This is a genomic window from Martinezella lusitana (assembly GCF_900094565.1).
GTDB classification, from domain to species: Bacteria; Pseudomonadota; Alphaproteobacteria; order Rhizobiales; family Rhizobiaceae; genus Rhizobium; species Rhizobium lusitanum.
Genome location: NZ_FMAF01000010.1, coordinates 1 through 56302, shown reverse-complemented (window position 1 = coordinate 56302; position 56302 = coordinate 1). Strand labels below are relative to the sequence as shown.

The 56302-nt window shown below is 57.3% G+C and carries 56 protein-coding genes (1 of these 56 cut by a window edge); 27 read left to right on the top strand and 29 right to left on the bottom strand.

The window, feature by feature from the left end:
• Together GA0061101_RS20465 and GA0061101_RS20460 are read right to left on the bottom strand one after the other, a co-directional pair.
• Window positions 1–485, bottom strand: partial view of an NADPH-dependent F420 reductase gene (locus GA0061101_RS20465; protein ID WP_342587923.1) — the 5' portion only. 283 nt of this gene lie to the left of the window's left edge; the window shows 485 of its 768 coding nt (coding positions 1–485); the start codon lies at window positions 483–485; its stop codon lies beyond the left edge, outside the window.
• The gene (locus GA0061101_RS20460; RefSeq protein WP_037201443.1) at window positions 482–1216 is read right to left on the bottom strand and encodes an NADPH-dependent F420 reductase; all 735 of its coding nucleotides are present in this window, start codon (window positions 1214–1216) and stop codon (window positions 482–484) included. The genes GA0061101_RS20465 and GA0061101_RS20460 overlap by 4 nt, the downstream gene beginning before the upstream one ends.
• A gap of 136 nt (window positions 1217–1352) precedes the next feature.
• Between GA0061101_RS20460 and GA0061101_RS20455 the strand changes: the two genes are divergently transcribed.
• Window positions 1353–1751: a winged helix-turn-helix transcriptional regulator gene (locus tag GA0061101_RS20455; RefSeq protein ID WP_092574669.1), complete on the top strand. Its 399-nt coding sequence runs from the start codon at window positions 1353–1355 to the stop codon at window positions 1749–1751.
• Window positions 1752–1933: 182 nt separating this feature from the next.
• Here the strand turns inward: GA0061101_RS20455 and GA0061101_RS20450 are convergent, their stop codons facing one another.
• Both GA0061101_RS20450 and dctA read right to left on the bottom strand, forming a co-directional pair.
• Window positions 1934–3097: a mandelate racemase/muconate lactonizing enzyme family protein gene (locus tag GA0061101_RS20450; RefSeq protein WP_037201439.1), complete on the bottom strand. Its 1164-nt coding sequence runs from the start codon at window positions 3095–3097 to the stop codon at window positions 1934–1936.
• 38 nt (window positions 3098–3135) lie between these two features.
• Window positions 3136–4443, bottom strand: a complete 1308-nt coding sequence (gene dctA / locus GA0061101_RS20445) for a C4-dicarboxylate transporter DctA (protein WP_037201437.1) — start codon at window positions 4441–4443, stop codon at window positions 3136–3138.
• 218 nt (window positions 4444–4661) lie between these two features.
• Here dctA and GA0061101_RS20440 point away from each other — a divergent pair, with 218 nt between their 5' ends.
• Window positions 4662–5558 carry a LysR family transcriptional regulator gene (locus tag GA0061101_RS20440; RefSeq protein WP_037201436.1) on the top strand — a complete coding sequence of 299 codons (897 nt, stop codon included), beginning with the start codon at window positions 4662–4664 and terminating at the stop codon, window positions 5556–5558.
• A 212-nt stretch (window positions 5559–5770) separates the two neighbouring features.
• Here the strand turns inward: GA0061101_RS20440 and GA0061101_RS20435 are convergent, their stop codons facing one another.
• Window positions 5771–6406: a TetR/AcrR family transcriptional regulator gene (locus GA0061101_RS20435; protein WP_092574667.1), complete on the bottom strand. Its 636-nt coding sequence runs from the start codon at window positions 6404–6406 to the stop codon at window positions 5771–5773.
• A 124-nt stretch (window positions 6407–6530) separates the two neighbouring features.
• On the opposite strand from GA0061101_RS20435, the gene GA0061101_RS20430 reads away from it, so the two are divergent.
• The 3 genes from GA0061101_RS20430 (at window position 6531) to GA0061101_RS20415 (ending at window position 8366) form a co-directional block, all read left to right on the top strand.
• Complete coding sequence (locus tag GA0061101_RS20430) at window positions 6531–7409, top strand: SDR family oxidoreductase (protein ID WP_092574665.1); 879 nt, start codon at window positions 6531–6533, stop codon at window positions 7407–7409.
• 13 nt (window positions 7410–7422) lie between these two features.
• A complete protein-coding gene (locus tag GA0061101_RS20425) occupies window positions 7423–7848 on the top strand; it encodes an organic hydroperoxide resistance protein (RefSeq protein WP_092574663.1) in 426 nt (141 codons plus the stop codon).
• A gap of 227 nt (window positions 7849–8075) precedes the next feature.
• Window positions 8076–8366 carry a DUF1330 domain-containing protein gene (locus GA0061101_RS20415; protein ID WP_092574659.1) on the top strand — a complete coding sequence of 97 codons (291 nt, stop codon included), beginning with the start codon at window positions 8076–8078 and terminating at the stop codon, window positions 8364–8366.
• A 272-nt stretch (window positions 8367–8638) separates the two neighbouring features.
• On the opposite strand, the gene GA0061101_RS20410 is transcribed toward GA0061101_RS20415, so the two are convergent.
• Both GA0061101_RS20410 and GA0061101_RS20405 read right to left on the bottom strand, forming a co-directional pair.
• Window positions 8639–9502, bottom strand: a complete 864-nt coding sequence (locus tag GA0061101_RS20410) for a hypothetical protein (protein WP_092574658.1) — start codon at window positions 9500–9502, stop codon at window positions 8639–8641.
• 547 nt (window positions 9503–10049) lie between these two features.
• Window positions 10050–10619, bottom strand: coding sequence for a TetR/AcrR family transcriptional regulator (locus GA0061101_RS20405; RefSeq protein ID WP_092574657.1), 570 nt, complete (start codon window positions 10617–10619; stop codon window positions 10050–10052).
• A gap of 148 nt (window positions 10620–10767) precedes the next feature.
• Here GA0061101_RS20405 and GA0061101_RS20400 point away from each other — a divergent pair, with 148 nt between their 5' ends.
• The gene (locus GA0061101_RS20400) at window positions 10768–11253 is read left to right on the top strand and encodes a hypothetical protein (RefSeq protein ID WP_092574656.1); all 486 of its coding nucleotides are present in this window, start codon (window positions 10768–10770) and stop codon (window positions 11251–11253) included.
• 247 nt (window positions 11254–11500) lie between these two features.
• Window positions 11501–12238: a hypothetical protein gene (locus tag GA0061101_RS20395; RefSeq protein ID WP_141694097.1), complete on the top strand. Its 738-nt coding sequence runs from the start codon at window positions 11501–11503 to the stop codon at window positions 12236–12238.
• Between the two features lie 153 nt (window positions 12239–12391).
• On the opposite strand, the gene GA0061101_RS20390 is transcribed toward GA0061101_RS20395, so the two are convergent.
• The 3 genes from GA0061101_RS20390 to GA0061101_RS20380 form a co-directional block, all read right to left on the bottom strand.
• On the bottom strand, window positions 12392–13243 hold the full coding sequence (locus GA0061101_RS20390) for a hypothetical protein (protein WP_092574653.1): 852 nt from the start codon (window positions 13241–13243) through the stop codon (window positions 12392–12394).
• A 310-nt stretch (window positions 13244–13553) separates the two neighbouring features.
• Complete coding sequence (locus tag GA0061101_RS20385; protein WP_092574652.1) at window positions 13554–14120, bottom strand: hypothetical protein; 567 nt, start codon at window positions 14118–14120, stop codon at window positions 13554–13556.
• The gene (locus GA0061101_RS20380) at window positions 14113–14328 is read right to left on the bottom strand and encodes a hypothetical protein (RefSeq protein WP_092574651.1); all 216 of its coding nucleotides are present in this window, start codon (window positions 14326–14328) and stop codon (window positions 14113–14115) included. Before GA0061101_RS20380 ends, GA0061101_RS20385 begins: the two co-directional genes overlap by 8 nt.
• 145 nt (window positions 14329–14473) lie before the next feature.
• On the opposite strand from GA0061101_RS20380, the gene GA0061101_RS20375 reads away from it, so the two are divergent.
• Window positions 14474–15004, top strand: coding sequence for a phospholipase D family nuclease (locus tag GA0061101_RS20375; protein ID WP_092574650.1), 531 nt, complete (start codon window positions 14474–14476; stop codon window positions 15002–15004).
• Between the two features lie 121 nt (window positions 15005–15125).
• Here GA0061101_RS20375 and dinB read toward each other — a convergent pair whose 3' ends face one another.
• A complete protein-coding gene (dinB, locus tag GA0061101_RS20370; RefSeq protein ID WP_092574648.1) occupies window positions 15126–16208 on the bottom strand; it encodes a DNA polymerase IV in 1083 nt (360 codons plus the stop codon).
• A gap of 86 nt (window positions 16209–16294) precedes the next feature.
• Window positions 16295–16966: an SOS response-associated peptidase gene (locus GA0061101_RS20365; protein ID WP_092574647.1), complete on the bottom strand. Its 672-nt coding sequence runs from the start codon at window positions 16964–16966 to the stop codon at window positions 16295–16297.
• A 239-nt stretch (window positions 16967–17205) separates the two neighbouring features.
• Here GA0061101_RS20365 and GA0061101_RS20360 point away from each other — a divergent pair, with 239 nt between their 5' ends.
• From GA0061101_RS20360 to GA0061101_RS20345, 4 genes are read left to right on the top strand one after another with little or no spacing between them, the layout of a single operon-like run.
• Window positions 17206–17967, top strand: coding sequence for an ImuA family protein (locus tag GA0061101_RS20360; RefSeq protein WP_092574646.1), 762 nt, complete (start codon window positions 17206–17208; stop codon window positions 17965–17967).
• Window positions 17882–19405 carry a Y-family DNA polymerase gene (locus GA0061101_RS20355; RefSeq protein WP_092574645.1) on the top strand — a complete coding sequence of 508 codons (1524 nt, stop codon included), beginning with the start codon at window positions 17882–17884 and terminating at the stop codon, window positions 19403–19405. The genes GA0061101_RS20360 and GA0061101_RS20355 overlap by 86 nt, the downstream gene beginning before the upstream one ends.
• Window positions 19402–22668 carry an error-prone DNA polymerase gene (locus GA0061101_RS20350; RefSeq protein WP_092574643.1) on the top strand — a complete coding sequence of 1089 codons (3267 nt, stop codon included), beginning with the start codon at window positions 19402–19404 and terminating at the stop codon, window positions 22666–22668. The genes GA0061101_RS20355 and GA0061101_RS20350 overlap by 4 nt, the downstream gene beginning before the upstream one ends.
• A complete protein-coding gene (locus GA0061101_RS20345) occupies window positions 22669–24093 on the top strand; it encodes a hypothetical protein (RefSeq protein ID WP_092574641.1) in 1425 nt (474 codons plus the stop codon).
• A gap of 456 nt (window positions 24094–24549) precedes the next feature.
• Here the strand turns inward: GA0061101_RS20345 and GA0061101_RS20335 are convergent, their stop codons facing one another.
• The 8 genes from GA0061101_RS20335 to GA0061101_RS20300 all read right to left on the bottom strand — a co-directional run bounded on the left by GA0061101_RS20335 (window position 24550) and on the right by GA0061101_RS20300 (window position 32456).
• A complete protein-coding gene (locus GA0061101_RS20335) occupies window positions 24550–26208 on the bottom strand; it encodes an FAD-dependent oxidoreductase (protein ID WP_092574639.1) in 1659 nt (552 codons plus the stop codon).
• A 24-nt stretch (window positions 26209–26232) separates the two neighbouring features.
• On the bottom strand, window positions 26233–26535 hold the full coding sequence (locus tag GA0061101_RS20330; RefSeq protein WP_081938877.1) for a UBP-type zinc finger domain-containing protein: 303 nt from the start codon (window positions 26533–26535) through the stop codon (window positions 26233–26235).
• Window positions 26536–26911: 376 nt separating this feature from the next.
• Entirely contained in the window at window positions 26912–27391 is a 480-nt protein-coding gene (locus tag GA0061101_RS41095; protein ID WP_092574637.1) for a sigma factor-like helix-turn-helix DNA-binding protein, read from the bottom strand.
• A 392-nt stretch (window positions 27392–27783) separates the two neighbouring features.
• A complete protein-coding gene (locus GA0061101_RS20320; RefSeq protein WP_037201199.1) occupies window positions 27784–28197 on the bottom strand; it encodes a GlcG/HbpS family heme-binding protein in 414 nt (137 codons plus the stop codon).
• A gap of 187 nt (window positions 28198–28384) precedes the next feature.
• Entirely contained in the window at window positions 28385–29104 is a 720-nt protein-coding gene (locus GA0061101_RS20315; protein WP_037201200.1) for a hypothetical protein, read from the bottom strand.
• 26 nt (window positions 29105–29130) lie between these two features.
• Window positions 29131–29961, bottom strand: coding sequence for an alpha/beta fold hydrolase (locus GA0061101_RS20310; RefSeq protein ID WP_092574635.1), 831 nt, complete (start codon window positions 29959–29961; stop codon window positions 29131–29133).
• 379 nt (window positions 29962–30340) lie between these two features.
• Window positions 30341–30901, bottom strand: a complete 561-nt coding sequence (locus GA0061101_RS20305) for a TetR/AcrR family transcriptional regulator (RefSeq protein WP_245297517.1) — start codon at window positions 30899–30901, stop codon at window positions 30341–30343.
• Between the two features lie 142 nt (window positions 30902–31043).
• Window positions 31044–32456 carry an ATP-binding protein gene (locus tag GA0061101_RS20300; protein WP_092574633.1) on the bottom strand — a complete coding sequence of 471 codons (1413 nt, stop codon included), beginning with the start codon at window positions 32454–32456 and terminating at the stop codon, window positions 31044–31046.
• 337 nt (window positions 32457–32793) lie between these two features.
• Between GA0061101_RS20300 and GA0061101_RS20295 the strand changes: the two genes are divergently transcribed.
• The 3 genes from GA0061101_RS20295 (at window position 32794) to GA0061101_RS20285 (ending at window position 33966) form a co-directional block, all read left to right on the top strand.
• Window positions 32794–33096: a hypothetical protein gene (locus tag GA0061101_RS20295; RefSeq protein ID WP_037201205.1), complete on the top strand. Its 303-nt coding sequence runs from the start codon at window positions 32794–32796 to the stop codon at window positions 33094–33096.
• 98 nt (window positions 33097–33194) lie between these two features.
• Window positions 33195–33554: a response regulator gene (locus GA0061101_RS20290; protein WP_037201208.1), complete on the top strand. Its 360-nt coding sequence runs from the start codon at window positions 33195–33197 to the stop codon at window positions 33552–33554.
• Window positions 33555–33558: 4 nt separating this feature from the next.
• Entirely contained in the window at window positions 33559–33966 is a 408-nt protein-coding gene (locus GA0061101_RS20285; protein WP_245297516.1) for a nucleotidyltransferase family protein, read from the top strand.
• A 51-nt stretch (window positions 33967–34017) separates the two neighbouring features.
• On the opposite strand, the gene GA0061101_RS20280 is transcribed toward GA0061101_RS20285, so the two are convergent.
• The gene (locus GA0061101_RS20280) at window positions 34018–34680 is read right to left on the bottom strand and encodes a response regulator transcription factor (protein WP_037201210.1); all 663 of its coding nucleotides are present in this window, start codon (window positions 34678–34680) and stop codon (window positions 34018–34020) included.
• Between the two features lie 210 nt (window positions 34681–34890).
• On the opposite strand from GA0061101_RS20280, the gene GA0061101_RS20275 reads away from it, so the two are divergent.
• Together GA0061101_RS20275 and GA0061101_RS20270 are read left to right on the top strand one after the other, a co-directional pair.
• The gene (locus tag GA0061101_RS20275) at window positions 34891–37464 is read left to right on the top strand and encodes an MFS transporter (protein ID WP_245297515.1); all 2574 of its coding nucleotides are present in this window, start codon (window positions 34891–34893) and stop codon (window positions 37462–37464) included.
• Window positions 37465–37652: 188 nt separating this feature from the next.
• Window positions 37653–38411, top strand: coding sequence for an SDR family oxidoreductase (locus GA0061101_RS20270; RefSeq protein WP_092574631.1), 759 nt, complete (start codon window positions 37653–37655; stop codon window positions 38409–38411).
• Window positions 38412–38451: 40 nt separating this feature from the next.
• Here the strand turns inward: GA0061101_RS20270 and GA0061101_RS20265 are convergent, their stop codons facing one another.
• Window positions 38452–41208: an ATP-binding protein gene (locus tag GA0061101_RS20265; protein WP_092574629.1), complete on the bottom strand. Its 2757-nt coding sequence runs from the start codon at window positions 41206–41208 to the stop codon at window positions 38452–38454.
• A gap of 182 nt (window positions 41209–41390) precedes the next feature.
• Window positions 41391–42179 carry an SDR family NAD(P)-dependent oxidoreductase gene (locus GA0061101_RS20260; RefSeq protein WP_051964338.1) on the bottom strand — a complete coding sequence of 263 codons (789 nt, stop codon included), beginning with the start codon at window positions 42177–42179 and terminating at the stop codon, window positions 41391–41393.
• A 242-nt stretch (window positions 42180–42421) separates the two neighbouring features.
• Here GA0061101_RS20260 and GA0061101_RS20255 point away from each other — a divergent pair, with 242 nt between their 5' ends.
• From GA0061101_RS20255 to GA0061101_RS20225, 7 genes are all read left to right on the top strand, one after another.
• Window positions 42422–42991: a helix-turn-helix domain-containing protein gene (locus GA0061101_RS20255; RefSeq protein ID WP_245297513.1), complete on the top strand. Its 570-nt coding sequence runs from the start codon at window positions 42422–42424 to the stop codon at window positions 42989–42991.
• 165 nt (window positions 42992–43156) lie between these two features.
• Window positions 43157–43984 (top strand): alpha/beta fold hydrolase, encoded by an 828-nt coding sequence (locus GA0061101_RS20250; RefSeq protein WP_092574831.1) that lies wholly within the window; start codon window positions 43157–43159, stop codon window positions 43982–43984.
• A gap of 28 nt (window positions 43985–44012) precedes the next feature.
• Window positions 44013–45230: an MFS transporter gene (locus GA0061101_RS20245; RefSeq protein WP_092574627.1), complete on the top strand. Its 1218-nt coding sequence runs from the start codon at window positions 44013–44015 to the stop codon at window positions 45228–45230.
• Between the two features lie 71 nt (window positions 45231–45301).
• The gene (locus tag GA0061101_RS20240) at window positions 45302–45676 is read left to right on the top strand and encodes a c-type cytochrome (protein WP_092574624.1); all 375 of its coding nucleotides are present in this window, start codon (window positions 45302–45304) and stop codon (window positions 45674–45676) included.
• Window positions 45677–45697: 21 nt separating this feature from the next.
• Window positions 45698–46147 (top strand): (2Fe-2S)-binding protein, encoded by a 450-nt coding sequence (locus GA0061101_RS20235; RefSeq protein WP_092574622.1) that lies wholly within the window; start codon window positions 45698–45700, stop codon window positions 46145–46147.
• An 11-nt stretch (window positions 46148–46158) separates the two neighbouring features.
• Window positions 46159–48312: a xanthine dehydrogenase family protein molybdopterin-binding subunit gene (locus tag GA0061101_RS20230; RefSeq protein ID WP_092574620.1), complete on the top strand. Its 2154-nt coding sequence runs from the start codon at window positions 46159–46161 to the stop codon at window positions 48310–48312.
• Window positions 48313–48434: 122 nt separating this feature from the next.
• Window positions 48435–49307: a GNAT family protein gene (locus GA0061101_RS20225; RefSeq protein WP_037201675.1), complete on the top strand. Its 873-nt coding sequence runs from the start codon at window positions 48435–48437 to the stop codon at window positions 49305–49307.
• Window positions 49308–49519: 212 nt separating this feature from the next.
• Here GA0061101_RS20225 and GA0061101_RS20215 read toward each other — a convergent pair whose 3' ends face one another.
• From GA0061101_RS20215 to GA0061101_RS20190, 6 genes are all read right to left on the bottom strand, one after another.
• Window positions 49520–49936 carry a DUF302 domain-containing protein gene (locus GA0061101_RS20215; protein ID WP_037201645.1) on the bottom strand — a complete coding sequence of 139 codons (417 nt, stop codon included), beginning with the start codon at window positions 49934–49936 and terminating at the stop codon, window positions 49520–49522.
• On the bottom strand, window positions 49933–50700 hold the full coding sequence (locus GA0061101_RS20210) for an aquaporin (RefSeq protein WP_092574618.1): 768 nt from the start codon (window positions 50698–50700) through the stop codon (window positions 49933–49935). Before GA0061101_RS20210 ends, GA0061101_RS20215 begins: the two co-directional genes overlap by 4 nt.
• A gap of 1 nt (window position 50701) precedes the next feature.
• Window positions 50702–51046: an SH3-like domain-containing protein gene (locus GA0061101_RS20205; protein WP_051964374.1), complete on the bottom strand. Its 345-nt coding sequence runs from the start codon at window positions 51044–51046 to the stop codon at window positions 50702–50704.
• On the bottom strand, window positions 51043–51690 hold the full coding sequence (locus GA0061101_RS20200) for a nitrile hydratase subunit alpha (protein WP_037201638.1): 648 nt from the start codon (window positions 51688–51690) through the stop codon (window positions 51043–51045). Before GA0061101_RS20200 ends, GA0061101_RS20205 begins: the two co-directional genes overlap by 4 nt.
• Before the next feature lies 1 nt (window position 51691).
• Window positions 51692–52027, bottom strand: a complete 336-nt coding sequence (locus GA0061101_RS20195; protein WP_037201636.1) for an SH3-like domain-containing protein — start codon at window positions 52025–52027, stop codon at window positions 51692–51694.
• Between the two features lie 133 nt (window positions 52028–52160).
• On the bottom strand, window positions 52161–52997 hold the full coding sequence (locus GA0061101_RS20190; RefSeq protein ID WP_092574616.1) for an alpha/beta fold hydrolase: 837 nt from the start codon (window positions 52995–52997) through the stop codon (window positions 52161–52163).
• A gap of 223 nt (window positions 52998–53220) precedes the next feature.
• Here GA0061101_RS20190 and GA0061101_RS20185 point away from each other — a divergent pair, with 223 nt between their 5' ends.
• From GA0061101_RS20185 to GA0061101_RS20175, 3 genes are all read left to right on the top strand, one after another.
• The gene (locus GA0061101_RS20185; protein WP_092574615.1) at window positions 53221–54621 is read left to right on the top strand and encodes a dihydrolipoyl dehydrogenase family protein; all 1401 of its coding nucleotides are present in this window, start codon (window positions 53221–53223) and stop codon (window positions 54619–54621) included.
• 25 nt (window positions 54622–54646) lie between these two features.
• Window positions 54647–55504: an alpha/beta fold hydrolase gene (locus GA0061101_RS20180; RefSeq protein WP_092574614.1), complete on the top strand. Its 858-nt coding sequence runs from the start codon at window positions 54647–54649 to the stop codon at window positions 55502–55504.
• A gap of 133 nt (window positions 55505–55637) precedes the next feature.
• Window positions 55638–56302, top strand: a 665-nt coding sequence (locus GA0061101_RS20175) for an IS5 family transposase (protein WP_141694096.1), incomplete at its 3' end; no start/stop codon positions are given.

Sequence of the window (56302 nt, the reverse complement as noted above, 5' to 3'; positions counted from 1 at the left end):
TCATTATCCGCTGCAACCGGAATGGCGATCCGATCCGGGTGGTCGGCAGGTTTTCCCAGTCGGGCGAAAGAGTCCGAACCGATAGCATTCCAAGCCTTTGCAATCGGTCGGCCGAGTTGTCTGGATACCCAGACACTCTCGACCTCGCCGCCTTCGATATCGGCGATCTCGGTGTCGCGCATTGGGTAGTAGTTGGACGTATCGATCACTACCGCGTCTTTCGGAAGTCCAGCTAGTCGAGGTGCAATTTTGATCAGCTGATTAAAAGGAATCGACAGGATCAGGATATATGCGTCCTCGACTGCCTGCTCGACAGTGACAGCTTGCCCGCCTGACGCAAACACCTCTGGATCGATTGTGTCGGGACCGCGAGAATTTGCCGCCTTCACATCATACCCGGCCTTGCTCAGTTCCCGGACCAGCGTTTTTCCGATATGGCCGACGCCGATTATACCAACTTGCATGATGTCTCTTGTATCTCTCACGCGGTTACGGCGCGGTTGCGGGCGACAATTTCGTCGTGGATCAGGCTATCGCCTCTCTCCATGAATCCCTTGATCAAGGTTTCGCGGTTGTCGGCCGAGCGGGTCTGGTCTGCTTTTTCGAGCGCCCCCCTCAGCTCATCAATCGTCAGTTCCGTACAATAGGCAGGGGTACCGGGCTGCTGTCGCCATGAGGTTGCAAGCACCCCGGCATCGAAGGCGTCGAAGCCCGTTGCCTCTACCAGTTCCATGACGCGCGACTTCTTTTCGGGATCATCACCCGCTACCGGAAGGGCGATGCGGCCTGGTTGCAACTTCTCTACGCTCTTTTCCGCAAGGGTCGCGGCAAGCACCGCGTTCCAGGCTTTAATGATGGGTCGATTGATCTGCTCGGTGACCCAGACCGCTTCCGGCTTGCCGTCATCGACGTCGCAGATCGCTCCGTCACGAAACGGGTAGTAGTTGGAAGTGTCTACGACGACGACGTTGTCGGGAACATCTTCAAACAACCCGGCAAGGTCGCGATGGGCTGAAAACGGGATGGAGAGGATCACAGTATCCACCCCTGTCACGGCATCTTCCTTGGTCGTGGCCGTCGCACCAACGTCAGCGGCGAGCTCGCGGATCGATTCCGGGCCCTTGGAATTGGCGAGCTTGATCTCGTGACCTGCGGCTCCGAGCTTGCGTGCGAGTATCGCGCCGATGTTCCCCGCGCCGATAATTCCGATCTTCATATCATTTCCTTGCGGTGAGTATGGAATTCACACGCACTCCGACGGAGACGTGACTTGTGGTGCTCCGAAGAATAGGTATAGCTATCTGATACGGCAAGAACCGACTAATAAGTGGGTAACTCACCTTGAGGTAAGTATGGCAATCGAACGAGACTGGCGCTGTGACGACCCCAAGCAGCAAATGATATGGGCGACGGCAACCCGGGATGCTCTGCAGGTCCTTGAAGGGAAGTGGAAGATCGTCATCATCTGCCAGCTTTTCGCCGCAAAGGGCCCGCTTCGGTTTTCGGAACTCGAGAAGCGCGTCGAGGGCGTGAACCAGAAGATGCTCATTCAGCAGCTCAAGGAGTTGGAGAAGGACGGTATCGTCACTCGAACCGTCTATGCCCAGGTTCCGCCAAGGGTCGAATATGCACTCAGTGAGATGGGGATTGCCCTAGGCCCATCGATGGCGGAACTCATCGACTGGGCTTTCATGCGACGCGACATGCGTCAGTCATCGCCTGGGCTGAACGCAGATATATCGCGAGGCTGACAGGCGCTTCCGTTGTAAGCCGTATATCGCGGGGCAGGTTCACGCGCGGATCTCTCCAGCATAATCAAGATATCTCTCAAGCGCTACAACAGCGTCCAGCGACTTCGGTGGGACACTTCGTGGCAGGCGTTGAAGGAGTGTGAGTTGGAGCGGGCGAAAGCCCTCCGCCCGCTTCGTTGATCTTACTCAGCGAGTTCGCGCATGACCCTGATGAGGTCGGACTTGCCCTCGAAGCCGATGCCCGGCAGTTCCGGCATGGTGATGTGTCCGTCGATGACCTTCACGCCATCCGGGAAACCGCCATAGGGCTGGAACAGGTCCGGGTAGCTTTCATTGCCGCCAAGACCAAGCCCTGCCGCAATGTTGAGGGACATCTGGTGGCCGCCGTGCGGAATGCAGCGAGAAGGCGACCAGCCAAACTGGCGCAGGACATCGAGGGTCCGAAGGTATTCGACAAGCCCGTAGGATAAGGCGCAGTCGAACTGCAGATAGTCCCGGTCGGCACGCATGCCGCCATAACGCAGCAGGTTGCGGGCATCCTGGTGGGAGAACAGGTTTTCGCCGGTTGCCATCGGGGCGTCGTAGAACTCGGAAATCGCCGCCTGCAGGGCGTAGTCGAGCGGATCGCCGATTTCCTCGTACCAGAAGAGGGGGTAGTCGCACAGCATCTTGGCATAAGCGATGCCGGTCTCAAGATCGAAGCGACCGTTGGCATCCACTGCCAGCCGGGCTTGTGAGCCGATCTCTTCGAGGACCGATTCGATACGACCGCGATCCTCATCGATTGACGCCCCGCCGATCTTCATCTTCACGACGTTATAGCCACGGTCGAGATAGCTGCGCATCTCCTTGCGAAGCGCAGTGTTGTCCTTACCCGGATAATAGTAGCCGCCGGCCGCATAGACGAAGACCTTCGGATTGGCCTCACGTCCCTTCATGTCGGCCAAGATGCGAAAGAGCGGCTTGCCCTCGATCTTGGCAACCGCGTCCCAGATTGCCATGTCGAGGGTACCGACGGCGACAGACCGCTCGCCATGCCCCCCGGGCTTCTCGTTCATCATCATCGTCGCCCAGATTTTGTGCGGGTCGAGATTGGTGCCCGCGTCATTCATCAGGCTTTCCGGCGAGGCTTCGAGGATACGGTCCTTGAAGCGCTCACGAATCAGGCCGCCCTGGCCATAACGACCGTTCGAGTTGAAGCCGTAGCCGACGACACGGCGACCGTCCCGGACGACGTCGGTGACGACGGCAACCAGGCTAGCCGTCATTTTGCTGAAGTCGATGTAGGCGTTGCGGATGGGCGAAGCGATCGGCTTGGTAACTTCGCAAACATCAAGGATACGCATTGTATTCTCCGTTGGGTACTTGTTCGATTTGTCTGTAATCAGGACGCCAGTTCGGCGGGTGATGCGGTGATGTTTCGGGGACGCTCGCCGCGCTGCTCGGCGATGACAGCGTTGACCGTCTCCTGGTCGAGAGCCCCTTCCCATTTTGCGATTGCGATGGTGGCGATGCCATTGCCGATCAGGTTTACGACGGCGCGGGCCTCGTTCATGAAGCGGTCGATACCAAGCAGAAGGACGAGACCGGCGACCGGGATGGCATGGAAGCTCGACAAGGTAGCGGCCAAGGTAACGAAGCCTGCGCCGGCAACACCTGCTGACCCCTTGGAGGTCAGCAAAAGGACGCCGAGGATAACGAGCTGCCCTTCGATGCCGAGCGGGGTATTGGTCGCTTGCGCAACGAACACCGCTGCCATCGTCAGGTAGATGCAGGTGCCGTCGGCGTTGAATGTGTATCCGGTCGGTAGCACCAGTCCGACGACGGATTTCTTGCAGCCGAGCCTCTCCAGCTTCGCCATCATGCGCGGCAGTACGGCTTCCGACGAACAGGTCGCAAGAACAATCAGGATTTCGTCCTTGAAGTACCGGAAGAAATGCAGCAACGGAAAACCCGACCAACGGGCGATCGATCCGAGGACAACGATCACGAACAAGGCTGACGTCAGGTAGACGCCCAACATCAGGTGCCCGAGAGCCCAGAGCGAGCCGACGCCATATTTTCCGATCGTATAGGCCACGCCCGCGCCGGCGCCGATCGGTGCCAGGCGCATGATCATGCCGACGATCCGGAACAGAGCCTGGAGCAGAGAATCGAAGACGTCGATGACGGGCTTGGCTTTCTCGCCGAGCTGTACAAGTGCGCAGCCCATCAGCACGGCGATCAGGATGACCTGAAGCATCGCGCCCTTGGCAAATGCATCGACCATCGTCGTTGGGATCACGTTCATGAAGAACTCGATGACGCCGCCCTGTTGCTGGGCGGTCTGCTGGTAGGTTGAGATCGTACTGGCGTCGATCTTGCTAGCGTCGATGTTCATGCCGACGCCGGGCTGCATGATGTTGACGACGATCAGCCCGATGACGAGGGCGATCGTCGAAACGACCTCGAAGTAAATCAGAGACCGTGCACCGATCTTTCCGACCTCCTTGATGTCACCCATCTTGGCGATGCCGAGGACAACGGTGCCGAAGATGACCGGCGCAAGCAGCATCTTGATGAGCTTGATGAAGCCATCGGCGAACGGCTGCGATTTCGTGGCGAAGTCGGGAATGAAAAGGCCAACGATGATGCCGACCCCGATGCCGATCAACACCTGTATGTAAAGCTGACTCAACAGGCGTCTAGCCATTGGTCTCTCCTCCCTGTTTAAATGCGTTCCTCCGCACAGGGGCATGTCATAGGGATGAGGGAGGCTCCTCGTCCAATGCCGATACGGGTTCTATTGGTGCCGTTTTGGCATAGTTAAAACTGAACATCGCTCTCTGGCGCCAGCATTCATCTTGATTTCGTGGGGGAACTGGATGTATCTCGGTGCGGTGGCGGCATGGCTTACTGAGGTATGATAGGATGGAAATTGTTTGGCTGGCCGATCTTCAGGCCCTAGCCGAAACGCTGAATTTTTCCCGTGCGGCCGAAAATCGCAACGTCACGCAGCCAGCGTTCGGCCGTCGTATCCGAGCCTTGGAAGAATGGTGTGGGCTGGAATTGATAGATCGATCCACGCATCGCCTGAAGCTGACGGCAGCAGGCGAAATTGTGCTCGATGCGGCCAACGATGTTGCCAACCGACTGGAACGGGTGAGGCAAGACCTCGATCGTACACGGGCGGATTCTTCGACAGTGACCTTCGCCGCGACCCACGCGCTGTCATTCGTGTTCTTCCCAAGGTGGATACAGGGCCTCGGGCATGTCACCTCGACCATGCCTATTCGACTGTTGTCCGATAACATGAACGAATGCGAGAAGATCATGCTGGGGGGGCGTGCCCAGTTTCTCCTCTGCCACTACCACGAAAACAGCAAAATTCGCCTGGACGCGGCGGACTTCAAACATGTCGAGCTGTCGACTGACCGGCTCATTCCTGTCAGCGGCAAGGATGAGAAAGGTGGTGCGCGTCATCGTCTGCCGGGTACGCAGGAGGCTCCGGTTGCCGAGATTGCATTCGAAGAGAAGTCCGGCATGGGGCGCATCCTCGCCTCGAACTTGTCGTCCAGACTCGGTGAGCTTCATCTCAATACCGTCTTTACATCCCATCTTGCGATGGTGCTCAAAGCCTTGGCAGTCGATGGGAAGGGAGTGGCCTGGATACCCGAAAGCCTTGCTGCGGACGAACTGGGACCAAAAGGCCGGCTGACGAAGGCTGCGTCGGATGAATGGGCCGTTAGCGTGAAGATCGTTCTCATCCGCCCCCGAACGCGGATGACCGCATTTGCGGAGGCGTTTTGGGAGCTGGTTCAGAAATAAGCTGATCGTGATGCTGGTCACGAGCACGACTGTCACCGGCCTATGAAAATCATTCATGGGTGCGAACGCGTCAGCCCCGAAGTCGAATTCCGTTATTCTTGATCCTCACGCAGGCGCTCGCGTCGAACGCCCCGGTTGGAATCGAACCATGAGGTGAACTAGGTCAGAGCTGCGCTCGTGGCGGGGCAGTCTACCCCACCGCCTCGCGAACTTCAGGTTTCAGACGACGAGGTCAACGCATCCTCGAGCAACACTCTGGCTGCATCGCGGATTGTCTTAACAAGTCCAGGATCGGGCGTCGATTGTGCCATCACAATCGAGCCCTGGATGAGCGACAGGATCTGGATCACGGTTTTTTCGGGGTCGCTCAAAGCCAGAGGCTCGATGAGTGAGGCAACAAATTCATGTAAGCCCTTAAAATAGAAGGCGATGGTCGCCTGTACGTCAGGGGAGTTAGCCTCCGGTCCGAATTCGGCCAGACCTTTCACGAACGGACAGCCGCGGAAAGAAGGCGAACGGAATGGTTCGTCTAACGCGTCAAAAATTGCGAGGACGCGCTCCAGCGGCGATAGCCCGGTTCTTTCAGTCGCGGCTGCGAGCATCTGAAACCAGATGTCACTTTTGTAGCGCAAATAGGTGGCGATCAGGTTGGCCTTCGATGGAAAGTGTTTGTAGAATGTCATCTTGGCCACGCCGCTTTCGGCAATGATGCGGTCGATCCCGACAGAGTGAATGCTGAACCGGTAAAACAGGTCCGATGCCGTCTTTAATATACGTTCTCGCGGAGCGAGGGCGTTAAGCGGTTGTGCCTCCACATCCACAATTTCAAGCACGCTGCGCGTTTGCATTTTCCAAACCTCGGATTCTTCGCTCGCATATAGACAGACTATTCTGTAAATTTTGGGATTGCAAATACATACAGGTCTGTCTATTGGTAATCGCGCCCAATGGATTTCAGAGAAAGGTCTTGAGATGAGCGGAAAAGTCGTTGTTGTAACCGGCGCGAGCAGTGGTTTTGGGAAACTCACTGTTTTGGAGCTTGCAAGGCGGGGCCACACGGTGGTTGCGACTATGCGTGACATCGCAGGACGCAATGCCCAAGTGCGGAGCGATCTTATCGACGCGGTGAAAGCTGAAGGACATGTGCTGCACGTCCTTCAAATGGACGTCTCCAACGAGGCCTCAGTCAATTCAACGATCGAGCAGGTCGTTTTGCGGCACAAAAAGATCGATGTCCTGATCAACAATGCCGGAATAATGCCCGTCGGGGTCACAGAAGCCTACACGGTCGCGGACGTCGAACGGCTATTCGCGGTCAATTTCTTCGGCGCCGTGCGGGCCGACCGCGCCGTTCTGCCGCACATGCGCGCCGCCGGCAGCGGACTGCTCGTTCATGTGACATCCCTGATGGGTCGGGTGGTTTTTCCGTTCTTCGGCACCTATACCGCGAGCAAGTTCGCGCTCGAGGGGCTCGCCGAAGCCTATCGGTATGAGCTGAAGGGGTTTGGAATCGACTCCGTCATCGTCGAGCCAGGGCCATTCCCGAGCAACCTCATCTCGTCGAGCCCGGAGCCATCCGATCAGGCCGTGCTTGCTTCCTATGGCGAAGTCGGGTCGATCCCGGGTCAGATCAAGGCCAACGCTAACGCCGGACACGACGAGGCCAATCCCCCGCGGCCCCAACGGGTGGCCGATGCGATCGCGCAACTGGTCGAGGCCACGGAGCGACGTCCTTTGCGCACAGTTGTGATGCCAGAAGGCATGGACTTCGGTGTCCAGCGACTGAACGAGGCCGTGAGCCCGATCCAGAACAACATGCTTACCGCGTTCGGCATGTCGAGCATGCTTTGACAGGAACAATACGATGAGCACGCTCTACAGCACCAAAGTCACCGCGATCGGTGGCCGCAGCGGTACCGTCCGCAGTGAAGACGGTGTTCTCGATCTTCCGCTGGCGCTGCCCACGACGATGGGCGGCAAGGGCGGCGCGACCAATCCGGAGCAGTTGTTCGCTGCCGGCTATGCGGCCTGCTTCGAAAACGCAGTGATCCACGTCGCGCGCAATAGAGCGACCAAGGTGAAGGATACCGACGTCGTGGTGGTAGCCGCGGTGGGTTTATCGCCAAATGGCAGCGGTGGTTTTGCGCTTTCAGTAGCACTTGATGTCGCGATCACCGGTCTCGATCAAGCAACAGCCGAGGAAATTGTTCGGGCGGCGCATGCGACATGTCCCTATTCGAACGCGGTGAAGGGCAACATCGACGTGCACATTACCGTCGGGACCAACTGATGTCGATGCGGGAGGCGGATATGACGGAAAAGGGCGACAATGCTCTGAGTCCCAATCCGCCTTCCGCTTATCGCCCAACGACGGCTGGCGTCGCTCCAAATCCGGACGCTGTCGGCATCGCCTTGGACTCCGAACCCTTCACAAGGTTCGATCAGTTTTCGAACAGAAACGTCTCAAGGTCGTCATTGCACCCGACTTGGCCTTGAACTCTCAAGGAGATTTTTAGCATGACTGCTTATGCCATTTTCATTCAAGAGCGGACCCGCAACGCAGCTGAAATGCAGACATATGTCGAACTGTTAAGACCTCTGTTAGGGGAATCGGGAGGAGCCGTACTCGCCGTCCACGGCCCTCAAGATGTTCTCGAGGGGGCCGCCCCGGAAGGCGTGGTTATGGTCAGCTTTCCCACTATGGAGGCGGCACGCGCCTTCTACGACAGTCCCAAGTACCAGGCCGCCGTAAAACACCGTTTTCTTGGGGCGGATTATCGGTCCTTCATCATAGGCGGGGTCAACTAGGCCCGCTCTGCTAAGGTGTAAGAAACCGGATCATTCCGTGGAGAGCCAAAAAGTTCCATAATTCAGCTTACCAATCACAAGCCATTCCAAATTATTGAAATAACGTCCTATTTTGAACCGATATCAAGACATCAATCGATGTCACCCGTTCGATTCCCATCAAGACCTGTAGCCACGCAAGGTTCCTACAGGCAGAGGGGCCAATACGGTCTTTCCGTCCGGGGTCACCCGGCATTCGCGCTGATAATGCAGGACCTCGGCTCTCGATCCTGCTAGGGGGTCGTAGAAGCCTGCTCTCTGGTGACCTTTGTCATATGTATGTGGATAGATTTGAGGAGCCCGTCGTTGAGCCTTTCAGTCAGGTTTCGCGATGCAACGGGCAAGACAATATAGATCCAGGCCAACACCACAGATATGAACATGCTAAGTGCAGATACCGCAACTGCCAACGTAAACGGTATGTGCTGATCGCGATCCAGTGAGGTGGGATGAAAGTAGTCGTGAATTCCGTAAGCGAGCTGAAACCCTGAAGCCGTTACGAACGCCTTCATCATGATGCAGGATGCGTGATGGGTCACTATTGACGCAATGCGTGGGCGGGACGCGCAACATAGTATCCCGTTAAGGACGTAGCTCATGAGCTCGGGCGCGACGGTAGTGAGAAAAACAGCGGCAATCATCTCGATTTCAAGGCTCGGGTCGAGCGCCGTCGACCAGAAATCTGTTATGGAATGGGTGACCCAGGAGTTGGGGTCAAGCGCATTGATCGGCCCCTGAAGAAAGAACGTAAACAGGATCGCCAGGCAGAAAGAAAACGAAAAGCCGAGACCGATCACACCCACATTATGTGCGGATACCGATCTGACTTCCCGGAGCATGACCCAGGAGAATAACGTCAGGAAGATTGTCCAAAGAATGTATGATGAATTTAGGAACAGGTCCAGTGTACCTGTATTCGGCTGGTTTGCGGGCGGAATGAAATTGTAACCCGTCACAAGTATAAAGACGATGGGAAACGCATAAGTTATTGAAAGCAGAGCAATTCCCGCACATAATGTAAGAATCGGAACCTTCCAAAAGCCTCTATTCTGATCGATGTTGCTGTTGCTCGGCGGATCCGAATTTTTACCTGTCATGATAACAAGATTTTTTCCAAACTGATATTCAGCAAGTGTATCGTTTGCTATCCAACTAGGATTGTGTGAATATTTCATTATGATCAGGAGCAGCGGCGAGGCGCCCTGATGGGATGCGTGTAGTCACGCCGTTCCAGAAGGGGCAGTCTGGCCATCCTTCTGGCATGAAACACGGAACCGTCAGCATCAAAGAAAGCCGAGCTTCAGAAGCTTCTCAACCTCGTCCTGGAAGGTGGGTACAATCAGCTCATTGAGGCTATGTGTGGTTGAGCCGTAATTTCTTGGTGGGTCTGGTAACTTTCCGTCTCAAATGTGAGATGAATTAGACATTTGTCTGTTTCGAATAGCAGTGTGGATGGTTCGAATCCCATCAAGGCGCCCATTGTGAAGAGCGGCACACCCAACCGTCTTATGACGCTTTGAGGTTTGAAGTCGTTGCACGGCGTAGAAAGCCGCCAGAGTAATCACGAAATCCCATTTCGCAATCAGCGTCGATTGAGCGAAGATTGGGCTTTTGCCCTCTAGTAGCCCCACTCGTTGTTTTGCCTCAAGCCTGTCGAGTGTTTGCCTGTTCAATTAGAACTTCCGCCGCGTTCCATGCCCTTGTCGCCACGGTTGGGTCATGAAAGGCTCGAGCATCAATTGTTGCGCCATCAAGCAGCATCACCAGTATCGACGCGATGCGCGCCGCGGCGCCTTCCGGCAAAAAGGTTTTCAGTATGTCACGCATCCATTCAGTCATTGTTTGCTTGTATTGAATGGCGATAGTCGAAATCTTCGGATACTCGGTTCCAAATTCCGCGAGCGCGCGCTCGAAAAGGCAACCGGCAAATTCCGGGGCGCCAAACCACGCCTCATGCCACGCAAAAATAGCATGCAGCTGTTCTTTCGCCGACGCCGTTGGTTCAACAGATGCGCGAAGACTGGCCATGATATCTTGATAACGACGCTCAAGCACAGCGCTGATCAGGTCGTCCTTGCTTGGAAAATGATTGTAGAGCGTCATGCGGGCGACGCCGGCTTCGACAAGAATTCGGTCGATGCCGACGGGATGGAAGCCGTGCCTTGAAAACAGGTTGGTTGCAACCTTTATAAGCTGCTCTTTCTTTGGGCTCATTGATGTCTCAGGCCAAGTTAAGGCCCGTATTAGGCATTGTTAGATCCGTTTGTCTAACAGTTTCCATATGGACAACATAGATTGATCGTTCTATCTAATTTCTCGACCGGCACCAGCGGCGGTGCCTTCCACGCACGCGAGAGGTCCCATGAGCGTAATGACGAGAGTGTCGGTCCTGCTGTTTGCAGCGGCCGTTGTGACAAGTTGTGTGCCTGCATCACAGGCCGGAGCGCCGATGGCCAATCGGTCGGCGGGCAACATCACTCCTGATGAGTGGGCCAATGTTATCGCCATGGATCAGAAGGCGGTGAAAGCAGGTGTGATGTCCCCGGAGATTATCCCGATCGACCTCACTCTTTCGAAGATGATTCCCGAGGGGCAGGCAATCGTCGCCTCGCATGACCAGGCCAAAGCGCGGGATTGGTCGCGACGATATCATACTCTTATCGCGCGGAGGAATGAGCTCGATCAGAAGTCTGCGGCAGCACATCCAATCCACTTTAATGCCGTCCAGAGCGATCCATGCCTGTCGCCAATGGGAAAAGATATTTGCACACCTCCACCGCCAGTTCAGACCCAGCAAATGTGCTCGGTGAATTATGGTGATACCGTTGGCTTGGTGCCTTGCGGTTGAGGACACGCCGTCTTCCTTACGGCCCGCCGGCACTGTGAGACAATTGTTACTGCTGGCGGGAAGACTCCAATCATCCTTCGGATCCGAGCCGACGGTTCAGCTCCCATCAAGACCGCCGTCTCAGAACTAGTGCGGCCGGGAGATTTTGGAACCGAGCCTATGGTCCACGTCTGGCGCTAGAGCAATTGATAAGTCTGCGCTGAAATGAATATCGTCTTCAGCGAAAATGCAAAAGCAGGGCTATCCGATGCGCATCAATATTACCGTCATTGCGCTCACTTGTGGAGTGATGTCGCAATCTGACCCAGTCGCCGCCGCAGTCACCAGCCAGCAGACAATACATCTGAACAGCGCTGTTTCCCGCCATTTCACTTTGGCTGGTGACCGGAGATCGCTCGGGCCGATGACCTATCAGAACTGGGGGGATCAGCTACAGGCCCGATCCAAGCAGAATGCGGATGATCGAGCTTGGGCCTTGGCAAATGTGACGCCAGTGGTCGAGGGGCCGTGGGGTAGCATAGCCAGCAAGAAAGTCTTCTACTTTGGCATCAATACAGCGGGAGTGCGGATCAGGCTGCCGGAGGTCTCCGATCTCTGGCGCTGGAAACCGGACGGCATCAAGATCGCGGTCGCCAATCGTGTCCCCCACACCTATTATGTTGTGCCGTCTGGGCCAGATATTGTCGTTCCGATCCAACTCGGCCCTTTGATGCCCGGCATACTGATGGAACGCGTGACCGGTAGTCAGCCTATTCAGACGACCGGCCTAATCGATGGCAAAGATTTTTACTTTCGCGAACGGGACGGATTTTGGTCTCTGTCAATTGGTGGCGCCGACGTCATTGCGACACCTGTTTGGTACTACGCAGAGGGTCAATACACGCTCGATGTGCCAAATAATGAGGCAGTGTATGATTTCATTGCCAAGGTTGCAGCTCTCTATAGAGACGGTGTTCCCACTATGGCGAATGACTCGCGTCAGTGACGCGACCGGCAAAACGGTATTACGCTGTGTTCCGAGGAAGTCGACGGCTGGTCGAGGCTTGCCCTACGGGGTGATCCATTTGGTATGTTAATGCATACTTGGCTTGGAGCGCTTGCATGGAATTAATGCGCCGAGTGATGCCCGCAAGCGGCGCTATGCTTTCCGCTCGAGACCGAGCACTCGGGCCACCGCAGCCGCCGGACCAGAGACGCCGTCAATTGGTGTCAATACGGGTATTCGGTCGCGATTGAAATGCGCAACGCATTTCCACGCCGGCGGCTCATCGTTGAGACCGCAGCCGATAATCGGCATCGGAAACCATGACAGCGGAGAATACCAGCCATTGTCTATTGTGACCTGATTTCTGTCGGGGCTTGTAAGAACGATCCGATCCGCCTCGACCGTGTCTGTTACCTTCTCTCCATACTCAGCCGACTTAATGTTCACGATCGGCCCGCTATAGACTTCTCTGTGCTTCGCGATACACGGATCGAAGTTGAGCGAGCGTCGTAGAAACCCATTAGGGCTGGGCGTGGAAGAATTACCTTCCCAGGCGAGTTTGCATTCTGGCTTCAATCGATAGACATCGGCAAGCCCGTCTTGTCCGATCCCGCCACGTATGACGGCAGGCACATGATAGAATGCGATGAGATCGTGTCCTATCTCGTCGCCAAGGAGATCAACGTTGATGACGGCATCATTCGCATCGAATTTGAGGCGATCGGCGGGGTTTGATTCTAGGGTAGCAATTTCCCGGCTGACTTCCAAATGCTGGAGAACCGCTTCGGCGTAATAGCCTCCGAAATATACCACAGGAATGACCATCGCCCATCGTGGAACCATTCCCATAGTGGCTTCGAATATCATTGCCAGAAATCCGGCGTTAATCAGGACAACTGACCAAAGAGGCGCCATTAGAAACATGAGGAAAATACCGGTGAACGGCAACCACTGCAATGCCGCGACCACCGCAGTTGCGATGAAGCATGCCAATGAAAATCGCAACGGAATATTCCTTCAAACGCTTCTATCTGCTGATCGAACTTAGCCAAGGCATATCAAATGTTTGCAAAGGAATTCGGTTAACGCGAGCGATACGCTCTTTGGCAGAGGGAGTACGGCCCGGCGCCCCGAGGCCGCCGCGTAACAACGCTTGACCTCGGCACGCCGAATAGAGAAGACCCCGACTACCCTCTCATAAAAGCGCTTCACCCGACGGAGCGCGCAGTCGGCTTTGGCGGAGGGGAATCACGCAGTACGATAGCCTGGGAGCTGACAGGACGTCGGTACGACTTGCAGGCTTCGTGGGCATCGATCACCTTCTGGGCTCGACGCCATCCTCGTCGTCGATCGAAATGGCGTTGACGAAAGTACTGATCGTATCGTCCAGGCTCGCTCCAGTTTTCGTCCATGCAGCGGCGCTCGTCATACCCCTCATACTGACTATGCCGCACGCTTCGCCGGCTTCATCGTCGATGGCGATTTCCAACGTACCAACGGGGATGCTGTCAGGAGCGAGGTAAATGCCAACTGAGTAAAATTGAACTTCAGATCGGTCCGCGACTGCCGATATCAATTCCGGTTCTGCCTGGTCTGCAGGCATGTCGCTAGGAGGGGACGAGTAGTAGAACGGCTCGAAATGGGGATAGTCCAGCAAGGTACCGAGGATCTCGCGCATGCGGTCGAGCTGATCGCGCAAGGCCCGCGACTTCATCATCCCCCGATCCTTAAACCGTTCGTCATAACAACGAAAGTTCACGTGACGCACGAATTCATCGAGCGCCATCGCATCGGCGCCGCTGATGGTCAAGATGTCGGCCTTCGGCTTGGGCTCGTCGCTGCATTGATCAGCATCGGCTTCCAAATAGATCACGTCATCCATGGTGGTTCTCCTTCAGGTTCTCTCCCTCGTAGGCGCCGATCCCCTTGAGCACGCTTCGGGCTTCGCTAATCCGCCTCTGAAACGCGTCCGATTTGGCGATAGCGCCGTTTCTCTGCCGCTGGTCAAAGACGTCTTCACCGAGGAAGGTGACGAGATCCCTAAACACCTCCGCGTCGTGGGGCGTGATTGTATATGCGGTCGTTTGCATGGCGCACGTCTCCGTTCCGCCAATCAATGGCGGTTCTAACCATGAGAATTTTGGAAAACTCAGGCTTGCTTAGCCTCGTTTGTTCCTATTATGTTCACGTTGAGAGATTGAGTCAAGTCGGCTCTCGAAATGCTATGGAGACGATATGAGAATCGCCGTTGCCACCATTGCTGCTCTGATCCTTGCCAGCTCGCTCTACGCTGGTCAGGCGGTAACGGCTGAGGTTAGCGTCTGCTTCACGCCTGCCGAGCAGTGCGAAGCCCGGATTGTCGCGGAGATCGATCGAGCCAGATCTGCCATCTACGTTCAGGCCTATGGTTTTACGTCGCTGCCCATCATCCACGCGCTCCAGAGAGCTGCGGGCAGGGGCGTCGAAGTTCTGGCGATCCTCGACAAGGTGAATGAACGGAAATACTCCGGCGCGACATTGCTGGAAGCTGCGGGCATCCCGGTGTGGATCGATTTCGAACCGACCATTGCTCATAACAAGATCATCGTGATCGACGGGCACCTGGTGATTGGCGGTTCGTATAATTTCACGGCGGCAGCCCAAAAGCGGAATGCCGAGAATGTCACCTTCACCGATAGTCGAGAGATCGCAAAGCAGTTCTCGGCCAATTGGGATAGCCGGCTGAAGGTATCCCGGGCGTTTGAGGGAACCGCGCCGGGGAATTGATCGATCGTCGCGCAACGTCGACCGAGCCATGCCTTCTCTACAGCTGTTGATCAGAGCTTTTAGAATAGCCTGTCGCAGCTCATTCGTCGGCCGGCTTTTCGTTTGAACTGACGTAGATTGCTCAAAGTGCAAGGGCGAGCTGGGGTTGGCTTCCTTCGTCGGCCACATCGAGAGAGGAAAGCGTTACGCCAAGTAACCGAATTCCCTTCGCAACGGGAAAGATCGGCGATAGCAGCAATTCCACGATCTCGGCGATTTCGGCGGCACTGGCGACCGGCGTGGCGACGGTCTTGCTCCGGGTCATCTGGGTAAAGTCGTCCCATTTCACCTTCAGCGTCACCGTCTTGCCGCGAATGCCATTGGCCTCGCAATAGCGCCAGACCTTGTCGATCAGCGGCTGCAGGCCGGCGCGGGCGGCCTCGAGATCATGAATATCCTCCCGAAACGTGTCTTCGGCGCCAATCGATTTGCGGACGCGGTCGGGGTCGACTTCGCGCTCGTCGATGCCGCGGGCGATCCAGTAGAAATACGGTCCGGATTTGCCAAAATGCTGCTGCAGGAAGGCGAGATCACGCGCCTTGAGATCGGCGCCGGTCTCGATCCCGAGTTTTTGCATCTTCTCCGCCGTCGCCGGCCCCACGCCATGGAATTTCTTGACGGGGAGGGCTTCGACAAAACCCGGGCCGTTCTTCGGCGTGATGACTGCTTGGCCGTTCGGCTTGTTGAGGTCGGACGCCATCTTGGCCAGGAACTTGTTGTAGGAAACGCCGGCCGAGGCCGTCAGTCCGGTTTCGGCCCTGATCCTGGCCCGGATCTGCTCGGCGACCTCGGTCGCGATCTCCATGCCCTTCAGGTTTTCGGTCACATCAAGATAGGCTTCATCCAGGGATAGCGGTTCAATCAGCGGCGTGTATTCAGCGAAGATGGCGTGGATCTGCTGCGACACTGCGCGATAGGCATCGAAACGCGGCTTGACGAAGATCAGCTCAGGACATTTTCGCTTGGCGGTGACCGACGGCATGGCCGAATGAACACCGAATTTCCGCGCTTCATAGCTGGCCGCCGCCACCACACCGCGCGCCTCGCCATAACCAACGGCGAGCGGTCGCCCACGAAGCTCGGGATTGTCGCGTTGTTCGACGGAGGCATAGAATGCATCCATGTCGACATGCAGAATCTTGCGCGGTGTACCGAAGGTGTCCATGGCGATTGCTCACCCTGCCGACGGCCGCGGCCGCCTGACATCCTGCGTGGCGGCTTTGCGTGCCGACCCCTGAATCGAACGGTTTGTCACAACAGCAGCCCTTCTTCCGGAGAGGGAGTAGGCGGTTCGACGATAACAAGCATATTGCCGGGAAGGGGACGCTGAAGGTGCTTGACCTCCTCCCAGGATCCCGTGAGCCAAAGGTCGACCTCTTCCGGTGTCGTCAGGATCGCAGGCATCGCCTTCAAATGAACAGGAGCGACGATCTCATTCGGCGATGTCGTCAGAAAACCGAACAGCTCATATTCGCGTTCGCCATCCCTGACTTTCCGTACGCCTTTCCAGGGCGTCCAGAAGCCCGCGAAACACATCAAAGGCCGGTCCTCATTACCGGCAAACCAGGCGTTCGGAACACGCCCGCCTTCGACTTTGCTCGCGGGATCCGGCTCGGCGAAAGAGGTGAACGGCACGACGCAGCGGCTTGTCGGCCCGAGCCAGCGGCGCCAGTGCGGCGAGCCGACGTTGCGGATATTGGTAACGCCCGGATCGTAATTCTTTACATAAGCTGGCGGCGACGGCATGCCCCAGGTGACACGGGCGATCTCGCGCTGTCCGTCGTCTCCGACGCGAACGATCGGCGCCTGGTAGCCAGGGTAAACGTCGAGCGAGGGCTCGTTCCAACCGGCCTTGTCGCTGAACGCCTTGGTGAACTGCATCACGGCATCGCGCGTCGTCGTGACATTGTACAGATTGCACAAACCCCAATCCTCCTGCCTCTCCATCCCAGCCTATTCATACCAGCTTCGGGATGGATGTGTCGCCGCCTTCGCAATTCTCCGTTGATCTGCGCGAAGACACCGACCTTGCCCGCTGCTAGATCGCGATCACCGCCGCCTCTTTTACTTACCCGATTGACTCATGACCCGATAAGGAACAAATAGAGAACATATCAGCCAGGCGCAATATTGCAAACCCCTGAGGAGCCCGTCTGTTCAAAATGCCCGAACCTGCCGTCAGTTCCGTCGTCGCCGAGCTTCGAGACCGCATACAGCGGCTGGAAGGCCCAAGCGGCCGAGTGCGAGAGGTCTTGCCATTCGGGGTAACGGACATCGACAGCCGGCTGCCGGGAGGAGGGCTGGCGCTCGCAGCACTCCATGAAGTCGCCGGCGGTGGCAATGGCGCCATCGACGGCGCGGCAGCAGCCCTGTTCACTGCTGCGATTGCCGCTCGCTCGAAAGGCCAGGTGCTCTGGTGCGTGACGCGGCCGGACCTGTTCGCGCCGGCGCTGGCCCAGGTGGGCCTGCTGCCGGGCCGTGTCATCTACGTCGAGGCCGGCGACGAACAGGCACTCCTCTCCTGCATGGAAGAGGGCCTGCGCCACGGTGGCCTCGGTGTCGTCGTCGGTGAGCTGGCGCGACTGTCGATGACCGCCTCGCGCCGATTGCAGCTTGCTGCCGAACGTTCCGGCACCGTCGGCATTGCCGTTCGCCGTTGGCGCCGACAGACCGAGGCATCCGATTTCGGGCAGCCGACGGCATCCGTCACGCGCTGGCGTGTTTCTGTCTTGCGATCCTCCCCCTTGCCCGTCCCAGGCGTTGGTCGGCCGCGCTGGCTGCTCGAGCTCATCCGATGTCGCGCCGGAGACAGTGCCGATTTTGAAGTGGAGGCCCCCGATGCCAAGGGTCGTATCGCTCTTCCTTCCGAGCTGGTCCACGGATCGCCTCAGACGGAAACTGGGCGACGCAGCGCCTCCGCCTGAGACGCCACTCGTCCTGATCGGCCGCGAGCAGCGCCGGCGCGTCGTCCTGGCGGCGAACGCGGCGGCGATTGCCGCCGGCTTGCGCATTGGCATGCCGGCGACCAAGGCGCAGGCACTCGTGACCGGCCTCGTCGTCATGGATGCCGATCCGGTCGCCGACGCCGTGGCGCTTGAACGCCTGGCGCTCTGGGCCTTGCAGCGCTATGCGCCGATCGTTGCCGCCGATCCACCTGATGGTCTGGTGATCGACACGACCGGCGCGGATCATCTGCATGGCGGTGAGGCGCTGATGCTGTCGGGCATGGTCAACCGCTTCTTCGCCTCCGGCATTTTCGCGCGGGCGGCGGTTGCCGACAGCTGGGGGGCTGCCCATGCCTGCGCCCGGTTTTTGGGCGACCCGACGCTTGTCATTCCCCAGGGTGCTCAGGCCGACGCTGTTCACGGCCTGCCGATCGCAGCACTTCGGCTCGATCCGGCCATCGTCGCCGGTCTTCGTGTCCTCGGGTTCAACACGATCGGCGAGCTGGCAAGCCAGCCGCGTGCGCCGCTCACCCTTCGCTTCGGGCCGGAGCTCGGCCGCCGTCTCGACCAGGCAATGGGGCGGGTGGCCGAGCCGATCGATCCGGTCCGCACGCCGGAACTGGTCGAAGTCCGTCGTTCCTTCGGCGAACCGATCGCCGCACCTGAGACGATTGCGCGCTATACCGCCAGGCTGGTGGTCCAGCTCTGTCGGGCGCTGGAAGAAAAAGGCTTTGGCGCTCGCCGCGTCGATCTGCTGTTTCACCGGGTCGACAGCTCCTATCAGGCGATCCGTGTGGGAACCGCGACGCCGGTGCGTGACGTCAAACGACTGACGCGGCTGCTCACCGACCGGATCGAGACCATCGATCCCGGTTTCGGCATCGAGATCATGTCGCTGACGGCGACCCATGCTGAACCGCTCGTCGAACGCCAGGTGATCTCCTCGTTGGTCGGGGAACCGGAGGCCGACGTCTCCGGCCTGATCGACATCCTCGGCAACCGCATCGGCGAGCGCCGGCTCTACCGCCTTGCGCCTGTTGCGAGCGACGTGCCCGAGCGCTCCGTTGCCCGCGTGGCGCCGATGACCCCCGACAATGGTGAGACCTGGCCCGATCACTGGCCGCGTCCGACACGCCTGCTGCCGCATCCCGAACGGATCGAGACCATGGCGCTGTTGCCGGATCATCCGCCGGTCAGTTTTACCTGGCGCGGCATCCGCCGGCGGGTCAAACGCGCTGATGGGCCGGAGCGCGTGTTCGGCGAGTGGTGGAAGCGCGATGCGGAGCTTGCAGCCGTGCGGGACTATTTCCAGGTCGAGGATGATGCCGGCGAGCGTTATTGGATCTTCCGGTCTGGCGACGGCGAACACGGCGAGACCGGCAGTCATCAATGGTTCCTGCACGGGATATTCGGATGACGATACCAAGATATACCGAATTGCAGGTAACCTCGCATTTTTCCTTCCTGCGCGGCGCCTCCTCCTGTGAGGAACTGTTCGCGCAGGCCGCAGGTCTCGGTATCGAGGCCCTGGCGATCGTCGATCGCAACAGTCTCGCCGGCATTGTGCGCGCCCATCAGGCAGCCAAGGACACCGGCGTCCGGTTGGTCGTCGGCTGCCGCCTTGATCTCGAGGGCGGCATGTCGGTGCTCGTCTATCCCACGGACCGGCCCGCCTATGCCAGGCTTTGCCGGCTGCTGTCGCTTGGCAAGAAGCGCGGCGGCAAGGCGAAATGCCGGCTCGATTGGGCTGATCTCGTCGCCTATGGCGAAGGGCTGATTGCGGTCTTCTTGCCCGACCAGGCCGATGAGACCTGCGCACTCAACCTGCGCCGCCTGCGCGAGGCTTTTGGCGACCGGGCCTATCTGGCGCTGACGCTGCGCCGCCGGCCGAACGACCAGATGCGTCTGCACGAGCTGTCGAATATGGCGACGGCCATGGGTGTTGCGACTGTCGTCACCAATGACGTGCTGTTTCATGTGCCGGAGCGGCGCATCCTGCAGGACGTCGTCACCTGCATTCGCCACAACGTCACCATCGACGACGCCGGGTTTCGGCGGGAACGGCATGCCGACCGCTATCTAAAACCGCCGGAGGAAATGGCGCGGCTGTTCAGCCGTTACCCTGAGGCGCTTGCCCGCAGCATCGAGATCATGGAGCGCTGCCGGTTTTCGCTCGACGAGCTCGCCTATCAATATCCGGAGGAGCGCGCCCATCCGGAGCTGACGCCGCAGCAGACATTGGAGCAATTGACCTGGGAGGGTGCAAGCTGGCGCTATCCGGAGGGATTGCCGGACAAGGTGCGAAAAAACCTCGAGCACGAATTGCGGCTGATCGAGAGACTGCAATATGCGCCATATTTCCTGACGGTGAACTCGATCGTCCGCTTTGCCCGCTCGAAAGATATTCTCTGTCAGGGCAGGGGCTCCGCCGCCAACTCCTCCGTCTGTTATGTGCTCGGCATCACCTCGATTGATCCCGACATAAACGACCTGCTGTTCGAGCGCTTCGTTTCCGAGGAGCGTCGCGAGCCACCGGATATCGATGTCGATTTCGAGCACGAGCGGCGCGAGATCGTCATGCAATGGGTGTTCGAGACCTATGGCCGCGATCATGCCGCCCTCTGCTCGACCGTCATTCGCTATCGCTCGAAAGGAGCGGTACGTGATGTCGGCAAGGCACTCGGCCTGCCGGAGGACATGACCAAGATGCTCTCCTCCAATGTCTGGGGCTGGGGCGAGGACGTTGGCGAACAGCACGCCGAAGAGCTCAATCTCAATCTTGGCGATCGGCGCCTGCGCCTGACGCTAGAACTTGCCCGACAGCTAATGGGTGCCCCGCGCCATCTCTCCCAGCACCCGGGCGGCTTTGTGCTCACCCGTGACCGCCTCGACGAACTCGTGCCGATCGAGCCGGCAGCCATGACTGAGCGGCAGGTGATCGAATGGGACAAGGACGATATCGACATCCTGAAGTTCATGAAGGTCGATTGCCTGGCACTCGGCATGCTCTCCTGCATGAAGCGAGGGTTTGATCTTCTGGCTGAGCACAAGGGCATTACCCTCGATCTCGCCACCATCCCGCCCGAGGATCCGCGCACCTATGCGATGATCAGGAAGGCCGACACGCTTGGCACCTTCCAGATCGAAAGCCGGGCACAGATGTCGATGCTGCCGCGGATCAAGCCGCGCACCTTCTATGATCTCGTCATCGAGGTGGCGATCGTCCGGCCCGGTCCGATCCAGGGAGACATGGTGCATCCCTATCTTCGGCGCCGGGAAGGTAAGGAGAAGGTCGTCTATCCCAAGCCCGAGCTGGAGAAGGTGCTGGGCAAGACGCTCGGCGTGCCGCTGTTCCAGGAACAGGCGATGCGGGTGGCGATCGAATGCGCCGGCTTCACGCCGGGCGAGGCCGATCAGTTGCGCCGGGCCATGGCGACCTTCAAGCATACCGGCGGCGTTTCCAAGTTCGGTCAGAAGCTCATCTCCGGCATGGTGGCGAATGGTTACGAGCAGGAGTTTGCCGAAAAGACCTTCAAGCAGCTCGAAGGGTTTGGCAGCTATGGTTTCCCGGAAAGTCACGCCGCCTCCTTCGCCCTGATCGCCTATGCCTCCTCCTGGCTGAAATGCTGGCATCCCGACGTCTTTTGCACAGCACTCCTCAACGCCCAGCCGATGGGCTTTTACGCACCGGCCCAGATTGTTCGCGATGCGCGCGATCATGGCGTCGAGGTGCGGCCTGTCTGTGTCAATGCCAGTCGCTGGGATTGCACCCTGGAACCGACGGGTGACGAAGAGCGGTTTGCCGTCCGTCTTGGCCTGCGCATGGTCAAGGGGCTTGCCAATGCCGATGCCGCGGCTATCGTAGCGGCCCGTGCCGACCAACCTTTCTCATCAGTCGATGATCTCTGGCGCCGTGCCGGCGTGCCGGCCGCCTCCCTGGTTGAACTCGCCGAAGCCGATGCCTTCCAGCCATCTCTGAAACTGGCCCGGCGCGAGGCGCTCTGGGCGATCAAGGCCTTGCGGGACGAACCGCTACCGCTGTTTGCGGCCGCATCCGCTCGGGAAAACGCGACCGTGCCGGAGCTCGATGAGCCAACAGTGGCGCTGAGACCGATGACGTCAGGCGGCGAGGTGGTTGAGGATTACGGCCACGTCGGATTGACCCTGCGCAGCCATCCCCTCTCATTCCTGCGCGCCGATCTCACCAAGCGCCGTATCGTCACCTGCCAGGACGCGATGCAGGCGCGTGATGGCACATGGCTCGAGGCCGTCGGCCTCGTGCTGGTTCGCCAGCGGCCGGGGTCCGCCAAGGGGGTGATGTTCATCACCATCGAGGACGAGACCGGCATTGCCAACCTCGTCGTCTGGCTAAAGACCTTCGAAAAATATCGCCGTGTCGTGCTCGGTGCCGGCATGATCGGTGTCCATGGCCGCATCCAGCGGGAAGGGGAGGTCGTGCATCTGGTCGCACATCGGCTGGCTGATCTGTCGGGGGAACTGGCAAGTGTTGGGGATCGGGATGCCGTCTTTCCGTTGCCGCATGGGCGTGGGGATGAGTTTCATCATGGGTCGCCTGTGCCGGATCCGCGCGGGTTTCCGAAGGGGCCGCGTGCGCGGGACGTCGTGGATGCTTATCTGCATTTGGATGCGATCAAGGTGAAGACGCGGGATTTTAGGTAGTTGGCGACGGAGTGGTCGCACGTTTCGATCCCATCAAGAGTGCCGATTGCCGCACTCGGAGAGTTATTTAAATTTGACGAGCGAGTGAGCCGAACTGTTAATGCCCAGCGGCTATCACTCGCCACTATTGCAATGATGGATTGGTGGGACATGTCGCCGAAAGTTAGTTGCAGATCTTGTGGCTGCAAGCCGAGCAGCATCACGCTTGCCGTGTTGGTTGGACTTGTTTGCTTCGCGATCGCATCATCGTCGCTGCGGGCGCAGAATGCACCTGCCTCGCCAATAAAGGCTGGCGCGGGAACCGTCGGCGAAAGAGTACAATCCGCAACAGACGCGCTGGTGCGGGCATTTAGCTTTGGGGCGGATCTGAGCCCGCAAACTCTCATCAAGATCTTGCCCGGCGACTGGACCGTGTTGTCGTCGGAGGCTTTCGCGGGCGATATACCCGCGGACAAACTAAAGCAGTGGTGCTCGTTCAACCGGGTTAGCATCAAGCAGACGGATCCGGCTTATCCGATCTTTGAAGGTCGGATCGGCAGGGAAGGCTCCAGGCGGTTTGAATTGCGGCTATCTGTCGGGGCAGCGTTTTATTGGATCGCCAATGTTCAAGACGAGATGCGGGCTCTCGGCCTTGACAATTCTCCGGATGCAGACGTTGCGAAACTTCAGCGTGGCTTGGTCATGCAGAGGAGTGTGCAGCAAGGTGTGGCTTTTCCGTTGAATGACGATGTCATTGGTTTTCAGAATACAGCGGTCCCATCGAGCGCAAGCTTCTGGGTGCGGTGTCCTGGTGAGCCCGAGGACGGTGCGAGAAGTGCGCGGAATATCCAGATCGTGAACACGATCGTAAAGACAATGGCTCAGCAAGCCGGGTTTTTGTCCTACGGTTCCGATGGATCTGTTCCATTTGTCAGCAAGATGCAGGGCAGTTGGACCTTGGTCGACGAACTCGCCAAATCCAAGGTACGAGACAAGACCGTCGCCGAACTGTGCCAAATCCGTCGTGTCGACATGCAAGCGAACCATCAGCCTTTGCCGATCCTGACCGCCCATGTCATCGACACGACTTCAGATTACGACCGGCCCGTACCGGCTTCGCAGGATGAATTCGAGTTGCGGCTCGCCGGTGACGGCGAGCTCATGCGAGTGGCGCTCCACGATCCAATGGTCGAGGTCAAAGAACACCCCGAGCGTTTGCGCATTCCACCTGCCGCGGAACGCGACGCAGTCGCCAAACGCCTTCAACAGACTGCCATCGGCTGGTACCGCCAAACGGCGTTGTCCGCAGCGTTGCCGCTTACGCTTGTTCCGATCGACGATGATACGCTTGTCGAAAGCCCGAAGAACACATGGGGGGAGCCTCCTTCCTACGACAGTGGGCCGTCCGCCTTCAAACGCTATTGGCTGCGCTGCCCTCAAAGCTGATCCGTATGGTGGATGTGAAAAAGCATGCAAGGATTGACCCCAGCGGAATCCGCGATAACGAACTGAAAACGTTGAAGATATCAAAAAATGGAGTCAAGACTTACGCCGATCGTGGCACCACCTCTACATCCATTTACGAATGAAAATCAATAAGTTGCGCCCTATTTAAGAGGGTTCAACCTTCGGCTCCGGGTCACAGCCGGTCTCGCTTGTTTAAAATCATCGGTCAGAAAAAAGGTCTCGAAGCTGCAGCACTGTTCTGCGAACTGTGCAACGGTCTTCTTAAAGTCAGAGCTGCGATCATGACGGTAGCGCACCGCGTAGCGTATATGCGTTAGTCGGGTTGCCAAGGCGCTTCGTGCCAAACGCCTTCATTAAGATCGATGAAGCGGGTGTGCGATCGCTATGCATTCGGTGACCAACGGCTTCAGACGTGATCCTGGCCAAGGGCGACGGTTAGGCGGATGCCCTTAGCGCAGCGTGGATCTGGGCAACCACCGCGGCACCCTCACCGACTGCCGCAGCCACACGTTTCGTGGAACCTGAACGAACATCTCCGATCGCGAATAGATTCCTTAGACTGGTTTCAAGAGATGATCGCATGTCAGCGTCGGAACCGCGGCTTGCGTCAGGGCCTGTCACAATGAAACCCGACCGATCCCGCTTCACATGCTCGACGAGCCACGCGGCATTGGGGTCTGCTCCGATAAATAGAAACATATGCCGCAGCTCGAGATCTCGCTTTTCACCCGTCGCGTTGTTCCTGACGACTGCTCCAGAAAGCTCAGAGCGGGTGTCGCCAGATACAGCGTCGATCTCGCAGCCCATATGGATTTCGACATTTGGTAGCTGCCCTATGCGGTCCACCAGATACTGAGACATTGTCTCTTCCAGGGGGCGGCGGGCAACGAGGTGCAGTTTCTTTACCTGCGGCGCGAGGTAGGCGACCGCCTGTCCTGCGGAATTGCCGCCGCCAACAAGCGCGATCTCTTCACCTTGGCAGAGGCGGGCTTCAACAGATGTGGCCCAGTAGGAAATCCCCGATCCCTCGAATTTATCAATGTCCGCGACGGCTGGTCGGCGGTACCGAGCACCTGACGCGATTACGACAGTTTTGGCCCGAACGGACCGACCGTCATCCAGTTCCAAGGAGTGATAACCATCCGATGCGGGCACAAATTTTCGAACTTCGATTGGCAGCGCGATCTCTGCACCAAACTTGAGGGCTTGGTTGAACGCTCTGCCAGCAAGAGCTTGTCCCGATATTCCCGTTGGAAAGCCAAGGTAGTTCTCGATTCGAGCCGACGCCCCGGCTTGGCCGCCAACAGCTCGTTCATCTAGCACTATCACTTTCAAGCCTTCGGAGGCGGCGTAGACCGATGTAGCCAATCCAGCGGGACCCGCCCCGACGACTGCGACGTCATACACAACGTCTGTGTTGATGTCCGGTGTGATCCCAAGGCAAAGAGCGGCTTCCTGATTGCTTGGATTGTTGAGCACATTGCCGCTAGGGCAAACCATGATAGGCAACTCGTTGGCCGAGATGCCAAGCTTTTTGACGAGGTCTCGACCACTCTCGTCTGCTGAGGCGTCGAGAACCAAGTGGGGATAGCCGCTGCGCGTAAGAAATCCCTGCAGACGAGTGATGGCGGGGCTCCCAGGGGTGCCAATTAGGATCGAACCAGCCCCTCCGTTGTCGATCAAAGCAACGCGACGAAGGATAAAGGCTCGCATCACCAATTCGCCAATGTCGGCTGAACCGATAACCAACGCCCGGAGGTGTGATCCGTCGTAGGGTAGCGCAATGCATCCCTCCGCACCCGCGACACCTCTCAACAATGAAGGTCGACCTGCCAGTTGACTGACCTCGCCTGTGAACTGGCCGGACGAATAGGTCACCACATTTAGTTCATGGGCAAGGCCGTCGTGGCGAAAGACGTCCAAGCTTCCTTCAAGCACGAGCCAGACCGGCGCGTCTTTTTCGCCGAAATCTACCACCATCTCACCTGCATAGAAGTGGCGAGGTTCTCCGCTGGCGAACCTGCGGGCGGATATCATCTGGCTAGCACTTAGGACTGGGAACATCTGTTCCGCGCGATTATTCGAAATTGCCATGAGAATGCTCCAGCCGGTCCGGCTTCAATAGAATTTGGGAATAGGTCCCGGATGTGGTGTCTGGTCGGGGAGTTCGACGATTGTCTCGTCGACAAAGCACCATCCCCAACCTTCGGGAGGATCGTAGCCCTCGATTATGGGGTGGCCGGTCTCCTGAAAATGCTTGGTAGCATGGTGACCGACGGAGTCATCGCAACATCCGACATGACCGCATTCCCGGCAGAGCCTGAGGTGTACCCAGCCTTGTCCAATCTCCAGGCATTCCTCGCAGCCCAATGTGCGAGGTTTCACTCTGTGTACGCTAGATCTATGGGTGCACGTACTCATCGGGAGCTCCATCCGATTGGCTGTTGTAAATGACCGGGGGATTGTACCGAAGTGCCTGCTTCTAGCAACGCGCGGGAGCTCCACCCGGCTAAGGCCCCGATAAAAATGCCTGCCACCACGCCAAGGACGAGCGCTGTCTGTCGCGGCAGTTGATATCCTGCGCTATGGAGTGCGGTGTTTAAGCTTGCGGGAACATCTTCAGTCCCGACGGGGCCAAGCGTTCGACGAAGGGCCTCGGCCTGACGTTCATAGGCGCCCACACGTTGAGCGGCGCTCAGATCGCCATGGAGATAGTTCTCGACTTCAGTCTTTTTCTCTGGAGCGAGACTGTGATCGATGAAGCATTGAAGGTCTGCTTCTGTGATTACCCGAATTGTCACTTCACCCTCCGCAGGTAAGGCCCTTTGATGAGCGTTTGCCGGAATGGGGCTTCGACAATGAGCCTGAGCTGCTCCCGCGCTTGCGGCAGCAAGCGTAGAAGCTCGCCCTCCGAAATATCTAAGACCTGCGCAGCCTCGCGATGAGGGAGCCGCTCTACCGAAGTCAGAAGTATCGAGCTTCGTTGGACCGGCGCCAGTTTTGACAAAGCGATCGCTGGTCCGATGAACTTTTGCCCATAGTTCTCAGAATGGTCAGCGGTCGGTGTTGGCGACGCTTGCCCATCCACCAGGCCACACATCAACCTAAGAGCACTGAGGCGTACATTTGAGTGCGCCATCCAGAGCCACCGAGCTCGCAATTTCTTAAGAGTGGTGAGCACGAGGACATCCGCTGCATCCACGTCCTGACAGTGGCCTCGTGCAAAACGCCTCAACGACGGAAGGTGTGGGAGGACCGCTTCGCTAAAGTTTTTCATAGGTTTTTCTCTAAGCGCCGGACGGGGTCAAATATTGGATGATTTCGCCGCCGCGTCGGTGATGCTTCAACTCTCGAAGCGCCTGAGCCGGGAGTCGGCAGGAGGCTTAGTCACAGGATCGGATTGTCAAAGAATTAGCCGCGCAATTGGATACACTCGTCTCATCAGCCGCCCGGGATCCGCCCTCCCGCTGGCCGCTGATCGTGAGGGCAAGGCCCTCACAGCGAATGCTCTCCAATCCGCATTCGCGTCGCGGCCCCTCCTTTTGAATCCCCTCATCAAAACGAGGGGCCGCAAAATCTTCGAATTCTTTTGCAGTTAGAAGCCGCGTCGATCTTCGGGAACCGGACATATCGGCTCCCTTGTCTCGTCTAGTCATTGGATTTCTTCTGCTAGTTTGGGGTTGGAAGAGCTTTCAGCGCGGCTTCAGCAACCGCGATATCCTCATCGATTGAGCCGCCGCTTACGCCAACGGCTCCTGCCACGTTCCCATCGAGAAGGATCGGGATGCCCCCACCAAGAATGACGTAAGTCCCGCCATTGACCGAGCTGACGGCGAATAGCGCTTGTCCTGGCTGGATCATCGGAACGAAGACGGCGGACGGGGCTCGGAACGCTCTTGCTGTCCGGGCTTTGCCGATCGCCAAGTCGAATGCTCCAGGCCAAGCCATGTCCATCCGCGCCATGGCGACCAGGTCTCCACCACCATCGAGAATGACGATTGTGGACTTAACGCCGATCTGTTTGGCCGCATGTTCGGCTTTTTCGATCATGGCTCTGGCGAGGGAGAGGTCGACGACACTCATGTTGTTATCCAGTGTGTTGAGGGATCGGGGCGCCACTGCGCCCAGCGGTGGCTGGGTGCAGTTAGCGCGATTGTCAGATCGGGTAGGGTGATGACTCGTGCGGCTTGTGACGAGCGGCCGATTGCAGGTCGAACACCGCGTGCGACCGTTGAGGGCGGGCGAGGGCGGTGCCTCGCCCGCCGGGCGATCAACTTAGTTTGATGTCAGAGAGATCGATGGAAACGACCAACGGCTCGGCCATCGATTGTCCATCAGGCTGGCGCGGAAAGATGCGGCGTACAGTCGGGAACTTGATCCCCTGAACTTCGGTATAGTCGCTGATGTAATGCGCACCGGGTGTGTTACCAGCGATCTCGACGTCGTAGTCGTGACGCTTCAGCAGACCGGATTCATCGATGTATAGCGTCTGGACGGTGCTGTGGGTCGCGATTTCTTTCGGGAACGTCACCTTCAGGCGCTTCCAGGTCTCGCCTTTCTCCGTCCAGTCACCGAGCTCTTCGGTTTCAACTCCCGGCGCCGCGAGCAGAAACGGCATATTGAGATAGGTCCACATGGCGATCCCGGCGAAGTAGGCAAGCTGCTCCTCAGACCAGGGTGTTTCCAAGGTGTGGCCAGCGAACGACGCGCGAGGGCTTTCGAGTTCGTCGACGATATTCCCGCCGTTGTCCTTGATGGTGACCTTGCCTGGTTCGAAGCGTGTGACTTTCGCCTCGGGACCCAGAGGGGAGTGCGATGCCCATTCATCGCCGAGACCGACGGTGACGTTCGTTTCATCAAGCTTTCCAGCCTGGCCCTTCAGTGTCCAAAGGGCGCCGCCTTGGACGAGGTGAGCGGACAGCTGAGAGAACTTTTTCCACTGATCGAGACCACCGTGGGCGTTGATAATCTTCTGTGCGAGTACGTTCATGGTATTTCTCCTTGTATGTGAAGCGATCAGGCGTCCAGGAATGTTTTTACGTGGGCGACGAAGGTCTCGGGGTACTGGAACAGCGCACCGTGGCCAGAGTCCGGATAGATGATCAGGGTGGCCGTGCTCATGTTCTTGAACATCTCGTACGCGTTGATCGACGGGAACATAGTGTCGTCGCTTCCGTGAACGATCAGAGCGGGCTGTTTGATTGCCTTCAGGGAGGCGTGGTCCGGGTCTTGCTCAGCGCACCAGCCGATAATTGAAGCGGCCTGAGGATTGCTGACGTCGTCGCCGCTGTCGGGGTCACGATCGTTCTTGCGGACGGTAGCACGGGCAACGAAGGCTCTCGCGGCTGCTTGGCTTGCGTCTGACGACGGGAAGAAGAGGGGGAGGCGCACATCAGGAGCATTCTTGGAAAACGCGTCCTCGACGACCTCCATGAGGTGCTCTTCCCCACCCTTTGGTGCGGTGCCAGCAAGGATGATTTTGCGGACCTTGACAGCGGAACGGGCGGCCATGATCTGCGCCAAGAAACCGCCGAGCGAGAAGCCAAGGAGATCGACTTCAACAAGGCCAAGTGCGTTGATGAAGTTCTCAGCGTCAGTCGCCATCTGAACGACGTTGTCGGGCGTCGTGCCGCCAGATGTCCCGACGCCAGCATTGTTGAAGATCACCACCGGGCGATCCGCTGCAAGTGAATTGGCAACGATGGGATCCCAAGCGTCCATTGTTCCGGTGAAGTGCTGCATAAAGACGAGCGGCACGCCGGTCTTCGGCCCAAGACGGCGATAGGCGAACCGTATGCCCCCAGCCTCGACGTATTCGGTAGGTGCTGTCTCTAATGTGACGGACATGCTGTATTCCTTCCTCTGTGATGCGGCTCGAGCCGTGTGTGTTTCCGAGGAGATACTGCCTGGCGGGTGCCAATCACGCGAGTTAAGGCATATTAAGTGATGTTAAGGTCGAAATACCCGGGAGCAGCCATTAAATTGCTGAACAAAGAGGAGGCGTTGGCACCTGGCTTGCGCATTCGAATCTATTCGAAAGAGGTGCCGAATTTTCTCGGCGAGGCTGTCCAGATGACGCTTATTGAGTTTTGACCTTGCAAATTATCGTGCGCCAGCGCTTCAAGCTGCTGCCGGACGCAGCCTATATTGCAAAGAACGACTTTCCTTTGCCCACCAGGACGGCTCCACCGATGAGCAAGCTACCGTTTAACATTTTGGGGCGATTCTAGGGTTGATGTGGACCCACATTGCTGAGCAATACAAAGGCCATTTTGAAGAAGTCATCCAGCGGACCACGGTCGCCGGTTAGCTTCGTGCGAAGTTCACAACCTTCCCAGCTGCTCACCAAAAATCGAGCGAGTTCACTCGCCTCGATATCGGAACGAACTTGTCCGATTTCTTGTGCTGCTTTCACGGCTGCTGCCAAGCTCTGTGTCCATCTGTCAAGATCCGAACGCAGAGCCGCTTGTAAAGCAGGAACCGCCGTCGAACTCTCAGCGGTTAGATTGGCAATCAAGCAACCACGGTCAAAACCGTATTGCTGATGACGCGCCAGGCAAAGTTCGAAGTGGCATCGGATCCGATCTAAGGGTGCGAGGTTGGCGTCAAAGAGAATTTCCCGGTGAGAGGAAGCCGCGTATTGTTCCAACACCGCGATCGCCAACTCTTCCTTCGATTGGAAATGGTTATAGAAGCTCCCCTTTGGAACTCCCGCGGTGTCAGAAATTTCTTGGACACCACAACCATCATATCCAAGCGCGTGAAAGCGCTCCAGACCAGCCGCCAAGATCCGTTCCCTCACAGACGTTGCCAATTGTCGTCTCCCTTTTCAAAAGGGGATACGGACGCAGCCGTCAGCCTTCAAGCCCCGCGAGCAAATAGTAGCTGAAAATTGAGGGGTGCAGGTTCATGAATCTGAGCCGATTGAATCAGCTGGGCCTTGGCCCTGAGCCTATTTCAGACGTTGGATGCGGGCTGCGGCCAGGCATTCCCGGCATTCCGAAGTTGTCACGATCTTGCTTCGCGACTAATTCGGCGGCGAATTGTGCCGATGCCTCAGAGAGAAACCAGGCATGAGATCCAGAAGAAAACTTCAGCAGCGACTTCGAAATCAACCCTTCCATCGCCTCATCACCGATGCGGAGACGGCGCGGTTCAGTCGCCTCAGTACCCGCAAGCGCGCAAAACGCGTCCCGTTCTTCTGAAGTCAAAGACCTATAGCTCCAGTCCAAATTCGCACGTAATGACTTGTGTCTCTCGGGCGCAGTCCGGCGGCCAAAGCGAAGAACTGCCAGAGGCTCATGTAGTGCTGCGTCAAGACCAGAAATGCCAAGGTCCCTTACGCGGTGCGCTGCGAGTTCGAGCGCAAGTGGAAGGCCATCCAATCGACGGACAATATTGGCAGCAAGCTTAGTTGTCCGTGGGTCAGCAGTATTGATCTCAGCGCCCGCAGCCAAGGCTTCTTCTAGAAAGTAAGTGAGGGCGGGAGAGACTTCCAAGCATTCCGTGTCGTCATTTCCCGGGAGGTCGAGTCCGGCTAGGTACCTGACGCGTTCGCCAAGGCTGCGTAGTGGTTCGCGACTGGTCGCGAGAACCATGGCGGAGGCGGTGCTGGCGACAAACGCTTCGGCGAACGTCGCGACGTCGTCCACGATGTTTTCGCAGCCATCCAGAATAAGCATGATGTCGTCATCGCGTACCGCATCAGCGATTCTCGCGACCGTCAATGTGGTGCGCGAGTACTGCAGTAGCGCCCTTCCTACAGCCGAGAGTAAGCCTGCTTGGTCGCGAGCCTCAGTTAGGTCGATAAGGAACACCTTCTTTTTCAGTCGCAGGAGGTTCCCAATCGCGATGGCAACCGCAGTCTTTCCAGACCCTCCGGGGCCGACGATGGTCGCCAAACGGTGAGGCTCACGTGCCCACCGGGCCAAAACTGCATCGCGACCGACCAAAGGTCGGCTTGGCCAGGGCAGTTTGCCCTCCTGAGCCTGTTGCACCGGTGTGTCCAAAGGAGGCTTGCGCGTCACAGAGGCGGCAAAAACGTAACCCTTCCCCGCGACGTTTCGGATGATCCCCGTGGCGCCCTTGTCGTCGAAGGCCTTTCTAAGGGCGACAAGGTGAACGCGCAGCGCTCCCTCGTCGACATTAGTGCTGCCCCATACCGACTTGATGATCTCGTTTTTCGTTATGATCTCGCCCGGGCGGCTCGCAAGCGAAGCGAAGATATCGAACGCCCGTGGCCCCAAGCGCACGCGCTCTCCCAGATGGGTGAGCTGTCGTGCTTGGAGGTCGAATGCGAATTCGCCGAAAGACGAGCTGTTCATTGTGTTCTCCCAGGTCATTGTCGATCTGCGACCGTTTCAAAATGGCGATCACGGTACCGGTGATGACGTCAGAGGCTACCCGATGACAGGGATGGTTCAATCGCAACCAAGGTGCAGTCATCCTATACGCCGGTATAGGTCGGCGTCGCTGCGGAGCCCACGCAACGGGAGGTTTCTGCCGCGGGTATGAGAATTCTGTTCTGAACGAGGGCGGGGACGTGAGGACGCAGACCCCACGATCAGCTTTCATCAGCCCATACAATGGTTTGGGGTGTCGAAACCACTGTTCAATCGAAAGCCGGACTGGAACAGGGCATCTTTGGCTCATTCACAAATCAGCCCAAGGAATTTTATTATGAATGTCTATCTCGGGACCATCGCTCGCTCTTCTGGCACCATAAAAGTTGCAGCATACCAAAGCGGCTTGGCTTTTACTAAGCCCTCCGAGACCGCATACGAGCGCAGCCCTATTCATTGTCCAGACCTCACCGACGAGATCGTCTTTCAGGGCATTCTATCCCCGTTCCAGAGAAGCAAGATCATGCGGGCCGGAAGCCGTTCTCGCAACAATGACGGTTACGAAGTGACTGGTGCAACTGTCATACATCAGCGTCCGCGCGAGTGGATCGTATCCGTTGGCGGGAATACGCTTCATTAGCCATACATGAAATACAAACCATCGTATGATTTCGGAGAGCTCGGAAAAGCCCTACGTTCGCCGCAACGCTGCATCGGCAGCCATGAAAGGAAAACTCAGTGTCTGCCGTTAAGAAATCCGTAGCGATCGTCGATGACGACGAGGTGCTCCTTGAGGCAACAAGCGGCTTCCTGGAGGCAATGGGTTACGAGCCGTTGCCGTTCCCGTCAGGTGAGGCATTCCTGAACTTCGATCAAAAAGAGGGTCTCACCTTGCTCCTGTCAGACATCAACATGCCTGGAATGAGCGGTTTCGAACTTTTGGACATTGTTCGAAAAAAGCACCCCGAGATGCGAATCGTGATGATGACGGCCCTGAAGGACGAAAACATCATCCGGAAGGCGCTTGCGGGTGGAGCGCAAGCTCTACTGCAAAAGCCGATCCTCGCAGATGACCTCGTCAAGTGCATCGAAGGCTGAAGGCGTGAGCATTGCGCTGACGTTTCTGAAACTACCTTCGGTCGCGGCTGTCCTGCTCGCCGCTGGAACGGCCAGCAGAATGGGCGAGGGCGGAAAGGACAAGCTCCAAGCAGAGTTTGACAATGTTCCCCTCGTTCGCCGCTCAGCAATTGCGGCGTTTGGGAGCGGCGCCAGCTCAGTTGTTGCTGTAGTGGGTCATCGGCACAACGAAATCTCTGCCACCTTATCAGGCATCCCAGTTAAGCCTGTCTACAACCCACATTACGGTAGCGGCATGGCGTCATCACTGATCGCCGGATTTTCGGCCTCTGTGACGGAATTGAAAGGCGATATCGGCGCCCGTCAGAACATTGAGAGGTCTGGCGTCCGATCATCGAAGTTGAGATCTGCGCCGCAGCCAGCCTCGACGTGAGCACTGTAGAAGATCTTATCACAGCCAGGCGGAAAACCCACACGATAGCCGCTAACCGGCGCTGGCGGTTTGAAGGCTGTCTACCTTACGAATCAGATCGGCGATTGAGGTGGCTTTCATCTTCCGCATGACGTTTCCACGGTGAATCTTGACCGTGATCTCGCTAAGTCCCAGCTCGTGAGCGATCTGCTTGTTTAGAAGGCCCGTGGCGACGGCCGCCATCACCTGCTTTTCGCGAGGGGTGAGCGTTGCGGCCAAGGCGGCAACTTCAGAGTTCGCCGAAATCTCCGAGCGTCGGGCCCGGTCCTTCTCAATGGCAATCGCCACAGCGTCCAGCATTTCTTGGTCACGAAAGGGCTTGGTCAGGAAGTCGACTGCACCAGCCTTCATTGCCCTGACGCTCATCGGGATGTCCCCATATCCTGTCATGAATATGATCGGCAGCTGATTTCCCAATGCATTGAGCTTGGTTTGCAGATCGAGCCCACTTAGGCCCGGCAACCTGACGTCGAGGACAAGGCAGCCTGGGCGGTCAGGAAGTGCTTCTGCCAGTAGTTCCGCAGTTGAAGCAAAGCCAAGGGTCTCAATTCCCACAGATTGCAGGATCTCTCGGAGACCTTCTCGCATACCATGGTCATCATCGACGACGACAACCAACGCGGCGGAATTATCGGTCGGGCTAACCGCCGCCGATTTGAATGGGCGCGTCGTCATTGGTTAAACCCTTCAAGAAGCTTTTGTATCCTACTCGACACATAGCTTTTGCGCATCGAACCCGTCAATATGAATGGCCGCCGACCGTAGCGAGCCAACCCCATATATTGGTATTGGATTTGAGGGTCCAACATTGACTGCGAAAAATCATGAGCTTACGGGAACCAATGATGCATTTTGCTGATAACTCCAGGAGCGGCTTGCAATTTTATGATCGATAGCGCGATTTTGACGCCCGCGAGGAGCTTCCATCCGAGCATTGACCGGCCAATGACGGTCCGGATCTTGCTGTCCAGCCTCATCGGGACTTCTGTAGAATTTTACGACTTCTACATATACGCCACAGCTGCCAGCTTGATTTTCGGTCCGCTGTTTTTCCCAGCTTCGGTCAGCTCTTTGGAGCTAATAGGCGCTTATGCGAGCTTCGGCATCGCCTTTATTGCCCGCCCGCTCGGCGGAGCTGTTTTCGGACATTTCGGCGATCGGGTCGGCCGCAAGACGACCTTGATGGCATCGCTGCTCATGATGGGGATCTCCACAGCGGCGATCGGCATGTTGCCGACTTATGCAGTGGTTGGTTGGCTGGCTCCTCTTCTTCTATGCGTGCTTCGATTCGGACAGGGCCTGGCACTCGGCGGCGAGTGGACAGGCGCTGTTTTGCTTTCGCTGGAGAACGCGCCTCCTGGTTGGAAGGCTCGATTCGCTATGTTTGCGCCGCTCGGTGCACCTATCGGCTTCGTTCTAGCCAATGGATTATTTCTGTGCCTAACGCTTGCTCTATCACCAGAGCAGTTTGTGGACTGGGGATGGCGGGTACCCTTCCTTGCAAGTGCTCCTCTGGTCGGAATGGGGCTTTGGGTCCGGTTCAATCTCGTAGAGACGCCGGAATTCCAGGAGGCAATGGCCGAGGCGCAGCCAGCAAACGTGCCATTGGTCGAGGTCCTTCGCGACCACATGGGCGCCGTCGTTGCTGGCGTTTTCGGCGTCGTCGCATGCTTTTCGCTGTATTACACCGTAACAGCCTTCGCGCTTGGCTACGGAACATCCACACTCGGCTACTCTCGACCAACCTTCCTGATGGTCGAGCTGGGCGCGATTGGTTTCATGGCCGTCGCCATCGTGCTCGCTTGTTGGCTTTCAGATCGCATGGAGCCTGAGCGTGTTCTTATCTACGGCTGCTTCGGAACGATAGTCTCGGGTATTGCCTTGTCTCCAATGCTTGGCAGCGGATCGCTTTTCGTCATTTTCTTGTTTCTCGCCTTCTCCCTGTTCTCGATGGGCTTCGTAAATGGACCGTTGGGAGCTTGGCTTCCAGGTCTCTTTCCCGCACGGGTTCGGTACACTGGAACGTCGATCGCCTTTAACATTGGTGGCATTATCGGCGGTGCTTTCTCGCCAGTGGCGGCCCAGGCACTCGCTGGTTACAGCGGCCTCGTAGCTGTTGGATTTTATCTCGCCATCACCGGCGGAATGAGCTGGGTTGCGTTCGATGCCAGTGCAAGACGTCGTACTCTTGGCGCGCTCGCGCAGAGTGAAAAGCGCTACCGTTCGATCTTTGAACAGTCGCACGTCTCGCTATGTGAGGTTGATCTCGCCGAACTATATCAACGCATCGAAAAAATGCGCAATGATAGGTTCGATATCTCTGCACTTCTCGCGTCGGACCCTGGCTTTGGCAATGAATGCTCACAGCTGGTGCGCTTTGTGGACGTTAACGAAGCAACGGTCCCACTACTCGGCTGCGCGTCCCGAAACGACGTTCTGGGATCAATTGACCGTTTCCTACCGCCTCGCAATGATCTCGCTGTTTCAATCACTACGGCGATGTCGAACCAGGTTCATAATCTGGAGATCGAAACCAAGCTTTTGCGCCTCGACGGTCGTGAAGTTATCGTGCTTTTTTATATCGCTTTTCCAGACGATGCCGCGGCATATGACCGTGTCGCCTGCGCCATGATCGATGTGACCCAACGCGAACAGGCGAAGGAAGCATTGCTGGTTGCTCAAGGCGAACTCGCGCGCGCGAGCCGTGTTGCAACTGTCGGCGCAATTTCGGCATCGATTGCCCATGAGGTCAATCAGCCGATCGGCGCGGTTGTCATGTTCGCCCAAGCGTGCGTTCGTTGGCTTCAAACGAGCCCGCCCGATCTAGCGGCAGCGACCAAGGCCGCGGAAAGAGCTGTTGAACACAGCGTCAGGGCTAGCCAGATTATCCAGAGAACTCGCGAGAGGCTGAAGGGTGGCGGCAAGCGGCCTGAGATCCTGGATCTGGGCGAACTCGTCATGGATGTCGTGGGCTTACTCGAGAGGGAAACAACCAACAGCGGGACGACGGTTCGGATTGATTTCGCGAGGAGCGGCGCCGTGGTCGCCGATAAGGTCGAGCTACAGCAGGTCATCGCAAATCTGATCACGAACGGCCTTCACGCAATGAAGGATGTGCCTGACGCATCGCGTGAGATCACCCTGCAAATCCATGGCGATGACTCAGAGCTTTTAAAGGTATCGGTAAGGGATCACGGCACAGGCATAGATGAAGCTAATATTTCGAAGTTGTTCACTCCGTTCTTCACGACGAAGGGTGATGGAATGGGGATGGGCCTCGCGATCTGCAAGACGATCGTTGAGGCTCATGGTGGGTCGTTATCTGCTAGGAACCACGGCGAAGGCGGCGCGATATTCGAAATCGTCCTTCCAATCGCAACCTCAGCCGACCCTGCCCCGGCTTCCGAAATTGTGCACGTTCCCGCTCAATCGAGCGCTAAGGACACTAATATCTCTTAGCAAGCCTTAACTCGCAATTTCGCGCCCGTTGCTCGATCTTGATGTTGTCGAGCCAACACGGATTGCAGCGACGGCGTACGGGCCAGCAAACCTAAGCGCCTTTTCTCCGCCAGATTGGTCGATCGCAACGCTGCGCCGGTCCTGAATAGGGTCTGGCAGTATCGCTCAATTTTCCAAGGAGACTAGCAATGAACCTTAAGGGAAACACGATTTTCATCACTGGTGGCGGTTCCGGCATCGGTCGCGGCCTCGCTGAAGCGTTCCACAAGCGAGGGAACCAGGTGATCATTTCAGGGCGCCGAAAGTCATATCTCGATGACGTCATCAACGCCAATCCCGGGATGGCGGCTTACGAGCTGGACATAACCGATGTCGAAAGCATCAACTTGGTGACAAAGCGCGTTGTTGCGGACTACCCAGACCTCAACGTCCTGGTCAACAATGCCGGCATCATGCCGTTTGATGACGCCGCGCGTCCGATCGAGGAAACTGTTCTCGAAAGCATCGTAAACACCAACCTTCTCGGTCCAATCCGGATGACGTCTGCACTCGTCGAGCATCTCAAGACTAAGGCAGACGCCGTGATCATCAACAACACGTCGGTGCTCGCCTACGTGCCGATCGCCTACAATGCCGTTTACTCCTCCACGAAGGCAGCATTGCACTCCTATTCGCTATCGCTGCGTTTTGCACTTCGCGAGACGTCTGTCTCGGTGCAGGAAATCGCTCCACCGTGGGTTGATACCGATCTGATCAAGAAGAGTGGCGATCCTCGGGCGATGCCGCTGGAAGCTTTCATCAACGAGACGATGGCGAAGCTTGCGAGCGAGTCGCCCGAAATTGTCGTCGACATGATCAAACCGCTGCGCGACAACCCCGGTTCCGGCGAACACGTTTTCTTCACGCAGTTCAACCAAAGCCTGATCGACAATCCGATTCCGCGCTAAGCCTGATCGTCCTGTTTCTGGCGGGCGGTCGCCCCGTCCGTCAGAGATCACCGACGTCGAGAATCTCCCGTGCCTTCGCAATATCGGCGGTCAAATAGGCTCCGTCGACTTTATCGAGAGTGCTCTTGATCATGTTACGCGCCGTGATCTCCTGATTAGGCCCCGCCAGTTCATAGGCTGTATTGGCCGCCCTAAGTTCCCAGAAGGGGGCTTCCATCCGACGCGCTTCATCCAGGGCAGCTTCGATCAGCGACTGGGCTTGAATTGGGTCCGACTCGTTTAATACCTTGGCCTTTATCCGCAGTAGTTCTGGACGGCACCAGCCGCCTTCTCCTTTTATGCCTCGATCCAAGGCCTCTAACGGCGCCCGAACGCCCGCCAGGACGAGCAGGTATTCCAACCTCATTCCGACGGCCGAATGGAAAATTTCTTCGGTCGCTTGCTGTTGAATGCCATCGGAGATAAAGGACCGATAGGCAGCCACCCATAGCGACCATCTGTGGAGGTCATGCTTTTTGGTGAGTGTCTCCGCGATATCTAGATACTCACCCGCTCGCTTGTGATCGCCAGACAAGAAAGCGATCGGCGATGCCGTCAAAAACAAGAGCAAACACGTTGATATCGAGTAATCGAGAGCACGGGCCTCTTCCAAAGCGGAGTCGAGTTCTCCAAATGCTTCAGACGTGTCACCCTGCAAGAATTTCACGAAAATGAGTACCGCTCGGGAAATGATGCGCTGATCGAAACCGACACCAGCGTTTAAGGTCCGTCGCAGAGACCCTTCAGCATCCCGAAGAGATCCTTTCACATGTTCAGAGGCTAGCTTGAGGTTGCCATGGAAGAAGTATCCGTGTTCAAGCATCCGGCTGAAAGATCCCAATGACATCTGGGGAAAACGAACTCCAAGTTTTAGCGCCATATCAATAGCTTCAGCATATCGCGCGTTTGAAACCCAAATGGAGGCTCGGCCCGCCGTAGCTCTTATGAAGGTGGGCATGTCGCCCAGCGATTCCGCAATCTCGGCACTGCGATCGAATTCCTCCAAGGCTTCAGGGTCGGCAGGGTAGCCTCGGACGTGGAATAACGCTCCACCCCTCGATATCCGAAGCTCCATTTCGATGCGCGTCCCGACGTGCTGGGAACCTGGAAGTCTGGCCAAGGCTTGCTCGACCACCTTCGATTGTTCGTTCATGAGGCCGAGTTGCGCCCAGAGAACCGTTGACTTCGCCGAGAGACGGATCGCGAAATCGGCGTCGCGTTCATTGTTGAAACTCCACTGTATCGCAGCTCGGACGTCATTAATCAGAGATGAGTAGCGTAGCATCCACTGCGGAGTGGCCAGAACCGTCCAATCGGCTTCCGCGCTTTGCAGCTCCTTCTCACAATAGACAGCGTGCGCGGCTCTGATCGCATCCGACTGACCGCTCTTATCCAGCTTCTCAAGACCATAACGCCTGGTCGTTTCGAGAAGTCGATAGCTTCCGTCTCCGGCGCTCACCGATAGAAAAGACTTCAGGAATAGACCGTCAAAAGCCTCGTAGAAATCGTCCTCGGAGAGACTGCTTCCGCTAACAGAGAAAGCTGCATCCGACGAGAATGAACCGGCAAACACGGCAACGTATTCGAAAAGCGTTTTCTCTGTAGGGGTCAGGCTATCGAAGCTCCAGTCCAGCGTGGCTCGCAGGGTCTGTTGGCGGGGTGGGGCGGTACGGCGCCCCCGTCGCAACACGGTCAGCGGGTCATCCAGGGAGTTAGCAAGATTGACAAGGCCAAGATGAGCGACGCGGGAAGCTGCAAATTCAATCGCCAGCGGAATTCCATCGAGCCGCCTGACGATTGACGCAACGGTTTCAAAATCCTCAGGCCGATCAAAACTTTCGAAGTCAGATGAGAGCATCACCCTGTCGATAAAGAGTTCCATCGCTGAAAACGAGGACCAATCAGCGTTGGTAGCGTCTTCCGGCGGAATGACCAGCGATGGCAGTTGCCGGATCCTTTCGCCTGAAACGCGCAGAGGTTCACGGCTGGTAGCCAAGATGGAAACGTTAGGCGTAGCAGTCAGAATGTCCTCGGTCGAAGACGCGGCCTCGAGAATCAGGTGCTCGCAATTGTCGAACACAAGCAGAACATTGCTATCTTCCAATGCCCGCAAGACGCCGGGCTCGGCGTCGTCCGAAAACACTGTGACTCCAAGCAGCGAAGCAAGTGTCGGCATGATGAGCCGCCCGTCAGTGAGCGCAGCAAGATCTACAAACAGGACTGGCCGTGACTCGCTCAGGATCTCGCCAACAGCGAGAGCCACCGACGTTTTTCCAATTCCTCCAGCACCAGCGATCGTGACGAGGCGGTTCGAGGCCACAAGTCGTGCGGTCTCCTCAACAAAGGTCTCCCGGCCTATCAAACGTCCTGCAAGACGAGGTAGATTGCTTGAGATGTTCGCTTTTGGAACCGCAACCGGCTGCACATCACTGCTGCTCTCGCCATCTTCAACAGTTTGGACCGGCATGACAAAGGCGTAGCCACGTCCAGGGATATTTTCGATATATCGCCCGGCCTCTCTATCCCCCAACAACTTTCGAAGCGTCACCATATGGACGCGCAGAGCGCCTTCGTCGACGGTCGTAGTCGTCCAAACGGCTTTGATCAGTTCATCTTTACTGATGATCTGCCCAGCTCGCGCAACTAAAACGGCCAAAATGTCGAAAGCACGGCCACCGATGTTAAGGATTTTCCCCGACTCGGAGAGACTACGATGAGCGATATCGAGTTCGAAACGACCAAATCTCAGCACAGTCATTAGTCGCTGGACCTGATCGGCCGAGTAAACACAAGAACACGGTCGTTTTTACCAGTGGCTGAAGCTGAAAGGTCCAACGCTCGTACGGATGCCACTCTCATGCTCAGCCCATTCTTGATATCAGAATGGTCTATAAACCAACTGGTTCATGGGTTCAATAACCCTCAGCGTGAACAGGCGGGCTAGGCGCTATACCCACCGTCGACGTTCAACACGCTGCCTGTGATGAAAGACGCGCCCGGACCAGCAAGAAACGTGACTGCACTTGCAACTTCCGAGGGCCTCCCAAGCCTCTTCAGGGCAGTTGAAGCGCGTTCGGATTCGATGATGTCCGGTGAAACTGCAACGGCGTCGAAAGCGATGGCGCCCATCTGGACGACGTTGATCGAGATTCCGCGCGGTCCCAGGTCATGCGCCGCGCCCTTGCAGAAGGCGGTCAACGCGGCACGAGTTGCCGCAAAATCGGCAAGGCCCGGCGTTCCGACACGATCCGCAAGGCTAGAACCAAGGGCAATAACGCGCCCACCACTGGTCATGACCCGTATCACTGCTCGTATGAGCGCGATGTTAGATTTGACGTTCATAGAATATTGCAACTCAACCTGATCCTCATCGAGGTCATCGTCGTCGACTTGCCATTGGACACGATACTCAGAGTTCGCGACCAAGACGTCAATCCTTCCGAATTCCGCGATAACCTGTCGAACCAGCTGGGTATGCTGTGTCGAACTACAATCCGTGGGTGCTCTAAACACCACGACTTTACAGCCGACGCCACGGAGTTCGTCCAGCGAAGCAGGCTCAACCTCCGTGTCGAGAAGCGTCAATGCCAGATTGGCGCCGCACTGAGCCAGCGCGGCAGCTGTGGCCATGCCGACCCCTTCATCCGCTCGGGTCAAAAGCGCTACTTGTCCAGCCAGGGGCCGGACCCTATCAGACCGTCCATCGAAAGTGACGTCATCCTGTTGCATTTGGTGCTTGAAGCTCCCTGTCTGCCTAGCTTCACATATAGGCACGCCCTAGATCCGTTTATTGTATCATCGGGCGCCCACGCGAACCTTCAAGTAGTAGGCAACCGTGGTCGCGAAATCGGTGTTGTTAACGGAACGCGCTCCGGGTCGTTAACGCCCTAACATCTCTTAACATCGCTTAGCTCGTGTTACGGGGCAGCCTGCAGCTACCTTTCAGCCATCGAAGCAGAAAGGACGCTGCCATGACACGAACGGTTTCATTCATTCCATTCCTCGTAGGCCCGGGCGGTGAACGCGTCTGGGGTCTCGGACCCCAGGACACCGCAATCGATCTCCGTCCGGAAAGTCGTGTTCGGCTCGCTGACATGGCGGACGGCCCCCGCCGGAACTGCCACAAGACCGTTGCGGGGCTTTCCGATTGGCAGAAGAACAAGGTGGTCCGCTACATAGATGAGAACATCGATGGTTGCATCCGTGTCCAGGAGTTGGGCGACCAAGTCCGCTTGAGCGCGAGTCGGTTCTCGAAGGGTTTCAAGGTCTCGTTCGGCCGCTCGCCCTATGACTACGTTTTAAGTCGCCGCGTCGATGCCGCGAAATATCTCATTTCTTCGACAGACGAGCCGCTGAGCCAAATCGCCCATGCGTGTGGTCTGAGTGACCAGGCGCATCTCTCGAAGGTGTTCAAGCGCTTGGTTGGTGTCACCCCGCTCAAGTGGCGGCGCCTGAGCGCTGCCAAGTGCACCACTCAACACACTCCAGCGTCGTGGCGTCGCCTTGGCTCGGCAGACCTGCATGCATTTGCAAACGCCTGATTAGAAGGCGCCCATCTCAAGACGAGAGTGACGAAAATGTCCAATGAATTTCTCATCAGCCGCCGCGATACGCTGCTGGCCGGTGCCGCTTTAACCGCATCGTTTGCAATCGGCATGCCGCAAGAGACCCAAGCTGCAGCCAAAACAAAAAAAGGAAACCGCCACATGAGCTTTGTCACGACAAAAGACGGCACCAAAATCGCTTACAAGGATTGGGGCAAGGGGCAGCCGATCCTTTTCTCGCACGGCTGGCCACTTTCGAGTGACGCCTGGGACGCACAGATGCTGTATTTCGGCATGAATGGCTACCGGGTCATTGCACACGACCGTCGTGGCCATGGAAAATCTGATCAGCCGTGGACCGGTAATAATATGGATCAGTATGCAGACGATCTCGCTGAGGTAATCGAGCACCTCGATCTGAAGGACTTGGTCATGATCGGCCACTCCACCGGCGGCGGCGAAGTAGCGCATTACATTGGCCGTCACGGAACCAAGCGGGTTTCAAAAGTGGTGCTAGTCGGAGCAGTCCCGCCGCTGATGCTCAAAACCGATGCCAATCCCGAAGGCACTCCCATTGAAGCCTTCGACGGCATCCGAAAGGGCACGGCGACCGATCGCTCTCAGTTCTACAAGGATCTGACGATGCCTTTCTATGGCTTCAATCGCGAGGGCGCCAAGGTCAACGAAGGCCTCCGTGAAACGTTCTGGCTGATGGGAATGGAAGGCGGAATCAAGGGCGAATACGATTGCATTCGCGAATTTTCGGAGGTCGACTACACGGACGATCTCAAGAAAATCGACAAGCCGACCCTAATCATTCATGGGGACGACGATCAGATCGTGCCGATCGCCGCAGCTGGCCTCAAGAGCGCAAAGATCGTCAAGAATGCGACACTCAAGGTCTATCCGGGTGCGCCTCACGGTCTGGCTCAGACGCAGGCTGAAAAGTTCAACGCTGACGTGATGACCTTCATCAAGGCAGCATCATAACTGCCAGGCTGGCGCAGAGGCGATCCAAATGACTTCCATTTCAAGCGAACGCGCGGCAGGTCAGTCGCTGGCGCCAGCCTACATCATGGCATTAGGCACCTTTGCTATTGGCACGGAGGGGTTCATGATTGTTCCCCTTCTGCCAAAAATGGGTGAGGATCTTTCACTTCCGGTCTCGGCACTGGGTAGCCTGGTCACCGTCTTCACCCTTACCTTGGCGATCACATCGCCACTCCTAACCATCCTGTTTGGAAGGGTCGACCGCAAACGTCTGCTCGTCCTGACCATGGCGGCTTTCGCGTTGGCTAATCTGGTGGCTTGGGCATCCCAAGGATACTGGGGAATTTTTTCTGCTCGTGTCCTACTGGCCATGGCGGCGGGACTTTACACCCCGAACGCCAACGCCTTGATGGGTGCCTTAGTTGTGCCAGAGAAACGCGGTCGGGCCCTTGCCATTTTGAACGGTGGTTTGACTATAGCAATCGCAATCGGGCTGCCAATTGGCTCACTCGTTGGAAACGCCCTCGGGTGGCGGGTGACTTTCCTTGGCGTCGCAGCCCTGTCGATCATCGCAGTGGTCGCGCTGGTTGCAAAACTGCCTCGTACCGATGGAACAGAAATGCACGTTGCGTCGGTCTCCGAGCGCCTCGCGATTGTTAAACGCCCCCAGGTCTTCCGGGAACTGGTTGTGATCTTCTTCTGGGCGCTCGGTACCTATTCGGTATGGACCTACATCGCTCCGTATCTGAGCCAGGTCGATGGCCTTGGCCCAAATGGAATTAGCGCCATTGTCTCGGTATGGGGGATCGGCGCTGCAATCGGCATCGTACTTGGTGGCACCCTGAATGATCTGATGGGAGCAAGACCGGTGGTCGCCGCAAGCCTGACCCTCGCCGTGTCAGTTTTCCTCTCGCTTATATTCTTTGCAAGATTTCTGACGCCCGATCAGGCCATTGTTCCGACGGTCATTGCTATTGCTTTTTGGGGTATCGCGATCTGGGCATTCTATCCAGCACAGATTGCCACATTGATTCAGGTCGGCCAGCCCGCGGTGCCAATCGCAGTCTCACTCAGCACGTCGTTCATGTACCTGGGCTTTGCCGTGGGCAGCGCCATCGGATCCGTCGTGCTCTCGCGAGGCGGTGTCGGTGACCTGGGCATTACCGGCGTGATCGGGGAAGGCATCGCTCTTCTCATTGCTACCTACGCGAGTGCGAGGATTAGGCAACCTAGAAGCGTCACTTAAAAATCGAATTCGACAAGGGCGGCAAGAGATTGCTGCCCGTTTCGCCATTCCAGTTTTCCAAAGGAGGAACCATGGAAAAGTTGCAGGCCGTCATGATTGCCGTGGGAATGATCGTGCTTGGGGCCTCGTCGGTCCGAGCCGATGCAGATCCAGACAAGGGCAAAAAGGTCTTTGCCCGCTGTAGTGCCTGTCACGCGACGACTGAGCAAAACAAGGTCGGTCCGGGCCTTCTGAATGTTGTCGGTCGCCCTGCTGGAAGCATTGCTGGGTACAACTATTCCGCTGCGTTGAAGGGGTCTGGTCTCACATGGGATGAGCCTACTCTCGACGCTTTCCTTAAAGCGCCAGCCGCCTTGGTCAAGGGGACCCGCATGAGCGCGTCAATCCCGCAAGACCAGGATCGAGCAGATGTCATCAGCTACCTGAAAACACTGACAGCGCAATAGAGACCCAGGAAGGTTAGACCAATGAAGACGATCACCATCAACGGCAAAACACATGAAGTCGATGTCCCGGACGACATGCCACTGCTTTGGGTTTTGAGAGACGTGCTTGGCATGACCGGAACCAAATACGGCTGCGGCATCGCCCAATGTGGAGCCTGTACCGTCCTGATAGACAACATGGCAGTTCGATCCTGTCAGACAACCATGGATATGATCGATGCTCAACAGATCACCACGATCGAGGGCGTCGGTGAGACCGAGAACGGGCGCAAAATACAGACGGCGTGGCTCGAAAAAGAGGTTGTCCAGTGCGGGTACTGTCAATCCGGCCAGATCATGTCGGCAACCGCGCTTCTTAATAGCAACGCGAAGCCGACAGACTCCGACATCGATGATGCAATGGCAGGCAACATTTGCCGTTGTGGCACTTATGTCCGGATCCGCGACGCGATCCACACGGCAGCGGCATAGAGGGGACTGACATGATCAATAATCTTCATTCCCGTCGCGGGTTCCTCAAGGGCACCGTCCTGGCAACCGGAGGTCTTGTCTTGGCGGTTCAACTGCCACGGATGGGGCGAGCAAGCGGCCCGGCGAGTTCCTCTGAAGATGTCGCCTTCACGCCCAACGCCTTTGTGAAAATTGATGAAAGCGGCATCACCCTGATCATGCCGCACACGGAGGTGGGGCAGGGTATCTATACATCCAGCGCGATGTTGATGGCAGAAGAGCTTGAGCTACGGCTGGACCAGTTAAAAGTGGAAGCAGCACCGCCGGACATTTCGAAATATATGGATCCCATCTTGTACGACCAGGCGACTGGTGGGTCGACGTCAACTCGTTCCGATTGGATGCGGCTACGGCAAGCAGCCGCTACGGCGCGTACCATGCTTGTTGGAGCGGCGGCCGCCAAGTGGCGGGTCGATCCAGCGCAGTGTCGGGTCCATGAGGGGACGATCTATCACGACGCCTCAAATCGATCGTCGACCTACTATGACATTGCGGCCGAGGCGGCAAAGCTGCCCGTTCCAGCCGATGTTCCATTGAAGGACGCTTCTCAGTTCAAAGTCATCGGAACGCGAGCTAAGAGGCTCGACACTCCCGGGAAAGTCAACGGTTCGGTCGTCTACGGTCTGGATATCAGGGTCCCCGGCATGAAATATGCGACGCTGGCGATATCTCCGGTGACCGGTGGCCGTTTCAAAAAAATGGACGAAGCTGCGGCTCGCGCCGTGAAAGGTGTCCTCGACATCGTGACCGCCGATAATGCCGCTGTTGCGGTGATCGGCGAACACATGTGGGCGGCGAAGCAAGGCCTGGACGCCCTCAATATCGAATGGGAGTCGGGTGAAAACGGCGCCGTCACCTTGGACACTATTGTCGCCAAGATGGACCAGGTATCGCAACAGCCGGGGGTCGTCATCCGCGACGAAAATAAAGCGGCTGACGTAATAGCAAACGCCCCAACAAAGCTCTCGGCGATTTACCGCTCGCCGTTCCTGTCGCATTCACCGATGGAACCCCTGAATTGCACCCTGCATATTCAGGACGACCGGGCGGAGGTCTGGGTAGGCACACAGGTGCCTGTCCGCACACAAAAGGCGGTCGCCGACATCACAGGGCTGCCGGTCGAAAAAGTCACCGTGAACAATCAGTTGATGGGTGGAGCGTTTGGACGCCGGTTGGACGTCGACACGATCGAGCTGGCGGCTAAACTCCTGAAGGGCACCCGCTACCCCGTCAAACTGGTCTGGACGCGCGAACAGGACATGACGCACGACTATTACCGCCCATATTACTACGATCGGGTGGCCGCAGGCCTCGACAAGGACGGCCGCTTGATTGGCCGCACGCATCGGGTGACCGGGTCCTCCATTTTCGCACGGTGGGCGCCGGCAGCGTTCAAGAATGGCATCGATCCTGATGCCGTCGATTGCGCGTCGGAGACCCCCTACGATGAAGAGGCCGTTTTTGCGGATTATGTTCGCGACGAGCCTGCGGGTGTTAATACCAGCTGGTGGAGAGGTGTCGGGGCATCGCACAATCTCTTTGTAGTCGAGAGCTTTGTGGATGAGATGGCGACCGCGACAAAGCAGGACCCGCTTGAGTTTCGCCGGAAGATGCTCACGAAGAATCCGCGAGCACTTGCGGTACTGAACCTTGCCGCGGAGAAAGCAGGCTGGGGTCAAGCATTGCCGCCGGGAAGGGGCAAAGGCATCAGCCTTCAAGTGGCTTTTGGAAGCTATCTCGCCCACATCCTGGAAATTGAGATCACCGATGAAAAGGAGGTGCGCCTCCTTCGCTCGGTCATCGCGGTTGATTGCGGCGTTGTGATCAATCCAGACACCGTTGTCGCCCAGATGGAGGGTGGAGTGATCTTTGGCCTGAGCAGCGCGATGTTCAATCAGGTCACGTTCACTGATGGTGCTGTCGATCAGACAAACTTCGACACCTATCGGGTACTTCGTATCAACGAGGCACCCAAGGTCGAGGTCTATCAGATCAAGAGTGGCGAAGCGCCCGGAGGTGTCGGCGAGGCAGGAACGGCCGCTGCAGCCGGGGCACTTGGCAACGCGATCTTTGCGGCAACAGGAAAGCGGATTCGCTCCCTACCGCTTGCCGAGGCACTTGCGTAATACCGCAGGACTGCAGGCCGCATGTTCAATCGCGGCCTGCAGTACGGGAAGACCCAGCTTTCACCTTGAAGGCGTTGAGAAATATGTTCCTTTTCACTGAGAAGAGAATGCGAGAGAACCGTATGAACATCCAGCCAATTGAAATTCAGGCAAACTTGTCGAGGACAATCCGCGCGATCGAGGCCGAAGCATGGATGGACATGCTGGATGCCGCGCCGCCGTCGGTTCGGAAGCAATTGGGGATCGAGACTTTCCGGAGCGACAATGCGTGCTTTCTAGCCTGTCGTGAGCTTTCTGCCGTCCCCTTCAATCGCGGATTTGCCGTTGAACCGCAGTGGTCTGCTAACGATAAGGAGATGGCAGAAGGGGTGCGATGGCTGGATCGCAACGCATCGAAAACGTGGGTAATTCAAGTTGACGAGGAGGGCTTCAATGCTTCCAGTGCCGCTCTGTCCCGAATGGGGGTCATACAGAAGGACAGTGGTTGGATAAAATTCTTCTCCAGAGCGGTCCCTCACATTGTGCCGAACGAACCCAGGATCGAAATAGCTGATGGTAACCGCAAGGCGAGCGACTTCGCCAACGTGATTAACGCGGGGTATGGCTTTCCAACCGCGACTTTCGAGTGGTTCAAAGCGCTCGCCAGCCGGGACAGGTGGACGTGCTATGTCGCGTATGCCGACGATGAGCCTTGCTCAGCAGGAGCGGCTTTTGTCGGATCTGCTGGGGCATGGTTTGGCGTCGATGCAACACTAGTCAGCGCGAGAGGGAAGGGCCTCCAGTCAGCAGTGATAGCGCGGCGTTTACGCGATGTCAGGGACAAGGGAGCCGTCATCGCAATGGCCGAGACTGGCCGACCTGCGACCGTCGATAGTCCATTGGGCACGAGCTTCAGGAATTATCAGCGGGCGGGCTTCGAGGCTCAGCACTATTCGGCGAACTTCGCTCGGGATCGGAGCGTTCCGCGCGGTGCAACGCCCGTTTTCATGATGTAGTGAAGAAGCGCAACCTGATGGTACGCTTCTTCTTCGGCCGAGAATTACCGGGCGGGCTGACGCATTGGCTTCAGGGCCACCCCCTTTGTGCAGTTCTCCCAAGAGCGTGGTGGTTCCGGAGGTGACCGCTTCGTTAGGAATGAAAATGTCATCGTCATTGATGAACTGGGTATAGAAAGGCGCCGGAACCGGCTGGTCGATTGGCACCGCGTTCAGGTGTTCTTGTCTAGCGAGGGCGGGACGGTGTTCATCGCCTCATCAGCGGCGCCCGCAAGCGCCTGGCTCATTTTGAGGATGACCTCTTTTGCACCCAATCCATGCCGCTCGGCGACGAAAGACGGCTCGTTGTACGAAAGCCAATGCCCTTCGGGGGTGCTCCACGCCAACGCCTTCAGTGGCAGATCAATGCCCGCCCGCTGGTCGAGCAGGAGCAACTCGGTGCCGACTTTGGGATTGCCAAAAATTGTCAGCAAAGTGGGGCCAAGATGCAATCCCACGGCTTCTGCGTCGGCAGCGAAGTCTATTCGAGCAAAAACCTTCATCCCTCGTGCGACAATCGCCCGCTCGAATGCCGCCATCGTATCGGCTGGGTTTGTATGGGTCTTCAGAACAGTCAATCCGGCGGTCATGTGAGCTTCTCCTGGGAAGAGCCAGCGAGTGCGGTGTTTCCGGCAGGCTCAGAGGTGGAACCGAAGGCGATCTTATTGATGCCGATCGCCACGACCATCCCCATCACCTGGGTTGCGACGAAAGCGATGGCAGTCATGGGCGCCAAGGCAACAGGCCCCGAAGCGAAGGCGGCAGCTAGCGTTACCGCTGGGTTGGCATAAGAGGTGGATGGAGTGGCGAGGATCGCGCTGACCAACCAAGAGCCGACTGCAAAGGGGCCGGTGTCCCATCTGCTGCTTCGTGCGCATCCCAAGACGACTGTCATCAGTCCAGCAGAGGCTACTAACTCGCTAAGGAGCATCCCGAAGGAAGGAAATTCAGGAGAGACCGTCCGAAACGGGCTTCCAAACATCTGCCCAGCTACCAATGCCCCGACAACGCCACCAATAATTTGAGCGATGACGTAGCCTACAGTGCAGTCGCCTTTACGCTCGCCCCCAAGCCACTGTGCGAATGTTATTAGCGGGTTGTAATGGCCGCCGGAAACCTTCCCCAGGGCAACGATCAAGCCAACCAGGGATCCAGCGATCGCAATCGCGATTATGAGCGATGCTGGTAACGGCTGAGCTTTCGCGAACGTCGAGACCGCGAGGCCCGACCCGACCATGGCAATCGCAAGAAGCCCGGTTCCCACGCTCTCCACAAAAGCCCGCCTAAAAAGAGACAGGGCGGGGTCGCGTTCGAAAAAGCACCGGACGTTTGCGGGAAGAGAGGTCTCGGCCATTTTAGGATGCCGATTGCTGACTTGCGAGCCAACGCCTTTCGACCTCTTCCATTTTGACTGCAAGTTCCCCGGGCGTCAGAATGCCCTTCTGGAAGAGGATGTTGGCAAATGCGGCGATCCACCGCTCATAGTAAGTGAGCTTGCCGACCATTTCAGATCCGAGTGCCTCAACACCGCGGCGCTTTTCCTCGGTGTTGATTATTTTGTGAAAGTCGAGGACGTCGGCCAGGGCATGGCAACGCTTCTCCCAAGGAAGTAGCTCGTGCTCAACGCGTTCGATTTTTCCGGCAGACTCGCCACCGATATCGTTCGGTAGCTTTTTGACGAGTAGTTCTGAGCCCATCACGCGGCCTCCTTTTCGTAGCTTACAGGGATCACGCCGATCATGGCGTCGCGTGTGACGAGGTCGGCGAGCTCGTCTTCGCTCAGAGCTTCTGTTCCAGCAGGGCGCAAAGGCAGGACCAGGTATCGGATGACAGCCGTGGAGTCGCTGACGCGGATCTCAACGTCGTCCGGGATGTGGGTGCCGAACTCCTCCAGCACCGCTCTCGGTTCATGGACGGCGCGAGCTCGGTACGGCTTCAGTTTGTACCAGTCTGGTGGCAGACCAAGGACGGGCCGGGGATAGCAGGAGCACAAGGTGCAGACGATCAGATTGTGGACGTCCGCCGTGTTCTCGAGCACGATCAGTTGCGTATCGTCGTAGAATGTGATGCCCAGTTCTTCGCAGGCGGTGCGTCCGTTTTCTAGGAGCCGTTCCTTGTAAGCGGGATCCATCCAAGCCCGGGCGACGACCTTGGCGCCGAGTGTGGGAGTTCGCGAGTCGAGGACTTCGATCTGCCTTCTGATCTCGTCGGCACCGAAAAGCTTGCGCTCAACCAGTAGTTCTCTGACAGCGGTTTCCATTATCTCGTAGTATCCAGGACGTTCGTCGGCCGTGATAGCCTCGTGAGGGTGATCATGATCGTGGTCATGGCCGTGGTCGGTCATCTCAAATCCTTTCCAGCCAATTTTCGAAAATCTCAATTCGCAAGCCATCGTTGGGCGAGCCCACATAGTCGGACCAAATCTCCGTCATCGGGATGGCGATGCGGTAGTAGTGCCCTTTGGAACCGGCGTTGCGTCCATAGGCCTCTTCTTCGTTATCAACGGCCATCGTAGGGATGACTTCCTCTACGGTTCCGAGTTTCCCGCGCAGGTAAGTTGGCACTCGGTAGTGCCCAATAGGCGAGCGGGTAGCGATCGTTACGCGATCGCCTGGCGCGAAAACGGGTACCTCGCCTAGCGCTGGCACAACTCCGCCGATATGCGTTGCCGCAGTCTGCATAAGGATTCTCCTTGAGAGCAATTGGCTTCAAAATGACTGAGCGCTAGCCACATTCTTGTAAGATGCTGTCGCCGCGGAATTCGGATTACAAAGTGGGTGAAGAACGTCGGCAACTCAAACTTGCACGCTCCATTTATACCGACCTGTAACCGTCCATGATCCAGCTTGAGACCAGTCGTGCATAGTCCGCCGAGGCATCTTCCCAAACGAAATGACCTGCCTCGACGATCTCGGCCAGGCTGTGGGGAAGAAGTCCTGCCAGGAAGTCCCCATTTGATAGGGGAACAAGCGGGTCATCTTTGCCGGAAATAACCAAAACTGGCGTCTGAATGTCGGGAAGGAGCTTTTCGAGCCGGGGCAAATCGGTGGAATAGGCCCGAACGAAATCTGCAGCTTCGTTCCAGCGTTGGCCCTCAGAAGACAGTCGGTAGTCTTCGAGGATCTCCGTTGGAATTGTAACTCTCGCCGAACCTGAAACGAATTTCACGACCTGTTCGCCGCCGTCCGAGCCGACATATGAGGCTTTTTTCGATGCTGCCACCTGTGCCAACGACTCGCCCAGCAGGGGCATGCTGGCGCCACCGCTGCCTGCAACGATGCTCTCGAAAAGGTCTGGCCGCTTGGATGCGGCGAACAGCGTGGCCAAGGTACCCACATCGGGTGCGATAACGTGCGCCCGCTCGATTCCGAAGGCAGTCATGAGTTTTATCACGAAATTACCCATCGCGTCCGGCGACATCAAATCTTCTCGGGCGCTAGATTGACCGAATCCTGGGAGATCTACCGCGATGACGGGTCCGAGTTTGCAGAGGTCCGACCAAACGAGATTGAAAGCAAAGATGCTCTCCGGCCATGGAGCTGTCAGTAGCAACGGGATGCCATTTTCCTTCCCCGCCTTCACGTATCGTATCGAGAGGCCATCGACGGGCAGGTGGTCGATTTTTTCTTTGATGAAGATGCCGTTAGCCATGTGAATGCTCCTCATTTTCGGCGCCTTGGCCGCGACTGAATTCCCCCCAAACTCGCAGGTGAGCCCGCTCCGGTCTTTGACGATCCGGCTTTTGTTTTGAGGAGGGTATGCTTGTCTCGGCGCTGATGGCTATGAACGCTTGGTCGCGGCTAGAGATCGAATTTTACAAGACCGCGTTCTGAGATTTCCGCTTCATAGGGGCATCAACGTAACGAGGTGCACCATGAATTCGGTCGACAAATTCGACATTTTGATCTTTGGCGGTGGCAAAGCTGGCAAGACGCTGGCCATGGACCAAGCAAAGGCGGGCAAGAAGGTAGCGGTCGTTGAGGCGGGTCTCATCGGTGGCTCGTGCATCAACATCGCCTGCATTCCCAGCAAGACACTTATCCGCAGCGCCGAAGTCGCGCATTCCATGAAGGGGATTTCCGAGTTCGGGATCACGGCCGACAACGTCCGTAGCAGTCTCGATCTTGTTCGCGATCGCACCGCGCGTGTCGTGGCGGAGATGGTTGCAACAAACCAAGCCGGTTTCGACGCAAGCGGCTTCGATCTTGTCTTGGGCTGGGGTAAGTTCATCGCCCCGAAAACAATTCAGGTTGAGACCGCGTCTGGAACGAGAACTGTTTCGGGAGAACAAGTTTTTATCAATTTGGGAACGACAGCAGACGTACCAGATCTTCCGGGTCTCGCGGGCGCAGCCCCGATCACCCACGTCGAAGCTCTGCAGCTTGGCGACCTTCCCACGAAGTTGATCGTAATCGGCGGTGGCTACATTGGAATGGAACTGGGCCAAGCGTTCCGTCGCCTGGGTTCAGAGGTCGCCATACTGGAGCGGGGACCCCGGCTTGCTCCGCGGGAAGACATAGACGTCAGCGAAGGCATTCTGAAGATCCTCGGTGGCGAGGGGATAGAGGTGGCGCTCAGCGCCTACGACCTCTCCGTTAGCGGGCGCTCAGGCGAGAGTGTCACTGTCCGTAGCGCGGATGGTCGAGTATTCGAGGGATCGCACATCCTCGTGGCCTCGGGCCGACGTCCCCGAACAGCGGGAATCGGGCTCGAACTGGCAGGTGTCGAGGTCGACGATCGAGGTTTCATCAAGGTTGACGACCATCTTCGGACGACCGCCGACGGCGTCTGGGCGATGGGTGAAGTCGCCGGAACTCCTATGTTCACCCACGCGTCCCTTGATGACTACCGCGTGGTCAAGAGCACCATGGCGGGCGGCAACCGAACCACAAAGGGTCGAATGATCCCGTACTGCGTCTTTATCGATCCGGAATTTGCGCGGATCGGGATGAACGAAGCGGAAGCGCTCAAGGAAGGCATTGAGTACCGCGTCGCGAAGCTTCCGATGGATGTCGTGCCGCGAGCAAGGACCCTCTCACAACGAAAGGGGTTCATGAAAGCGCTCGTTGCGGTCGATTCCGACGAGATCCTTGGTTTCAGCATGCTCGGCGTGAACGCAGGCGAAGTAATGAGCGTCGTTCAAATGGCGATGCTTGGTGGTCTGCCCTTCACAACGCTTCGCGACGGGATATTCGCCCATCCAACCATCACCGAAGGGCTGAATATGCTGTTTGCGAACGTATCGGCATCAGCTGTTGTTCGCAAAGCCGCGTGACATCGATTTAATAGGACAGAGATCAATGACCTTGGAAAACGCTACAAACACCGAGACGAAATACGCAGACTTGGACGGGCGACGCATTGCCTATCGTTTGATCGGGCAGGGAACCCCACTCGTTCTTGCAGTCCGTTTCAGGGGGACACTTGATGCCTGGGACCCCCTGTTTCTCGACGAGTTGGCCAAGGACTTCACCGTTATCACCTTCGACTATACAGGCTTGGGTGCATCCACGGGAGAACCAACCTACGACCGAGCCTCGCTGGCGAGAGACGCCAAGGACCTGATCGATTTCCTTGGATACAAGAAGGTTGTGATGGGCGGCTGGTCGCTCGGAGGTGTCGTAGCTCAAGTCTTCAGCCTGACGTATCCGGAACTGGTGTCCCATCTGGTTTTGATCGGAACTGCCCCTCCAGGCCATTCCAAGATCAGCGGGGACCCTCTTTTCATGAAGACCGCGATGAAGCCTGTAAACGACCTTGACGACGAAACAATTCTGTTTTTCGAGCCTGAATCTCCTCTGAGCAAAGAGGCTGCTCGACTTTCTCACGAGCGTATAGCTGCTCGAAAAAATGACCGCTCGCCCATGATTCAAGAGGCAACGTTCATGAAGCTTCTCAGCGAAGCAAAGGACCGAACCACCATTTTCCCGGACCCGAACGGACAGCAGATGGAGGACATGGCCGCTGGACGCCATCCTGTCCTCGTCATCAGCGGTGACCACGACATCGCTTGCCCGGTCGACAACTGGTTCGAGGTATCGAACTTCTGGCAGTCGCTTCACATCATAACAGTGCCGCAAGCCGGTCATGCACCCCAACATCAGGTGCCTGAATACGCTGCAGAAGTGATCGCGTCCTTCATCAAGCGAATCCGGTAATTCAACGCTTGCTGTGAGCTTCTAATCGCTCTTCTAACCCCCATGGAGACTTAACAGGATGCGGAAAAAGGCGCTTGCTGCGAGCGGACTGCCGTGATTCCATGCCTCGGTGATTGCTTGGCAGGAGTGGGACATGCGCGGCAGTGATATCCAGACGGCGGGTCTGTTTTCTTATGTGAGCTGCGAAGCCCGCGTTCCAAGCAGCCACCCGCTGCGGCCGATCCGCGCGATTGTGGACGAGGCACTGGAAGTTCTGTCCCCCGATTTCGAGGCGATGTATTCAGCGATCGGCCGCCCGTCGATCCCGCCGGAAAAGTTGCTGCGCGCCCTGTTGTTGCAGGCTTTCTACACGATCCGCTCGGAGCGCCAGCTCATGGAGCAGATGGATTACAATCTGCTGTTTAGATGGTTCGTCGGCTTGTCGATGGATGCACCGATCTGGGACGTCACCGTGTTCACCAAGAACCGCGAGCGCCTGTTGGCGGGCGACATCGCTGCCAAGTTCCTGGCGGCCTTGCTGAGCCAGCCGCGGGTTAAGGCACTGCTGTCGGACGAGCACTTCTCGGTGGACGGTACCTTGATAGAAGCCTGGGCCAGCATGAAGAGCTTCAAGCCCAAGGACGAGACCGATGGTGACGACACCGACGGCAGCGGCGCTGGCAGTGAAGGGAAACAACCGCCAAAGCCCGCAGATCGCAACTCCGAGCGCGATTTCCACGGCGAGAAGCGCAGCAACGCAACCCACGCGTCGACCACCGACCCGGATGCCAGGCTTTACAAGAAGGCTCGCGGTCAGGC

Excerpts from the sequence above, each read along its gene's own strand:
- GA0061101_RS20250 (WP_092574831.1), top strand. The coding sequence starts at position 43,157 with ATGAGCTTTGTCACGACAAAAGACGGCACCAAAATCGCTTACAAGGAT.
- GA0061101_RS20425 (WP_092574663.1), top strand. The coding sequence starts at position 7,423 with ATGAGCACGCTCTACAGCACCAAAGTCACCGCGATCGGTGGCCGCAGC.
- GA0061101_RS20295 (WP_037201205.1), top strand. The coding sequence starts at position 32,794 with ATGAATGTCTATCTCGGGACCATCGCTCGCTCTTCTGGCACCATAAAA.
- GA0061101_RS20320 (WP_037201199.1), bottom strand. The coding sequence starts at position 28,197 with ATGAGTGTCGTCGACCTCTCCCTCGCCAGAGCCATGATCGAAAAAGCC.
- GA0061101_RS20260 (WP_051964338.1), bottom strand. The coding sequence starts at position 42,179 with ATGCAACAGGATGACGTCACTTTCGATGGACGGTCTGATAGGGTCCGG.
- GA0061101_RS20360 (WP_092574646.1), top strand. The coding sequence starts at position 17,206 with ATGCCCGAACCTGCCGTCAGTTCCGTCGTCGCCGAGCTTCGAGACCGC.
- GA0061101_RS20335 (WP_092574639.1), bottom strand. The coding sequence starts at position 26,208 with ATGGCAATTTCGAATAATCGCGCGGAACAGATGTTCCCAGTCCTAAGT.
- GA0061101_RS20210 (WP_092574618.1), bottom strand. The coding sequence starts at position 50,700 with ATGGCCGAGACCTCTCTTCCCGCAAACGTCCGGTGCTTTTTCGAACGC.
- GA0061101_RS20240 (WP_092574624.1), top strand. The coding sequence starts at position 45,302 with ATGGAAAAGTTGCAGGCCGTCATGATTGCCGTGGGAATGATCGTGCTT.
- GA0061101_RS20385 (WP_092574652.1), bottom strand. The coding sequence starts at position 14,120 with ATGGATGACGTGATCTATTTGGAAGCCGATGCTGATCAATGCAGCGAC.
- GA0061101_RS20300 (WP_092574633.1), bottom strand. The coding sequence starts at position 32,456 with ATGACCTGGGAGAACACAATGAACAGCTCGTCTTTCGGCGAATTCGCA.
- GA0061101_RS20395 (WP_141694097.1), top strand. The coding sequence starts at position 11,501 with ATGCGCATCAATATTACCGTCATTGCGCTCACTTGTGGAGTGATGTCG.
- GA0061101_RS20275 (WP_245297515.1), top strand. The coding sequence starts at position 34,891 with ATGATCGATAGCGCGATTTTGACGCCCGCGAGGAGCTTCCATCCGAGC.
- GA0061101_RS20265 (WP_092574629.1), bottom strand. The coding sequence starts at position 41,208 with ATGACTGTGCTGAGATTTGGTCGTTTCGAACTCGATATCGCTCATCGT.
- GA0061101_RS20185 (WP_092574615.1), top strand. The coding sequence starts at position 53,221 with ATGAATTCGGTCGACAAATTCGACATTTTGATCTTTGGCGGTGGCAAA.
- GA0061101_RS20255 (WP_245297513.1), top strand. The coding sequence starts at position 42,422 with ATGACACGAACGGTTTCATTCATTCCATTCCTCGTAGGCCCGGGCGGT.
- GA0061101_RS20435 (WP_092574667.1), bottom strand. The coding sequence starts at position 6,406 with ATGCAAACGCGCAGCGTGCTTGAAATTGTGGATGTGGAGGCACAACCG.
- GA0061101_RS20310 (WP_092574635.1), bottom strand. The coding sequence starts at position 29,961 with ATGTCCGTCACATTAGAGACAGCACCTACCGAATACGTCGAGGCTGGG.
- GA0061101_RS20440 (WP_037201436.1), top strand. The coding sequence starts at position 4,662 with ATGGAAATTGTTTGGCTGGCCGATCTTCAGGCCCTAGCCGAAACGCTG.
- dinB (WP_092574648.1), bottom strand. The coding sequence starts at position 16,208 with ATGGACACCTTCGGTACACCGCGCAAGATTCTGCATGTCGACATGGAT.
- GA0061101_RS20380 (WP_092574651.1), bottom strand. The coding sequence starts at position 14,328 with ATGCAAACGACCGCATATACAATCACGCCCCACGACGCGGAGGTGTTT.
- GA0061101_RS20375 (WP_092574650.1), top strand. The coding sequence starts at position 14,474 with ATGAGAATCGCCGTTGCCACCATTGCTGCTCTGATCCTTGCCAGCTCG.
- GA0061101_RS20415 (WP_092574659.1), top strand. The coding sequence starts at position 8,076 with ATGACTGCTTATGCCATTTTCATTCAAGAGCGGACCCGCAACGCAGCT.
- GA0061101_RS20405 (WP_092574657.1), bottom strand. The coding sequence starts at position 10,619 with ATGAGCCCAAAGAAAGAGCAGCTTATAAAGGTTGCAACCAACCTGTTT.
- GA0061101_RS20270 (WP_092574631.1), top strand. The coding sequence starts at position 37,653 with ATGAACCTTAAGGGAAACACGATTTTCATCACTGGTGGCGGTTCCGGC.
- GA0061101_RS20280 (WP_037201210.1), bottom strand. The coding sequence starts at position 34,680 with ATGACGACGCGCCCATTCAAATCGGCGGCGGTTAGCCCGACCGATAAT.
- GA0061101_RS20190 (WP_092574616.1), bottom strand. The coding sequence starts at position 52,997 with ATGGCTAACGGCATCTTCATCAAAGAAAAAATCGACCACCTGCCCGTC.
- GA0061101_RS20430 (WP_092574665.1), top strand. The coding sequence starts at position 6,531 with ATGAGCGGAAAAGTCGTTGTTGTAACCGGCGCGAGCAGTGGTTTTGGG.
- GA0061101_RS20330 (WP_081938877.1), bottom strand. The coding sequence starts at position 26,535 with ATGAGTACGTGCACCCATAGATCTAGCGTACACAGAGTGAAACCTCGC.
- GA0061101_RS41095 (WP_092574637.1), bottom strand. The coding sequence starts at position 27,391 with ATGAAAAACTTTAGCGAAGCGGTCCTCCCACACCTTCCGTCGTTGAGG.
- GA0061101_RS20230 (WP_092574620.1), top strand. The coding sequence starts at position 46,159 with ATGATCAATAATCTTCATTCCCGTCGCGGGTTCCTCAAGGGCACCGTC.
- GA0061101_RS20195 (WP_037201636.1), bottom strand. The coding sequence starts at position 52,027 with ATGCAGACTGCGGCAACGCATATCGGCGGAGTTGTGCCAGCGCTAGGC.
- GA0061101_RS20350 (WP_092574643.1), top strand. The coding sequence starts at position 19,402 with ATGACGATACCAAGATATACCGAATTGCAGGTAACCTCGCATTTTTCC.
- GA0061101_RS20455 (WP_092574669.1), top strand. The coding sequence starts at position 1,353 with ATGGCAATCGAACGAGACTGGCGCTGTGACGACCCCAAGCAGCAAATG.
- GA0061101_RS20400 (WP_092574656.1), top strand. The coding sequence starts at position 10,768 with ATGAGCGTAATGACGAGAGTGTCGGTCCTGCTGTTTGCAGCGGCCGTT.
- dctA (WP_037201437.1), bottom strand. The coding sequence starts at position 4,443 with ATGGCTAGACGCCTGTTGAGTCAGCTTTACATACAGGTGTTGATCGGC.
- GA0061101_RS20200 (WP_037201638.1), bottom strand. The coding sequence starts at position 51,690 with ATGACCGACCACGGCCATGACCACGATCATGATCACCCTCACGAGGCT.
- GA0061101_RS20410 (WP_092574658.1), bottom strand. The coding sequence starts at position 9,502 with ATGACAGGTAAAAATTCGGATCCGCCGAGCAACAGCAACATCGATCAG.
- GA0061101_RS20225 (WP_037201675.1), top strand. The coding sequence starts at position 48,435 with ATGAACATCCAGCCAATTGAAATTCAGGCAAACTTGTCGAGGACAATC.
- GA0061101_RS20315 (WP_037201200.1), bottom strand. The coding sequence starts at position 29,104 with ATGAACGTACTCGCACAGAAGATTATCAACGCCCACGGTGGTCTCGAT.
- GA0061101_RS20235 (WP_092574622.1), top strand. The coding sequence starts at position 45,698 with ATGAAGACGATCACCATCAACGGCAAAACACATGAAGTCGATGTCCCG.
- GA0061101_RS20215 (WP_037201645.1), bottom strand. The coding sequence starts at position 49,936 with ATGACCGCCGGATTGACTGTTCTGAAGACCCATACAAACCCAGCCGAT.
- GA0061101_RS20355 (WP_092574645.1), top strand. The coding sequence starts at position 17,882 with ATGCCAAGGGTCGTATCGCTCTTCCTTCCGAGCTGGTCCACGGATCGC.
- GA0061101_RS20460 (WP_037201443.1), bottom strand. The coding sequence starts at position 1,216 with ATGAAGATCGGAATTATCGGCGCGGGGAACATCGGCGCGATACTCGCA.
- GA0061101_RS20245 (WP_092574627.1), top strand. The coding sequence starts at position 44,013 with ATGACTTCCATTTCAAGCGAACGCGCGGCAGGTCAGTCGCTGGCGCCA.
- GA0061101_RS20180 (WP_092574614.1), top strand. The coding sequence starts at position 54,647 with ATGACCTTGGAAAACGCTACAAACACCGAGACGAAATACGCAGACTTG.
- GA0061101_RS20450 (WP_037201439.1), bottom strand. The coding sequence starts at position 3,097 with ATGCGTATCCTTGATGTTTGCGAAGTTACCAAGCCGATCGCTTCGCCC.